Consider the following 57671-nt stretch of genomic DNA (forward strand, 5'->3'; position numbering starts at 1 on the left):
GTTTTCGGAGTACAGCAAAACTACCCAACATACCAGTAACAGCACCAAGAATTGCGGTTCCAAGTGTGATGGTTCTTAAGGTGTAATCGTTAATTACGAGTTCTATGTATTCTAGAAAGTCTATTGGTATTTTGTTGTTAGAGGTTAGACATTAGTTTTTGTTTTTTCATTTTGCAATGTCACACTGAGCTTGTCGAAGTGTTGATGCGGAATCTATATTTTCTATTGTTCATTATTCATTGTCAATTGTTACTCTTGTATGCTCACTTTATAATTAATGCCGTAGGTTTTAGTCAGGTTGTCATCATTAAAAATATCCTTGACAGGACCTGTGGCAATTTTTTTCACATTCAAGAAAGTTACCCAATCAAAGTATTCAGGAACAGTTTGCAAATCGTGATGTACGACAATAACGGTTTTTCCAGCTTTTCGCAATTCCTTTAAAATATTGATAATGGCAATTTCAGTAGTGGCATCAACACCTTGAAAAGGTTCATCCATAAAATATATTGAAGCGTCTTGCACCAAAGCTCGTGCTAAAAAAATACGCTGTTGTTGTCCTCCAGATAACTGGCTGATTTGCCTGTTTTTAAAAGGCAACATACCTACTTTTTCCAAAGCTTCAAGAGCTGCTTTTTTTTCTTTTTGACCAGGACGTTTAATCCAACCTAAACTGCCATAAGTTCCCATCATTACTACATCTAAGGCTGTTGTTGGGAAATCCCAATCTACACTTCCTTTTTGAGGCACATAAGCAACCAAATCACGTTGTTTGTCGTAAGGTTTTCCATAAATAGAAACACTACCAGCAATAGGTTTTAAAATACCCAATATGGCTTTGATGAGTGTCGATTTCCCTGCGCCATTTGGTCCAACAATAGCCATAAGAACACCTTCAGGAATTTCTAAATCAATATCCCAAAGTACAGGTTTGTAGTTATAAGCAACCGTTAAATCATCGACTTGTACAGCTATTTTTTTCATTATTTCAACGCATTAACAATGGTGTTTACATTATACTCAAACATGCCAATATAAGTCCCTTCATTAGTTCCAGTATTTCCAAGCGCATCAGAATATAAAGTTCCACCAATTTCCACATTGTGACCTTTAGATTTTACTGCAGCTTGCAGTGCTTCAATAGTACGTTTGGGTACTGAACTTTCTACAAAGATAGCCTTAATGCCTTTTTCAATAATAAAAGCTGATAATTTTTGAACGTCTTTCACTCCAGCTTCAGTTGCTGTTGAGAGTCCTTGTAGGCCAACAACTTCAAAATTGTAAGACCTTCCAAAGTAATTAAAGGCATCATGAGCTGTTACTAAAACGCGTTTTTCTCTTGGTAATTCCTCAATCTTTAGTGTGATATCAGATTTAAGGCTTAAAAGACGCTTGTAGTAGTTTTGCCAATTTTCCTCATACAGTTGGGCATTTTCAGGATCTTTTTCTTGTAAAACCCTTGACACTTCACTTCCAAAGCTGATAAAGTAATCAATATTAAACCATACGTGAGGATCGTAATTTGAAGCAAAATAGTCGGAACCTATTAAGGTAGATTTGTCAATGACATGAGTTAAGGCAATTGGCGTTTTTCCACTTCGTTCCATTTTTTCAAAGACTTCAACGAGCTTACCTTCCAAATGCAATCCGTTATAAAAAATAATATCGGCATTTACCAATTTGGTAACATCGCCTTCGCTTGCCTTGTAAAGGTGAGGATCGACACCACTTCCCATTAATCCTTGAAGGTTAATATTATCTCCTCCAATGTTTTTAACCAAATCCGTAATCATGGTTGTTGTGGTAACCACATTGAGTTTGTTATTGCTTTTTTCGTCTTTTTTACAGCCTAATAATGTTACTGCTATTACAACAAATAGTATTTTTTTCATGGTTTATTTTTTTGCTCTGTAACTAAATCCTATGCCTAATAAAATGTCTTGTCCTTCAGTAATGCTAGTGCCTACGTAAGCGTCTAATTGCAGATCGTTAGATACTAAATAGGTCATACCAGCATCCCAATAGTGATTAGCCGAATGGTCTTCAGGTAAATCGCCATACACTTCAGCATAGATTCCAAACCTGTCTGTGATACTGTAACCATAAGCTAAAGTGTAAACACAAGTGGCTTCAGAAGAATCATTTCCCCATTCTACACCAATATTGTACCCTAAACTTGATTTTTCACTTAAGGTGTGTGACAATGAAAATCTAAAATCTACTCCTGTATGTTCTGGTCTATAGTCAGTTGAAGCACTAAAAACAGGAAACACATGACCAATAAGTGCAATTTCAGGCATTAATCCATTTTCTTCGGTAATATCCACTTTCATACCCAATAACAAAGGCGAAAATCCGCTAGTAATATTATCCAGTTTGTTGCCATTTACTTTGGAGATGCCTTCTACAAAATCCCAACCCAAGCGTAATTCCATGTTATCGAGAATTCCATAACGAATCAGCATGGTGTTGTAGGTATAGTTTTCGTTTTTTATGCTGTTGTTTTCGTAAGATTCATAAATTCCGCCAGTTTCAAATTGTAAAACACCTTTGCCAACGGTTGAAGACGACTCGGTTGCGTCTGGTCTGTCGGTTACTAATGGTTCATCGGAAAAGCTAATTAATTTCCCTTCTAGAGCAGAAACAATGTTTAAACTATCATTTTGTGAATAGACAGCACATGATAACATACCAAAAAACAAGGCTGTTATAATTGTATTACGCTTCATTGACATAGATAATGTTTGTAAAATCTTCATTTAAAAGAATAGTGTTAGTGTTGATGGTAATTTGTGTCATTTTGTTTTTACTGAACTGCTTTGTCACGACTATAGCGTTGCCATATTTTAAGCCATTTAATGCACAAAAATCAAAGAACTCTTTGTCGTCACTCATCAAACGTGAAATGATATATGATTTGCCTTCCTCAGCATTTGAAAGCGAAATAGAATGATCTTCGGTAGTTATTTCACCACGTTCATTTGGAATTGGATCACCATGAGGATCAAATTTTGGATTACCTAAATAAGCACTGATTTTATTTGCTAAAAAATCGGAGGTTTCGTGTTCCAACAATTCTGCTTCACGATGAATTTCATGTAAACTCATGTCAAAAAGTTTGAACAAAAATGCTTCCCAAAGCCTGTGCTTTCTCACGACGTTAAGAGCCATTTTTGTGCCAGCTTCGGTAAGTTGAAGTGCTTGGTATTTTTCATATTTCAACAAATCTTTAGAGGCTAATTTCTTAGCCATATCTGTTGCAGCAGCATTAGATATTCCAAGTTTTTTAGCAATGTTACCAGGTTTGGTATCATGATGATCTTGTATGTTGTTGTTGTAAATGGCCTTTACAAAATTTTCAATAGCTACAGACATTTATAATTGCTTTAAATTAAATTTAAGTATACTTAAATATTTTTCAAAGATAGCTAAAATATTTAATTTAGGAAGAGATTTTAATAATTAGTAACTTTCGCTTTTAATATTTAAATACACGCAATGAACCGTTTTTTAGTCTTCTTAATTAGTGTTATGAGTTTTGGATGTTTAACCGCACAAAACGAAAAAATACCATTTCAACCTTTAGATGTTTTTGAATTAGAATGGGTTAGTGACCCGCAAATTTCACCTGATGGTACACAAATTGTTTACCGAAGAAACGGATTTGATATCATGAAAGATAACTCTAGAGGAAATCTCTGGATTATTAATACTGACGGAACATCACATCGAAAATTAACCTCTAGAGAAGTAGGTGAGTCACAAGCAGCATGGTCGCCAAGTGGAGATCGAATAGCGTTTGTAAGTTCTACCAATGAAGGTGCCGAAATTTACATGTATTGGATAAGTTCTGGTCAAATTGCCAAATTATCACAATTAGAAAAATCACCAGGAAACCTAACTTGGTCACCAGATGGTTCACAAATAGCATTTACCATGTTTGTTGACGAAAAGCCACCTGTTGTAGCACAAATGCCATCAAAACCTAAAGGCGCTAAATGGGCTGAACCTGCACGAATTACAGATAGACTAAAACACGAAGCCGATGGTAGAGGTTATATGCCAACAGGCTTTACACATATTTTTATGATTTCTGCTGAAGGTGGAACAGCACGTCAATTAACATCAGGAGATTACAGTCATGGAGGAAGCTTGTCGTTTTCACCTAACGGAAAAGAGATTTACTTCTCCGCAAATAGAGTAGACGATTGGGAATATAGATTTAGAAATAGCGAAGTCTATAAAGTGGATGTAGATACCCAAAAGATAACCGCTTTAACTACTCAAGATGGACCAGATTATTCGCCAAAAGTATCACCTGATGGAAAAACAGTTGCATTTTTAGGGTATTTAGACAAAGTTCAAGACCATCAAAATACGGTTTTGCATTTAATGAATACTGATGGAAGCAACCGAAGAATTATTTCTTCTGGCTTGGATGAAAGCGTTTCAGATATTACTTGGGATACTTCAGGAAAAGGCTTGTACTTTATGTATGATGAAAAAGGAAATACCAAAATAGGTTACATTACAACCTCAGGAAAAATTTCAAAACTTACTGATAATGTTGGAGGCACAACCATAGGAAGACCTTATGCGTCTGGGTCGTATTCGGTATCAAATAAAGGTGTTATTGCTTACACGCAAACACGACCAGAATATCCTGCAGAATTGGCTGTAATTCAAAATAAAAAAACGCCAAAACTCATTACTGGTTTAAATGCTGATGTTTTAGCACACAGACAACTTGGTGAAGTAGAAGAAGTGTGGTACAAATCGACGTTTGATGGAAGGGATATTCAAGGATGGATTGTAAAGCCACCTTTTTATGATGCTTCTAAAAGCTATCCGTTGTTGGTTGAAAATCATGGAGGACCGATTTTAAACTATGGCGATCGTTTTACTGCTGAAATTCAATTGTATGCAGCAGATGGTTATGTGGTGTTTTATCCAAACCCTAGAGGAAGTACAAGCTATGGTGAGGAATTCGGGAATCTATTGAAGAACAATTATCCAGGACAAGACTATAACGATGTGATGGATGGTGTGGATTATTTAGTTGAAAAAGGCATTGCAGATAACGACAAATTGTTTGTAACTGGAGGAAGTGCAGGAGGAATTATGACTGCGTGGATGATAGGAATGAACAATCGTTTTAAGGCAGCAGTTGTTGTAAAACCTGTAATGAATTGGATTAGTAAAACGTTGGTTGCTGACAACTATTTTTATTACAAAGACACACGTTATCCAGGACATCCTTGGGAAAACTTTGAAAACTATTGGAAGTTTTCACCAATTTCTTTAGTAGGAAATATTGAAACACCAACAATGGTTATGGTTGGAATGAACGATTTACGAACACCACCTAGTGAAGCTAAACAATTATATCATGCTTTAAAGCTACGTAAGATAGAAACCGTTTTAGTTGAAATTCCTGAATCGTATCACAATATTGCTGCAAAGCCTAGTAACTTGATTAGTAAAGTAGCACATACTTTGGCGTGGTTGAAGAAGTATAATAAGTAATAGCTATTTTTTTATAAAACCCTTAATAGTAAATAAGAGTATTATTTCAATTCCAATAGAAAATATGATGTATAAAATATTTATGTTGAATTGATATCTTAAAATTAAAGCATACAAGACGAAACAACCAAAAATCATTAATCCAGACTTTAAATCAGATATAAAAGTGTCTGGTTTTGATTTGTAGTCAAAAAAATAAGCAATAAGAATAATTATTATAGCCAATTTAGGTTTTTAGCTGCAGCCACAATCACTGTTGCCACAAGATTTAGTTGTCGCTTTTTTTGGCTTCCAAATAAATTTTTTAACCAAAAATAATATAGCGATTCCTAAAGTAACAAAAACCAATATGTTTTGAATAGTATCGTTCATCTTATTTTAAAAATTGAAATGCCAATAAAGCAACAATATACGCAAAAGCACTCATAGTTATAAGTTGTAGCATTGGCCATTTCCAAGAATTAGTTTCTCGTTTTACTATAGCTAATGTACTCATACATTGCATTGCAAAGGCATAAAACAACAATAAAGAAATCCCTGAAGCTAGCGTGAATACTTTTGTGCCATCGTTGTGTGTTTCGGCAGCCATTTTGTTTTTTATGGTGTCTTCATCTTCGTTATCATTGGCGCTACCAACACTGTAAATGGTGGCAAGTGTTCCCACAAAAACTTCACGAGCTGCAAAAGAAGTGACTAGTCCAATACCAATCTTCCAATCGTAACCTAAAGGTTTAATTACAGGTTCAATGGTTTTACCAACAATACCTATATAGCTATACTCTAGTTTATGAGCAGCGATTTTATCATTCAATTCGTCTTCAGAAAGTTGAGGGCTTTCAGTTTTTACTATGTTTTCAGCGTCGTTAAATCGTTCTCCAGGACCATAAGAAGCTAAAAACCACAATACAATAGAAATGGCTAAAATGATTTTACCAGCTTCGAACACAAAGGTTTTGGTTTTTTCCAAAACGGTCAACCCTACATTTTTCAACAAAGGAAATTTATAACTAGGCATTTCAACCACAAAGTAAGATTTGCTCTTTATTTTCAGCACTTTGTTTAATATATAAGCTGAAAATATAGCGGTTAAAAAACCAATAATATATAAAGACATTAGGGTTAATGCTTGGTAGCTTAAACCTAAGAAACGTCCGTCTGGAATAACCAAAGCAATAATGATAACATACACTGGCAATCGTGCAGAACACGTTGTAAAAGGTGTAACCAATATGGTAATTAGACGTTCTTTCCAGCTTTCAATATTTCTTGCAGCCATAACAGCTGGAATAGCACAAGCGTTTCCTGAAATTAAAGGCACTACGCTTTTTCCGCTTAGTCCAAAACGACGCATTACACGATCCATTAAAAATACAACGCGACTCATGTAACCGCTTTCTTCTAGTAGAGCAATAAAGAAAAAGAGAAATGCAATTGGTGGGATAAATACCATAATACCACCTATTCCTGCAATAATACCTTCGGCTAATAAATTTGTAAATACGCCTTCAGGTAAGGTGTTTTTTACCCAATCGGCTAAAGTAGCAAACCCTTCATCAATCAAATCAGTTGGGTAAGCTGCCCAATTATAAACCGCTTGGAACATTAATAGTAAAATGGCAAAGAAAATTACATAACCCCAAACTTTGTGCGTTAAAATCCTGTCTAGTTTAATACGAAGGTCCTTAGCGTTTTTAAGGTTTATGGTTTGTCCTTTTTTAAGCACATTGTTTATAAACTGATAGCGCTTAATAGTTTCCTTTTGCTGAAGTCGTTTTAAATCGGCTTTACTTTTGGTTTTAAAATCTTCTAAACTATCAAACTCTTGTCTTTCAACAGTGCCAAAATTTACATCTTGTGTAATGACTAACCAAAGTTTGTATAGTAGCTGATCTGGAAATGCATTTTGAAGGTTTTCAAAATAGGCTTTGTCAATTTCAGAAGCGTTTAAACATCCTTTTGTAGATAGCTTTTTATAATCTGAAATGAGCGTTTTAAGCTCAGAAATACCAGTGTTTTTTCTGGTACTCACTAGTGCTATTTTTGTGTTAAGCTCTTTTTCTAAATACTCAATATCTAAAGAAATACCTTTATAATCCATTCTGTCAGACATGTTAATTACCAAAATAGTTGGTATTTCTAAGTCTTTAATTTGGGTAAATAATAAAAGGTTACGCTTTAAATTTTCAACATCGCTAACAACAACAGCTACATCAGGAAAATCTTTATCGTTTTTGTTTAAAAGTAGCTCAATAACTACATTTTCATCTAGTGAAGAGGCGTTTAAGCTATAAGTTCCAGGAAGGTCAATAATATGGGCTTTTACACCACGAGGCAGTTTGCAAACACCTTCTTTTTTATCGACAGTAATTCCTGGATAATTACCAACTTTTTGGTTGAGTCCTGTTAAGGCATTAAAAACAGATGTTTTTCCTGTATTGGGATTACCAATAAGCGCTACGTTAATTTGCTTACTCATATAACAATATCAATTAAAATATGAACAGCAGTTTCTTTTCTAATAGCTAAATGCGATCCATTAATATTCAAATACATTGGGTCCGAAAAAGGCGCTACATGTAACAGCTCTACACTATTACCAGGTAAACAACCCATCTCCAATAATTTTAAAGGAATATGAACAGATGAAACATCTTTTATAATTCCTTTTTGACCACGTTTTAAATGTGCTATAGTGTGTTGCAAGCTTATTTAGATTGATTTTAAAGAAGCAAAAATAAGAGAAATTTTTAGGGTAAAAAAATGCTTAACAAAAATCTAAGGTTTTTCCTGCTTTAATGTTTCAATGTCTTCTAATAATTGTGTAATATCTTCAGGTTTTGTGCCATCATAAAAACCTCTTATTTGGCGTTTTTTGTCAATAAGCATAAAGTTTTCGGTATGAATCATATCATACTCATCACCACTCCCAACGGTTTTAACTGCTAAGTAACTTTTTCTAGCAAGCTCGTAAATTTGCTTTTTGTCACCTGTTACCAAGTTCCATTTTTTGTCATTAACGCCTTTTTGTTTTGCATAGCGTTTTAACTGCGCAACAGAATCAATTTTTGGAGTAACCGAATGCGACAATAGCATTACTTCATCATCATCAATTATTTCCTTTTGTATTTTATACATATGGTCTGTCATTATTGGGCAAATGGTTTGACAGGTTGTAAAAAAGAAATCCGCCACATAAATTTTATCCTTGTAATCGTTTTGGGTTATGGTTTGTCCGTTTTGATTTGTTAGGGAAAAGTCTGCAATTTTATGATACTTTTTTTGGTGCTGAATAGTGCTGTCAACCATTTCATAATTCACCATTGCAGGTTGATAAATAGGAAGTACTTTTTTAGGTTTTAAAATAGAATAGAATATTGAAATTATAATTGCCGAAACGATTAATAAAACAATTCCGAAAAATTTGTATTCTTTAAAAAAAGACAGCATTTTGCTTGATTTTGAGGTGAAAACGTAAGATTTGAATGCAAAAATACGACACAATACCCATAAAAGTGGTATTTTTAACATGATAAATTAAAGCTATGAGAACATTTTTACCTTACCTGTTTTTTGTCCTTTCAATTACTGCTTTTGGGCAAGATTTTAATGAAACTTTGAACACTATTAGAGAAGCTGAAGCCAAAGCAGCACTTAACCAAATGTTCTACAGAGCAAATCTCAATACAGGTAATTATGATTTAAAATATCATAGATTAGAATTAAATGTTGACCCTTCAGTATCATTTATTTCAGGAGATGTCACTACTTATTTTGAAGCTAAAGAAGCATTAACCGAAATTACTTTTGACCTTGCTGATAACATGACCGTTTCGCAAGTGTTACATAATGGTAATACATTATCGTATACACAAAACTCTGATGACGAACTCATAATTACACTTCCTGCTGTACAAAATGCAGGTGTGTTGGATTCTTTAACGATAAGTTACTCTGGTAATCCCATAAGTTCTGGGTTTGGTTCTTTTGAACAAACAACTCATAATGGAGACCCAATAATATGGACATTATCCGAACCTTATGGAGCTAAAGGTTGGTGGCCTTGTAAACAAGATTTAATTGATAAGATAGACTCAGTTGATGTGTATTTAACAACGCCTCAATTTAACCCTTCAAACGAAGCTTATGTTGCTGTATCAAACGGATTGGAAATAAGTCAAACCACAAACGGAAGCGATAAAACCACACGATATAAGCATCGTCATCCAATTCCTGCATATCTAATAGCAATTGCGGTTACTAATTATGAAGTGTATTCGCATACTGTATCCAACAATGGTAACCCATTTGATATTGTCAATTATGTGTTTCCTGAAAACTTAGCAAGCGCTCAAGCTAGTACTCCAGTTACTGTTGATATAATGAATATTTTTTCTGATTTATTTGAAGAATATCCTTTTGCTGACGAAAAATATGGTCATGCTCAATTTGGTTGGGGAGGCGGAATGGAACATACAACGGTTTCATTTATGGGAAATTTTAGCAGAAATCTTATTGCACACGAGCTAGCACACCAATGGTTTGGAAATAAAATAACTTGTGGTAGCTGGAAGGATATTTGGCTTAATGAAGGTTTTGCGACTTACTTATCAGGAATTATAATTGATGAGTTAGACGGTAATGATGCTTTTAGAACTTGGAAACAGCAACGTACAAATTCCATTACATCAGCACCTGATGGAGCTGTGTATTTATCAGATACCGACACGTTAACTGTTGGTAGGATTTTTAGTGGTAGATTAAGTTATAATAAAGGCGCAATGGTATTGCACATGCTACGAAAAAAACTTGGAGATACTGAGTTTTTTGGAGGCCTTCAAACTTATCTAGTAGATGAAGACCATGCTTTTGACTATGCAAAAACAGCAGATTTTATTAATATTATCGAAACCACCAGTGGGCAAGACCTAACAGAGTTTTTTAGCGACTGGTTATATAACGAAGGATACCCTAGTTACACCATAAACTGTACGCAACAGTCACCTACAGAAATAGATATTGAAATAAGCCAAACCCAAAGTCATGCATCTGTATCGTTTTTTGAAGCTCCAGTACCTATTCGATTAATTGGGACTGAAGGTGAGACGCTAGATTTAGTATTGGATAACACAACAAACAATCAAGTCTTCAATGAGAACGTTAATTTTATTGTAGATACTGTTATTTTTGATCCTGAAGCCGATTTAATTTCAAGAAACAACACAGTATCATTGAGCATTAACGAAGAAGCATTCAATAATAAACTACTTATTTATCCGAGTCCAGTTTCTGAAACGTTAAACATAAAAAAACCTGACTTTTTACAAGTAGAAGAATTAAGGGTTTATAACGCCTTGGGTCAACTATTGTACAATAGCGAATGGACCTCCACAATCGACACAACTCCTTTTTCAACAGGATTACTTTTTGTTCAACTTCAAACCAACGAAGGAATAATTAATAAATCTGTGTTAAAAAACTAATGAATAGTTTACATAATGTTTTCAAAATGCGGTTAAAAAGTTATTTTTGTGGCTTAATTTTTTAAGAGATACATGGAGTTTGTAATTAAAATATCTCAATTTTTATTGAGTCTTTCACTTCTAATCGTGCTTCACGAATTAGGACACTTTATACCTGCAAAAGCATTTAAAACTAGAGTAGAAAAATTCTACTTATTCTTTGATGTAAAATACTCGTTATTTAAAAAGAAAATAGGAGAGACTGTTTATGGTATTGGTTGGTTGCCACTAGGAGGTTATGTTAAAATCTCAGGAATGATTGATGAGAGTATGGACAAGGAGCAAATGGCACAACCACCACAACCTTGGGAGTTTAGGTCCAAACCTTCATGGCAACGTTTAATTATTATGCTTGGTGGTGTAACGGTTAACTTTATTTTGGCTTACGTTATTTATGTATTTATTTCATTTGCTTATGGTGATATTGATATTACATCAAGTAGCGTGAAGGATGGTTACATGGTGACTAACCCAATATTAAAAGACTTAGGTATAAAAACAGGAGATAAGGTTATAGCTATCAATGACGAAGAGATTGAAACTGTATCACAAATAAGAAGAAAAATTATTTCTGCGGAAAAACTTACAATTTTAAGTGGTAGCGAGACTAAAGAAGTTGTGCTTCCTGAAGATTTTTTAGGTCAGTTCAGTTCTAGTGAAAGTAAGAGTTTTTTCTCGTTACGCTACCCTTTTATCTTAGAAAAAATTCCTGATACATCTATAAACGCTTCTGCAGGTTTACAACCTAAAGATGTTATTGTTTCTTTAAACGGAAAATCCTTAAAGTATTATGACCAGTATGATGCTATAATGGATTCATTAACTGCAACACACAAGACAATTGATGTTGGTATTTTAAGAGATGGTCAACAATTAACAAAGACGCTTAAGGTTGAAGACGGTAAATTTGAAATCAAAGCAGGAGGCGATCTTAATGACTTAGAACGCTTAGGTTATTATGATATCGTTAAGACCGATTACACTTTTTGGGAAAGTTTTGGAGCAGGATTATTAAAGTTTAAAGACCAAGTTGCTAGTTATGGCGAACAGCTTAAAAAAATATTCAATCCAAAAACAGGAGCATATAAAGGTGTAGGAGGTTTTAAGGCTATTTACGACGTGTTTCCTGATACTTGGAGCTGGCAAGATTTTTGGGCGCTTACAGCGTTTCTATCAATTATGTTGGGTGTATTAAATTTATTGCCAATACCAGCTTTAGATGGAGGTCATGTAATGTTTTTACTCTATGAAATGATATCAGGAAGAAAACCAAGTGAAAAGTTTTTAGAGCGTGCTCAAATGGTTGGTTTCTTCATTCTTATTGCTTTAGTATTATTTGCAAACGGTAACGATATCTTTAAAGCATTATTTAAATAGAAATATTTTTCAAATAAATTTGTTGAAATTAAAAAATAACATATATTTGCGCTCGCAAAAGCGAAAAGAAATACTCCTCCTTAGCTCAGTTGGTTAGAGCATCTGACTGTTAATCAGAGGGTCCTTGGTTCGAGCCCAAGAGGAGGAGCAAAAAAAATCCCATCGATTTCGATGGGATTTTTTATTTTTCACTGCTTACATTTTTAAATTGTTTCGATGTAGCTATATAAACCAAATAAAGCTATTAATTATGAAACGATTTTTACTGCTCACGCTATTGTGCATTTCAAGCACTATAGCTATTGCTCAAACCACTTGGACTGGTCTTGGTGCAAACACCAATTGGAATAACATAGATAATTGGGACACTTTTACAGTTCCAACTGCAACCGACGATGTTATTGTCCCTACTGGATTTACTGTTAATATTAATGTTTCTGCCAATGTACTGTCACTTCAAGTACAAGGAAATTCAACCTTAAACATAGGTACTAACCTCACTTTTACAGAAGCATCTAGTTTTTCTGCTGGAACAACAATTAATTGGAATTCAGGCTATATTACAGGAACTTCAACTTCGCTTACAAACAATGGAACAGTAAATGTATTTGTGAGTAGTGTTTTTCTTGGAGGCTTGACGACATTTATCAATAACGGACAGATTAATTTCACCTCAACAGGAGACATTTATATAGCTGTAGATGCAGAGTTGAACAATACCACAACAGGAACGATTTCCTTTTTGGCAAATGGAGGTAATTTTTCAGAATCTGGAAATGGCAACAACCTATTGACCAATGATGGACTTATTGTAGTTGACCTTCCTGATGCCAATCATCAAGTCTTTATCTATACTGAGTTCCAGAATAATGATGGAACAATTCAAGTCAATAATGGCATCTTGAATCTTAGCCACAATATTTTAGAAGCCCAAGTATTGGCCGATGGTACTTATAATGTGGCATCAACAGGTACTCTGGATTTTGACAGTGCCATAACATTAACAGGTAGTTTATCAGGAACTTTAGACGGAACTTTAAATTGGCGAGGCAACGCCAATGTAGCTTTAGATGATACAGCATCCTTTGATTTTACTGGAAATGCAATTGTAGATTGGGTTTCTGGAGCCTTAGTTGGTGGAGGTACATTGACCAACAACTCCATAATTAATATCGTTATAAATAACGTATTTATATATGACGCTTCAGCTTTGATTAATAACTCAGACATAAGATTTACGAATACAGGCGACATTTATATAGGCGTTGATGGAGTGGTTAACAATACCTCAACAGGAACGATTTCATTTTTGGCAAATGGAGGTAATTTTTCAGAATCTGGAAATGGAAACAACCTATTGACCAACGATGGACTTATTGTAGTTGACCTTCCTGATGCCAATCATCAAGTCTTTATTTATACTGAGTTCCAGAATAATGATGGAACAATTCAAGTCAATAATGGCATCTTGAATCTTAACCACAATATTTTAGAAGCCCAAGTATTGACCGATGGTACTTATAATGTGGCATCAACAGGTACTCTGGATTTTGACAGTGCCATAACATTAACAGGTAGTTTATCAGGAACTTTAGACGGAACTTTAAATTGGCGAGGCTATACCAATGTGGCTTCAGGTGATACAGCATCCTTTGATTTTACTGGAAGTGCAATTGTAGATTGGGTTTCTGGAGCCTTAGTTGGTGGAGGCACATTGACCAACAACTCCATAATTAATATCGTTATAAATAACGTATTTATATATGACGCTTCAGCTTTGATTAATAACTCAGACATAAGATTTACGAATACAGGCGACATTTATATAGGTGTAGATGGTGTGGTTAACAATACCACAACAGGAACCATTTCATTTTTGGCAAATGGAGGTAATTTTACTGAATCTGGAAACGGTAACAACCTATTGACCAACGATGGACTTATTGTAGTTGACCTTCCAGGTGCCAACGATCAAGTATACATTTATACCGAGTTTCAGAATAATGATGGAACAATTCAAGTCAATAATGGCACCTTGAATCTTAGCCACAATATTTTAGAAGCCCAAGTATTGACCGATGGTACTTATAATGTGGCGTCAACAGGTACTCTGGATTTTGACAGTGCCATAACATTAACAGGTAGTTTATCAGGAACTTTAGACGGAACTTTAAATTGGCGAGGCAACGCCAATGTAGCTTTAGATGAAACTGCATCCTTTGATTTTACTGGAAATGCAACAATTGATTGGACATCTGGAGCATTAGTTGGAGGAGGTACTTTAATCAATAACTCTACAATTGATGTGTTGGTAAACGATGTGTTTATACAAGAGATATCCTTGTTAACAAATAATTCCTTAATACAATTTACAGGTACAGGTAATATTTATATAGGTGAAGATTCTGAATTAAGAAATAGTACCATAGGACTTGTTGACTTTCAAGCAAATGGTTCAGGAATTTCACCATCAGGTAACGGAATTAATCTACTTAATAACCAAGGATTGGTAAAAAACACATCAGGAGGAAATGTGACTATTAGTGCTGAAACTGAAAATTCAGGAACAATTGAAGCGACATCAGGCGTGATGAGTATCTCTACATCACTGAATAATCAAATTGGAGGAAGACTATCAGGAGTTGGAACTATAAACCTACCATCAATAGCTAATTTAACAAACGACGGTAATGTGTCTCCAGGTTTGTCTCCAGGAACCCTAACACTTTCGGGCAATTATTTGTCTTCAAGTAATTCAGTTTTAGAAATGGAACTTAACGGACTTACACCTGATACACAGCATGACGTACTTGCTATTTCAGGAACAAACGTGATTTTTGAAGGAACTATTGATGTAACTTTAGGTTTTGATCCAACAATTGGTGATACTTTTACAATAGCTACAACGACAGGAACGATAACAGGTCAAAATTTAGAATCACCTGTAAATGTAACGGCTAATGGATACAATTACTCTTTTAGTGTATCGTACCCGAATGATAATTCAGTCGTATTGACATTGGACGATCGTACTTTAGGTTTAGACGAATATGCTAATATAAACGCTGCAATAAAAGTATATCCAAATCCTGCAAAAGATGTCATTTCATTAGAAAATAGCGGTAATTTTCAGTTGTTGGATGCTGAAATAATTGACATTACAGGAAAAATTATTCAGCGAATTGATTTAAGTAGTATGAATGTAACACAAACAATCACTTTAAGCAATTATGCAAGTGGTGTGTATTATGTAAGGGTTAATGCTTTAAATACTACAATAACAAAAAAGATAATTAAGCAGTAGTACGTTTTTAGTTAGTTATTTTGAAAAGGCTGTCAAATAATTTTGACAGCTTTTTTTATTACGATGCTCACAAAAAGACATTTGTGCGATGTAAAAATAGATAGGCTTTTACAAACGCTATTAATTGGGGAATTATAACTAAAAGCTTGTCTGTTTAAGAAAGAGTTTCTTGTTTTTTAGAGGCTCTTTTTTTCTTTCTATTGTCTTCGTTTTATAAAAACAACAAGTAAAATAAAAGCAATTAAACCAAGTACCCAATATATTAAATGATTGGAACTAGAGTTTAAGTCTACAGGAGCAGTGTCACCAATTAATACCAAACCAGCCCAATATTGTGGATGTATGGTTCTTCCTTTGGCAGTAGAAATATAATCCAGTTTCGCCTTTTGTAAAGCTTCGTCCTTAGTTACACCTTCTTTAAGATAACTGTAAAAGGTTTTAATGATTTCAGCACTGGATTGTTCATCAATTTTCCATAAACTGGTTAACATACTTTCGCTTCCTGCATAATTGAAAGCATGCGCTAAAGAAATCATACCCTCTCCTGCTTGATATGTTGGTTTTCCTGTTTCACAAGCGGTGAGTATAGCTAAATTAGAAGACAGGTTTTGATTGTAAATTTCGTATGTGTATAACGAATTATCGCTATTTGAAAGCGAATCGTTAAGGGTTTTTGCAAAAATAAGTCTGGATAATTCAGGAGATATATTGTTCGACTCGGCATGTGTACCAATATGAATAATCTTATGTTCTTTAGCGTTAGAAGTAAATATTTGTTTTGACGCTTTTTCGTTTAAAAAGGATTCACCATCAAATAACTTCGAAGATACTCTGGCTAAATCTTTAGTAAAGGGTTGAGGTAGTAGAGTAAGGTAGGCTTTGTCAGTATGTAGTGAGTCATTAATGGCAAGCTTGTATTCAGATTTCATACTGTTGCTAAACTCTGGAGCAAAAGCGATAAAGTTGGCATTATAAACAGGCTTGGTACCATTGTTTTTAACTAAATGAAGACTGTAGTTGTATGAAATGATATATTTTGAAAGTAGGCTTTGAGTAGCCATATCAGAATAACTGTTAATTCTATTAGGAGTAAGCGATTCAAAACTTAAATTGAACAATTGACCATCTGGAATAATGACCACGTATTTTGTGTCTATTTTATCTTCAAAAGGAAGCCATAATTGTTGATAAAGTTTATAGAGTATATCAAAAGTTATTTCAGAATTTGAAAATTCCTCGGTTAGAGTATTAATATGTTTTTTGAGTTGATTAGGGTTAAGTTTTACAATATGCTTATCGGTTTTTGTAATAATAAGTGCGTACAGCGTTTTTTCAATATATAAATACCTAACTACTGTGGTATTATTTGCAATTGTATTTTGAATATTACCAATGGGTTCTTCAATTGTGGCATACCGCATTTTATAATATTTAGGATAATCGGTTTTAAGCGTATCTAAAAACTGATTCCAATTGGTATCAGCCAAAAGAAACGTCTCTATACCTTCTGAAGTACTCAATGAAGTAACCATTTCCTGCTTTAAGGCTGTTTCGCGTTGCAAGACAGCTTCAGGAATATCGGTAAAGGAAATATTGTTTTTTAAGTTAAGTCGTGATCTAATTCGGTTATATAAACCAGATTCGTGTAGTTCAATAATTTTATCAAGAGCAGATGAGTCGTTTGTTTTATGATAACGCTCAAGTGCCAATTGTTTTGAGAAGTTTGAAATTTCTTGATAATCAGACATTAATATGTTAATGTCTTCATTTTTATAAATGGTTGTTTTGCGTTCTTCAAGGATATTTATGGCTTTATCTAGTTGAAGCAATTGATGGTCCAAAAAAGCAGTGGATTTTTCATTGTCAAGTTCATATTCTGCCAAAGATTTTAAGAGGATAAGCTTGGGTTTGTTAAAGTCAATATATTTTGCATCAGCAATCGCAAACGTCTTGTTTAAATAGGTGTTGGCTTTTTCAATCCAAAGTAAGGTTTCATTATAATCGCCAATTTTATAGTTGACTTCCGCTAATGTGATAAGTTGTTTTAATAACGAAAAATTATCCTCACCACCATTTTTTAAGACATAATCATAAGCATTCAGTGCAGTGTTTAATGCTTTTTTGGGTTCATTGCTTTCGGCCATGAAAAGCGATTTATTTCTTAAAAACGATAAGAATTCAGCGTCATAAACATTGCCTAAAGCTTCTTTAAATAACAGTTCACTCTCTTCGTAATGGGTTTTTGCTAATGGAACATTTTTTTTTGCGGTATAGGCTTCTGCCAAAGCATGTAAACCAGCTGCTTTCCAATAAGGGTTTTTTATAGCGTTGACATTAAAATGCTTAACGCCTTTTTCTAAATAAGCAATGGCTTCGTCATAGTCTTTTAGTGACAGTTTAGATTGACCTAGTTGTATAAGTGTCGAGCCTAAATCGCTGTCATTTGATTCTCGTAAATGTTTCTTCTTGTCATAAGCAAACTTTAATATATCATAAGCTTTTTCTAAGTTTCCTTGTTCATTATAAAATACTGCCATGTTAGAAATTGCCCTGTATTGAAATCGTTTTGCTTTAGAAACAATATTTTCGTCAGTATAGTTTTTGGCTACGGTTTCAAAATTAACAATAACATTATTTTGAATGTTAATAGCTTCTGCGAGGTTTCCTTGTGAGTATTCCAATAAGGATACATTTGATTGAATAACGGTTCCTAAGTAAAGGTTTAACAATGGATCTCCTTCGGCAGATTCAATGGTCTTTATCGCTTTGGAATAGTAGTGTTTAGCGCTATCAAGTTTTGAAGACATCCACATGGTTGCACCTACAGCATTATAACCATCGGATAATTGGGGTTTTGAAGTTTGAGGATAAGACTCAAAATTTTTCAATGCATTTTGAAAGTATTTCTTGGCTTCATCTAAATTACCTAATGAGAGATACGTTGCACCAATATTGTACTCGACTTTACCAGTAGCTTCTGGAGTAGCATCAACCACTTGTTTTACAATATCAAGTGCCGACTTTGTGACTGAAAGCGATTTTTGGTTTTCACCAATCTCATCATAAAAATCGGCTAGTTTTAAAAGTGCTTGGTAGTGTGTGGTTTTATTGTTGGTTTTAGATTTAATATCCTCTATAAATGCTTCAGCTTTTTTGCTTGCAGTTTGTGCATTGGATTTAGAAAGCTCAATTTTCCCAACGTAATAAACATATTTGTAAAGCGAATCGTTGAGGTTGTTGTTTTTTAAATACAGCAATTGCTCGTCTAGTAATGAATTGGCTGCCACCATATCATTAACAAGCATTAGAGAGTCTATTGTTTTTGTTTGAAGTAAAGTTTTGTTTTGAGAGTTTGTAGTATGTTGAATACCAAAAATGAATACTAAAAGTATAAAAATGGACTTAATAAATTCATTGGTTTTTGGCATAGCTTAAATACAATTAGCAATATAAACAACCATCAATCCTCAAGCTTTGATAAAAGCTCTTTACTGCTTTCAACCGAAGACTGTTTTAAGTTTGCTTTGGCTTTTTCAATATCACCTTTTTTTAAGTAAGATAATCCTAAATAAAAATAAGCATCATTTAAAAGGATGAATTCAGGATTTTTAGTGGTTTTTTCGAGAAAACCAATAGCTGTTTTTTCATTTTTATTGGCTAAATGTGCAACACCTAAAAAGTAATTTAATGTATCATTATCAGGTGCTTTAACCGATAGTTTTTCCCATTTTTTTATAGCGATTTTATAATCACCTTGTTTGTAATTTACCATAGCATCATAAAATTCAAAGTTTTTGGTAGTGCTCATTGTAGTTGGTAAACCAGGATCTGGAGTAAAGTATTTTGCGTAAAGTGAACTGTTGGAGTTTTGATTTAAAAACCAAAAACTGCCAAGCGCAATAACTAATACTGCAGCTACAGCAATTTTTCTGAATTGGAAAGAGCGTACCTTACTTGATGGCTCTTCGATAACTTGAGTTTTTGGTAATTCTTCATGAAACTCATCTAATTGCTCTTTTAACGATTGTGCTTCAATACCTAAAAGCATGGTTTGAACATCATCAACCAAAGCTTTAAACTCAACATCGGTTTGAAGACGTTCTTCAAAAGACAGTAACTCCTCACCACTCATTGTGTTATTGGTATAACGCTCAATGGCTTCGAGTTGTTCTTGGGTTATGTTGCTATTATCTTTCAATTTTTTAAGATTTTGAGGACAAAACGATGCTTCGGAGTTTTTCCATGCATCTGTATTTTTTATTCCTAACGGAATGTTCTTCTATACTTAATTGAGAAGCTATTTCCCGTAATGATTTTTTTTCAAAATAAAATGTGGTTAACAATTGTTTACAAGGTTGCCCTAGGTTTTTAAAGGCTTCCATTGCAATATTTAGCTTTGTATCTTGCTCTTCTTCATAATCGTTATTATGTTCTTCTTGATTTAAATAAACCAATTTTTCATCGGTTAACTGATGGGTTTTTTTAAATCTACTTGAACGCAAAATATCCGTCCATTTGTTTCTTGCAATTTGGTATAAGTAACCCTGTAAAGCCGAATCGTTTTGAGGTTCAAAAGATTTGGTTTTTAAGTTTTTCCAAACCGTTATAAAACTTTCTTGATACAAGTCTTTGGCATGAGCAACAGTACCATTATTTTTTAAAACCATGGCTTCAATTTTTGGATAATTACTTATATAAAACTCTTTTAAAGCAGTTTGATCATTTGCTTTAATGGCCTCTATAAGTTGCAATTGATGTTGAATTTTATAGGCTTCCCTCATGTTAATAGCTAATCATGAGAAAGATACAATTATTTCAATTTGCAACAAATACTAAACTATTAAATCAAACTTTTCACGTTAAACAGTCTTTTACTGTACGTTTGGGTTATCTGGATCTGTGTCAAAAATATCAGGAACACCATCTTGATCTCTATCTGACAAAGTATCTCTATCGCTTACAAGTAATTGGTAACTTAAAGGAAAAAACACATCCATAACCACATTCTCAAATTCATTTGTTGGTGCAACAGAAACCGAAGCAGACACTGAAACAGGTAAACCTGGTAGTCTTGCAGTTAGCACATATACTAAGGCTGTAAAATCACCAAACTGTAATAATCGCATGTTTATTTCTTGAAGAAAACCAAACTCTGTTGTTTGATCAGTTCTGCTGCATAATACTTGATTTATTGGAGGCGATCCAAAATTGTTGAGCATACTATTTATTTCATAAGCTAAAATATTATCTAATGAAGTTCCTTCAGGATAAGATGAAAGTGGTACGTATCTCCAAACAGCTGCATTATCGTTTCTTACAACATCTACACCTAAAGGAGCAATGTTGAAATCTTGTGACTCAAAGGCTGTGTATCCTTGCGGAATAGTTATTCCCAAATATGGATGCTGGCTATGTATAAACTGAGCACCTGGATTACTCAAAATAGGTATTTGAGTAAATGGTGGAGGAATGCTATTAGCATAATCCCAATAAACACCTGTAATGCCTGTTGCATTGATACAAGATGAAGGTCTATTTGCATCTATGTTATTTCCTCCATCATCATTTGAACTACAGGAGAGTAGTATAAAAATGAATGTTAAGAGGCTAATGTGTTGTATTAATTTCATGATGTTGTGTTTTTAAGATTTACCTAAAGCATTTTTTCCAAACCAGCCACCACCAACTACCATTAGCAATACTCCAGACCAGCGTAAAACATTAAAGGATGATGAAGGGTTGTCCATTTCAAATTCAAATATGGATTTTCCAAAGGCATCTTTATCGATTTTTATTTTATGTGCTGTTTCAGGAAATTCTATGATATAGGTTTGTTGAATAGCACCACCAAATTCTGGAGGACTACTTACAAGCATATATTTATGTTCTGTTAATTCTGTTACTTGGGCATCTTTTTGATCAGTATCCATAATCCAACGACCACGTTTATCAATTTTACAAACACCATAAGCGTTAAGGCTTAAGTTAAAAGATCGGTTCATTTCATCTTTGTCGAGTTTAAAGTCATCAACTATAAAAGCAGGCATACTGCGTTCTATATCTCTTTTTAATGCCGAAGGGTTTGTGCCATAGGTTCCATTCCATTGCTGCCATTGTGCTGCATTCATAGTCATGGAAATATTGATTTTTCCATTTCCAATTTCATCTATTTTAAGTTCTATTTTTTGCTGTGCTTGTTGACCATATATCGTTACAGCCAAAAGCAAGACAGTTATTGTAATAAAGTGTTTAAGCGTTTTCATACTGTATGTGTTTAATGTTAGTTTATCTTATACTGTTGTACACTTGGTTAATGATACCAGAGTTTTGACTAAAAAGGTAATCAGGTGTGCCAACAGCAACAAAGCGAATACCATTTTGTGTTTTCAGGGTTTTACCTACCCAATTAAAAGTACCATTGGCAGAATAGGTTTGACCTGCAAGACCATTGCCATTAGCTTGGTATTGCATTTCCATGCCAAAGTTGTAAAAGTATTGGTTAATGGTAGCCAAGGCTTGTTGTGCGTTTGATACAGGAACATCAAAAACGCTAACGGTTGTAACTTGGTCAGGAGCCATAACCTGAGCTGTAAGAATTGGCATATCTTGAGATGGACGCATATAGGTTTGCCATCCATTAGGAATTGAAAATGATAAGGCATTATTTGTGCGTACTTGGTTATCAGGAACATTAATGTTGTTATTTGGTCTTGTGTTAGGTTGAGCAGATGGATTCACTGCCTGTCCACCTGACCAAGACGCCACAATATCGTCAACTTTTTTACGCATAAAATCGTTGTCCTTTAGGTTCATAGCAGTAGCTCCTTGTTGATTTACTGCATGAATGTCTACAAGCGTATATCTTGGGTCTCCCATTTGAGAGCGTTCAATAAATTCCTGAAGTTGCTTTTGCCCTTTATTAAAGGCATCCTCAGCACTTGCAATTCCTCCTAGACCTTCTCCATTAATACCAGTTGCTTCAATGGCATAGTATTGACCGTTCATTTTAAAACCAGGGTAAGCATGTCCTGGAACTAAAAATATAATTGGGTCAATTCCTGCAGCTGAAAGTACGCTAGCATACAAACAACTTAATTCAATGCAAAGACCTGTATTGCCAGTTATTACTTCTCTTGGTAAACGAATTTGCTGTACAAGGGACTGAACATCATCAGTAGATTGAGGAATACCTTTAGTACCACTGTAAACCATGTGCGATTTTAATGTGGCGTTATAAATACCTGCTAAAAAACGAACAGCATCTTTAGGGTCGTTGTTAATTGCAGCAGCTTCTCCTTTTAACAGTTTTTCCTGAAGGTTTTGAGTGTAATATTTAACTACAGGATCATTTGGAGTTACAAAACAAGCTAAAAGATCATCGTTGTTATATACATCATTCCATGTGCTGATTTCTTCTTTTTTAATGTTGGTATAAGCATATTCATTTCTGTTGGTGAGTTTAAAAGAGAATTCTTCTTCGATAATATCATCATCGCTTGACCCGTCCCAAGAGATTTCAATTTCAGCCTTTTCCATGGATTCTGTAGTTTTCTCTGTTATTTTTTCGTCAAACTTAGGATAGCATGGAACTACTATTGTTTGCCCTGGAAACATTTCACCAGATACAGTAAGTTCTGTCCAATCTATATAATCTGGTATACGATATTTAACGGTTACATCTTCTAAAGTAACATCACTATTATTGGTGATTTTTGCTTTAAATAAATAATATTTACCATTAAGAGCATCAGGATTTGCATAGACACGATGTGCTGCTGGCATTATAAATGCAGTTTTATCAATTTCTACATCTAAATTGGCTGAAGCAGAATTTGACATAAAGAAACTTCCACCGAAGCAAAGTGCTCCAACTAGAAGAATTGCTAAAGGAATAAATTTTGAATTCATTTTAAATAGTTTAAGATTAGTGCCTCTTTATAGGTACATCTCAAAAACATTTAAAATGTCATCAAGTATTAAGAATTATTTTTCAGAACTCTGATACTTCTTTTGTAGTTGGGTAATCATTTCAGAAGTCATTTTTTCCATATCAAAGGTATGGTTCCAATTCCAGTCTTTTCTAGCTTCAGAGTCATCAATAGATTTTGGCCAACTATCAGCAATTTGTTGTCTAAAGTCAGGGTTATATGATATTTCAAAATCAGGAATATGTTTTTTAATTGCTCTATAAATGTCTTTAGGAGTAAAGCTAATAGCTGCTAAATTATATGAAGAACGAATACTGATGTTTTCAGCAGGTGCTTGCATTAATTTTACCGTAGCCTCAATAGCATCGTCCATAAACATCATAGGAAGCTCTGTGTTTTCAGATAAAAAACACTCGTAATTTTTGTCAGTAATTGCTTTATGGTAAATTTCAACGGCATAATCAGTTGTTCCACCACCAGGTAATGTTTTCCAACTAATAATTCCAGGGTATCTTATGCTTCTAACATCAACACCATATTTACTATTATAATATTCGCACCAACGCTCACCAACTTGTTTTGTAATACCATAAACTGTTGTTGGTTCCATTACTGTGTATTGAGGCGTGTTGTCTTTAGGTGTTGTTGGTCCAAAAACTGCAATACTAGAAGGCCAAAATACACTTTTAATAAAACCTTCTTTAGCAAGATTTAATACATGAAACAGTGAGTTCATGTTTAAATCCCAAGCTTTCATAGGATATTTTTCTCCAGTAGCACTCAACATAGCAGCCATAAGATATATGGTGTCTATTTGATGTTTTTCAACACAAATTTTAACTGAAGCATAATCTTGGGCATCGACAATTTCAAAAACACCAGAGTTAACAACATCTAAATTGTTGTAATTAATATCGCTAGCAATAACATTATTGTTTCCATGGGTTTCTCTTAGTTTTGAAGTTAACTCAGAACCAATTTGTCCACATGCACCAATTACTAAAATCTTTGGCATTTTTTTGAAATTATTTGTTCGTTCAAAAATAATAAGAATAAAGAGTACCTAAAACTTAAAACAAAAAATTATTCTCTAATTTTATACTAATGTTTAAACCATCAAGTTTAGTTATATTTACACCTTGTTGTATTAAAAATCTATAAGAAATACTATGCGTGCTTTAAGCCATATACTATTACTCATTTGTTGTGTTATTATGCTTAATTGTAATTCTAGATCAAAAAAAGAATTACAAACAACAGATGATGTAAAAACAGAAGATACAAATAAAATAAGCTCAAATGACATTGAAGCATTAGCTTTTGATGATTATATTTTAAGTAATGCTTCTAAAACTAAAATCATGGATTGGCAAAAACTTCATGAACTTAATACGCAAGTTGAGTTTTTAAAAAAAGGTGATTTGTCTTTCTTTTCAGCTAACGATTCTATAGTTAAATCATTTGTATTTCAACTTAAAGAAGAAACACCTGAAAATGTAGATACAGATATTATAAAATCTAGAGTTACTGCTTTGGAAACAAAAATTCTAAAGCTTAACAATACAATTGAATTAACAAATATCCCAAAGGAAGAGGTTTTAATGAATATTAAAGAGGTTTTGGTTGCTATGTCCAATCTCAACTTTCAAATCAACAAGAAGTTTGAACTGGATGCAAATAATATTGAGAAGCCGCTTTAATAAAAAACTTATTTACTCCTTAGCAGCTCTTGCTTGTAAAGCCTCTTTACTAATTTTAGCTAAATTAAAGTTTGGATCAGTAGCTAAAGCTCTATTCAATACAGCTACAGCCTCATTAGTATTCGCTTCTTTGTCTTCGTTAAAAATTAATATTGCTCTTAAGTAAGTTAAAGCAGCACTTAATGATACTTGATAAGGTGTTTGCATTTCGTAGTAAGTGCGCTTCATATCGCTAGTTGCATTGGTTAACCCATATTCAATAGCTGTTTTTGCTCCAGCTAAATCGTTTAACTGAATTTTTAAATCGGCAATTTCATAAGCTAAATACGCATTTGCTTGTCTTTGAAAAAGGACTTCATAATGCTCTAAAGCGCGTTTAGGTTGATTAAGTGCTTTTAAGGATAATGCTTTTACTTCTACATTGATATTAGAGTCTGTTGGGTTTTTATCAATACCAATAGTGTTTAATGCCTCTAAGTGTCTTCCTTCAGAAGCATAAACGTATGCTAATGTGTCTTTTCTTGCCTGAGTAGGGTTAAGTACGTCTAAATGAGTCATTGCATTTATAATACCTTGAATATCACCTTGTGCTGTCATTTGCTTGTAATACTTTTCAAAATGTTTTTCAAGCTCAGACTTAGTTTGCGCGCTTGCACTAAGAGCAATCATTGTTATAGATAGAAGTAAAAACTTTTTCATGTCATAAAATTTAAAGCGTTAAAACTATAAAAATATATGGGAATAGGTCTTAAAAACTTGCTAATATTTAATCAATTTGTATGGTTTTTTTAATAACCACAGCATCATTTAATACAAATGGCTTTGGAATCATGTCTGCTGGACGTTTTGGAACTCTAAATAGAGGATTATCTAACATATCAAATGAGGCTTCGAGTAAATCAATTTTTGTGCTTTGATTTTCAGGAACAGTAAACTCGAGTTCTAAAAATTTATCATCTGCAACAAAATAACTAAATAGCCTATTGAACCTTCTGTTTTCAAAAACATAGGTTTCACTTTCAGCTTTAGGAATAGTGTAACCGTTAACGTTAAAGGATAAAAACAGATTAGTAGAATCAGAGAAAAGTTCCAACCTGTTCACATTTCGTTGAGGTGAAATAAATAGTTTTATTTCTCTTTTACCATCTACAATAGTATCCTTTTTAACATCAATGTAAGGGTGTTTTAAGGGTTTAATATTAGCTTTTTTAGTAAAAGTAAATTGAGTTTTATACTTACTGGCAATGGTAAACTTTGATAACGAATCAATATGGTCTGGATTGTCAGTAAGGTAGCTTTCAGTCCAAGGGTCTAAAATATTGTCGTAAGTAGCCCAAACAGCTTCGTTTTTGTCGCTATCTAAGATGTAAACCAAACTATTTGGTTTTGGACGTTCTTCATTAAAATCAGATTTTAAATGTGCTGAAATAAAGCAACAAATAGCTAAGAAAAACAATAAGTAAGACCATCTATTTTTATATCTAGAAAACCCAAATAGCGAGATACAAAGTGAAAATATAAGCGACACTAAAAGAGTAGTAGCAATAATAGTTTTTAGGCCTAATCCTACAGGGAACATTTTTACAAAAGGTGATAAAATCATTAATGCAGGAAACAGCAACAGTGCCATTAAAATTAAGCTAGGGTGTTTTTGTCTTACAAGAATAAATAAGCTCACTAAACCAAAATACACAGGAATAATCAAGAAACTAGCACCTTTAAGTTCAAAAGCCATAACTGCAGAAATAACTATCCAGAGCAGTAGAGGAGGAGCAACCAAGCTTGCAGTATTTTCGGGTTTGTACACTTTGTTGTACAACCACATACACACACCAGCCGAAAGGAAGGTAAATGCTAAAATATAGATGTAACCATTGTAAGTAAAACCATGTAGTATTTCATTATACTGAGGATATATTGCTTTTAAAACACTCCATCCAAAGTACCCAATTACTCCATTAATAACTAAAGCAGCAATTCCTGGTAAAATGCCAATAAGCATATGTTTTGAGTTAAGCATTCTTTTTTTAATACCATAAAATACCAATGCAATAAATAATACAATGGCAATAATAAGCATTGGAAAAATCCATGTATTAGGATAGTTTACAGTTTTAAATAGCGGTACATTAAAATAGACGTCATCTACATCACTTTTTAAATTATTTAAGTTAGTATCACTAAAATAGTAGAGTAGAGGCATTAAATAACTGCCTTGGTGCTCCAGTGTCTCTCTATCTAAGCGTTCATAATTGTCTAAAGCGGTATGGTAATCAAAATGGTCGTCAATAAATGCAAAATTAAAGCCTTCAATGTCTCCATCTTCTCTAAAAATAGTGAGATCAGTATCATTAGGTAGTTTTTTATAAACGCTATATGCGAGTGAGTTTGCTACAGGATATTTAGGGTTTGCTTCAATAAAACCTTTAACCATATTTTGGTTGCCTCCATTGGTTTCAATAAGCATGTAACTTGGTCCTCCACTTCCTCTGGCTTCAAAATTTAATACTAAACCAACGTCTTTTGCCCAAGCATGATTATTTACAAACAGTTCTGCTCCATTAAGTCCTAATTCTTCAGCATCAGAAATTAAAATAATAATATCATTTTTAGGCTGTTTACCTTCGTGTAGGTAAGCTCTTAACCCTTCTAAAATTGTTACCACACCAGATCCAGCATCACTAGATCCAATTGATGAATGCGGATTACTATCGTAATGTGTAAGTAGCATAAGCGCTTTGGAGTTGTCAGTTCCTTTTAGTCTTGCTAAAATGTTTTTAGGTTTGGTTAAGCTTCCCCATTTTTTATTGTAGCTGTAACCGTCTTGAACTTGAGTTTCTAAACCTAATTTTTCTAATTCTTCAATAATATAGTTTCTTACATTTTCGTGTTCGGGAGAACCCACATAATGAGGTGCTTTTGAAATTTCTTTTAAATGAACCAATGCACGTTGAGTAGAAAAGGTATTGTCATTGGCATCTAGCTGACTTATTTTGTTAGGCATTAGGGCAGAAAAGCTCCAATAAATAGCAATAATTAAGAGTAGAAAAGCTATGATTTTTTTAAACATAGGAAAGCGTGTTAGTTAGTCTTCTAAATTTACAAAATTATTTCCTATAAAAATATAGTTAGGTTAAGTCGTTTTAAATCAGTAAATTTAAGACTAACATTATTAATAATTAGTTATGGGAATTAAGAGTTTTCAAGGTGCCAGAAAGCAACAAATTAATGCTACTGAAAGTACACAATTAAAAGTGAGTGATTACATGTCAACCAGTTTAATAACTTTTAAACCAGAACAGTCAGTTGAAGAAGTTATTGAATCTTTAATACAAAATAAGATTTCTGGTGGTCCTGTGGTTAATGACAAAAACGAACTTGTAGGTATTATTTCAGAAGGAGATTGCCTCAAGCAAATAAGCGATAGTAGATATTACAATATGCCAATGGCTCAAGACAATGTTGAAAAGCGCATGATAAGAGATGTTGAGACTATAGATGGTAACATGAACGTGTTTGATGCTGCTAATAAATTTTTAAATTCTAAAAGGCGTCGTTTTCCTATTGTTGAAAACGGTAAGCTAGTAGGTCAAATTAGCCAAAAGGATATTTTAAAAGCAGCAATGCAGTTAAAAGGACATAACTGGAAGTAGTTTAATGTCTTTTAAAGTTAACGGTTTCAGGCAAATCTGTAATTATAATTTTTTGTTTAACATCACTTTCTAAAGTTGCTATTTTAGAGTAGTTATATTCAGGAATAGGTTCGCTAAGGTTTTTCCATTTTACTATTCCAGCAACTATTATGGTTTCTCCAATTTCAATTATACCTTCTTTGTAGCGAAGTGTTTTATTGAATCCAAAAAAACCTGTTGAGTCTATATTATACCTTTTTAAAAGAGATTCAAACTCAGGTGTAGGACTGTTAAAAGTACCTGAAGATGTTTTCTTGTCAATTACTAAATGACTTTTATAATTTTTTGGATTTTGAGTTGGCTTGATAATAAACATATTACCATTACTCTCAATAAAGAAATCCTGAAATCGCTCTTCTTCAATTAAGGTTCTCCAATACGAATTTTTGCCATTGCTTTTCTTCTGTTCAATTTTAATATAATAGAAACATACACTTTCTTTTACTAAGTGGAGCAATCAAAGGGTTTTGAACATGCAACGCTTTACCACTTACTTTAACAAATTCATTGCTTTTAAAACTACTTACAGGTTTATAAGGTGTCTTTGCTAAAATTCGTAATATAGTTTGTTTTGAACTGAAGTAGTATGATGTTATTCCAATTATACTAAGAATAAGAATAACAATACCTATAATAAGAAATGGTGAGGTTGATAAAAATGGAAGCATGAAAATTTAATTGTTGAATACACTATTAGTTGGACATTTACTTTAAATGTTACAGTTTAACTTTCTCGCTTTACTAACGCATAATAGTCGCCTTCAATAGGTAAGTAGCCTTGGTCGTAAACAAAGTAATATACAGTGCCAACTTTGGTGGTGTAGATACTGGTGAAGTAGTTAAAGTCAAACCCTTTTTCAATAAGTTTTGCTCTCGAGGTTTTAGTTTTTTGCTCAGGGTTTAATGCTTCAAGTATTCTGTAGTTTTTTCTAAGTCGATTGTTGGTGTTTCGTATTAAGTTTTTACTGTCTTTATTCACTCTGTTATTATATGAATTCCGACAAGCATCGCTACAGAATTTTTTATCAATTCTGCCAACTATTTTCTCACCACATTCAGGACATGTTTTTTTCATAATCGTTTAGTTTTAATTCATACCAAGAGGCTTTTTCGCCTTCACAATCAAAATCTTCAATATGTTGTAATCCTATTTTTTGAAGCACCTTATTAGAGCCAATATTATCTGTAAGAGCAACTCCTACAATGGTTTCGTATTGTTTTACTTTAAAGCCATAATCTAATGCAACAATAGCCGATTCGGTTGCGTAACCTTTTCCCCAATATCGAGGAATAAAGCGATAACCAATATCATAAAAATCTTGTTTTCCGTTTAAAGAATCTTTTTCACCTGTATTAAGTTTTAACCCTGACCAACCTATAAAATCTCCTGTAGATTTTTCAATAGCAGCCCAACGACCAATTCCTCTTTCTTCGTATTGTTTTATAATGGATTGTATTATTTTTTCTGAATCCTGTTTGGTCTTTACAGGTTTGTTACCCAAATATTTGTGTACTATTGGGTTAGAATCTAATTCAAACATACCTTCAATATCAGTAGGTAATATCTCTCTTAGAATTAAACGTTCAGTTTCTAATAATGCTTTCATTTATAAGTGATTATCAATAGCGATTTAGCTTGTATACAATATACAAATTATTCGTTTACAAACGACTACAAACATTTACAAACGAATTTAAACAGTTAATAACCGAATAAATTTTGGTATCTGTTTCATATTTGCAGTGTCGAATTAATACTGGATGCACTTCAGTAACATAAGAACTCGATAGTATTAACTGTTTAACATTTAAAAAATTAAAATTATGAACACGCTTAGAAACAAAGTACAGTTGATTGGTAGATTAGGACAGGATCCTGAAATTGTAAATTTTGATGATGGTAATAAAATTGCCAAATTTTCTTTAGCTACAGATGATAGCTACAAAGACAAAAATGGAAACAAAGTAGAACGCGCTTACTGGCACAATATTATTGTTCGTGGTGGTCTAGTAAAAGTAGTAGAGAATTATATTTCTAAAGGACAAGAAATTGCGGTTGAAGGGAAACTTACCAATCGCTCTTGGGAAGACAAAGAAGGTAAAAAACACTACACTACTGAAATAGTTTGTAATGAACTTTTGATGTTGAGTAAATAAACTGCAATAAAAAAAACCGCTCATTCGAGCGGTTTTTTTATTATTTAATATTGTGATTAAGCCTCACAGCTTGTACACTCTTTTTTCTGTTTGAATTTTTGTGCAGCATTCATGCTGTGTTGGTAATACAATGATTTTAAACCAAGTTTCCAAGCTGTAACATGAATGTTGTTTATTTCTTTTACAGGCATTTCAGGATGCACAATAATGTTTACAGATTGTCCTTGATCTATAAATTCTTGTCTTGCTGATGCTTGATAAACTACATCTAATTGGTCAATCTCAGAGTACGTTTTAAAGACGTTTTTTTCTTGCTCTGTTAAAAACTCTAAATGTTGTACAGAACCATCCATATCTCTAATACTTCTCCAAACTTCAGTTGTGTTTTGTCCTTTTTCTTCTAATAAATTTTCCAAGAAAGGATTCTTTATTGTTGTTTTTATTTTAGCAATATCTTTTACATAAATATTTGACCATATTGGCTCAATACCTTGAGATACTTGTCCTAAAATAAACGCCGAAGATGTTGTAGGCGCTACAGCGTTTAATGTTGTGTTTCTACGACCGTAGCCTTTTAACACTTCAGGCTCTCCAAATTTCACAGCCAACTCTTCTGAAGCTTTGTATGAACGCTCTTTTATAGTTTTAAAGATTTCACGGTTTAAGTTAAATGCTTCTTGACTATCAAAGGCATGCATTCTAGACTGTAATAAAGAGTGCCATCCTAAAACACCTAATCCTAAAGCACGGTTTTCTTTTGCGAAATTATAAGCACGCTCCATAAACAAGAATGTTTGACGGTCGTCTCTGTTATCAGAATCACGATATACTTCTAGTTTTTCAATGAATTCTGTTATTACAGCATCCAAGAAATAAATCATAGTTTCTACTGCGTCTGTGCTTTTCCACTTATCGTAGTGTAATACATTTATACTAGAAAGTACACATACAAACGACCAATCATCGTTTGATGGTAACATAATTTCAGTACATAAGTTACTTGCGTGTATGCTGTGGTTTTTATCTTTATAAACTTCTGGTTTACCATTGTTAGCATTGTCTGTAAAGAATACATAAGGGTAACCCATTTCGCCACGACTTTGCAGTACTTTTGCCCAAATAGTACGTTTTTCAACATCACCAGCAATCATTTCTTCCATCCACTTGTTGGTAACTGTTACACCATGTGTTAATTGCTGTATTGGGTTACCTTCAGTACCTATTTCTAAAAACTCTTTAATATCTGGATGCTCAATTGGTAAATATGGAGAAAAACGACCACGACGTACAGAACCTTGACTAACCACATCAACCATAGACTCAAACAACTGCATAATATGAACTGCACCAGATGCTTGTCCATTGTTTTTTACAGGAGCTCCTCTATGACGAATTTTACCAAAAAATCCAGAAGTACCACCACCTAATTTTGACATCATACCAACTTCTGACTGTGTGTAAAGAATATTACCCATGTCATCATCAATATGAGAACCAAAACAGCTTATTGGTAAACCACGTTCTTTACCAAAGTTAGACCAAACTGGAGATGCTAAAGAGAAAAACCCTTCAGACATATAGTGATAAAACTTATCTGCATATCCAGGAATTTGAAGAATATGTTCTGCGCGTTCAGCAATTTCTCTAATACGTTGCTTGGGCGTTACACCTTCGGTTAAGTATCCTGATTCTAAAAACTGTTGACTGTATTCGTTTAACCACTCAAATCCTTCTTCCTTTTTCGTATTGGTTAAAAATTCTTTTCGGGCGTTTACTAGTTGTTCAGTAGTACTGTTTTGTTCTTGTAGTTGCGGCTGGTGTATTGTTTTGTTCTCCATAGGTTATAAAAAATAGTCTGGTTAAAATAAGTCGTCGCTTGTTATACTTTGTGTTCTTTTACTGTAATTGATAGAGCGCTTTACAAAGAAATCGCCATGTTTTGTACCAATAATCTCATCATCAAACCATTCGGTTTGTGTAAGTAGTGTTTCGTCTATATCAAATACTTTTTCAATACCAATGCTTTCTAAAGATTTATTGAAACGGTTTTTAATAAACTCGTTTACAACTGCTTTTGGTAAGAAATCTAATTCGCCTTCTTCAAAAATCCAATCTACAATCTTGCTTTCAGCAACATAGGCTTCTTTACACATATCTTGAATCATGGTATTGTAGCTTTCATCAAACCACTCTGGGTGCTCATCTTTGATAATATTGATGATATCTATACCGAAATCTCCATGAATTTGCTCTTCTTTTGATGTTGCTTCAACCACGTTAGAGATACCTTTAAGCATATTTTTATGCTTGTTGAATGCCATAATGATTAAGAATTGAGAGAATAAAGACACATGCTCAATAAATAATGAGAACAATAATACAGACTCTGCATATTCTTGATTGTTTTCACTTTTAGCGTTTTTTAATGCAGTTTCTAAATACTGCACACGCTTCATAATTACTGGTTTTTTCTTTAGCTCTTCAAATTCTTTGTTTAGTCCTAAAATTTCAAGAAGGTGCGAGTATGCATCAGCATGTCTTACTTCACTTTCTGCAAATGTTGAACCTACAGATCCTATTTCAGGCTTTGGCATTCTATGGTAAATATCTCCCCAAAACGTTTTTACTGCAATCTCAATTTGAGAAATTGCAAGCATCGTATTTTTTATAGCAGATTTTTCTACTTCAGAAAGATTTGATTTGAAATCTTGTATATCACTTGTGAAATTAAACTCGGTATGTATCCAGTATGAATGACGAATTGCTGGAACATATTCGTATAATTGAGGATACTCGTAAGGTTTTAAGTTTACACGTTTTTCAAAAATGTTACTCTTACGACTTAAAGCTTGTTTGTTTCTGTATAAAATGTAAGCTTTTGCAACATCGTGAAAAGAACTTTCCATTAATTTATCTTCTACAACATCTTGCACTTCCTCAACCGTAGGTAAATAATCTTTATCCTGATTTTTCCTTTGTAACAATACGTCATAAACGTTATTTGCTATTAGTTGAGCGTCTCCAAATTCTCCATTTTCAACCGCTTTCATTGCCTTTAAAATAGCGTTTGTGATTTTGCTTAATTCAAAAGGTTTCTGGCTAAAATTTCTTTTAGTAATGTGTAAAATTTCCATAAGTAATAACGAATTATAGTGTATCTAATAAGATAATGTAAAAGTGATAAATTATTCTAAATGAAATGAAATGTGCTAAATATTCTTCTTAACAATTTATCAACATAAAGATATTTTTTGCTGTTTATAAAATGAAAATAATGAGGTCTTTTTTTAGTTTAAATCTTCATTTCATCAGTAAAAATAAGGCATGAAATGTTGTTTTAGATTCAGTAGAATTAGAAATAAAAAAGCCTCAATAGTTATTGAGACTTTTTTATGCAACTTTTTTAAGTAAATCAAAGCAAGGGCATTTGCCACAACGCTTGTTTTCACCTTTTTTATATTTTTCACAACACTTGCTTTTTACCTTGTTAGCATTAATGATACCTGCTTTATGTAAGGTTTTTAAAGCTTTTTTCTGTTGTTTCTTTTCTTTTTTCTTCTTACCCAACGGTTACTAACTTGTAGAATATGAGGCAAAAATAAATTATTTTAATTAATTCTAAATAAAATTAACTGTTAAAAATTATTCAGGACTTTCAGAAGCAGCTGTGCTTATTGTTATTTGTTGAATATCTCTGTCAAATAAGTACAAGCCACCTTTATCGTCTCCTATCATATTTATTTTATCAAGAATTGTACGAGCCATTGCTTCTTCTTCTATTTGTTCGCTTACATACCATTGTAAGAAGTTGTGAGTAGAATAGTCTTTTTCTTGTAACGCAATATGCACTAACTCATTAATGCTTTCTGATACAAATACTTCGTGTTCAAATAGTTTTTCAAACATTTCCTTAAACGATTTAAAGGTCACATTTGGTGCATTTAAGGCTGATACATGAGCGTGTCCACCACGTTCGTTTACATATCTAACTAGTTTGAGCATATGCGCACGTTCTTCATCAGATTGTGAGTACATAAAACCAGCAACTCCTTCAAGTCCTTTTACTTCAGCCCAACAAGCCATAGCTAAATAGATTTGAGAAGATTCGGCTTCAACTCTAATTTGATCATTTAACGCTTTTTCTATTTTTTTTGATAACATAATGTCTTTCTTTTTACGTAAAGTTAAGCATTTTTAAACGTTAAAGATGTTAGAATAGTTTTAAATTACCTTCGTTGCAGTAATATTATAAAGGCTTTACTTTTGACTTAATTTTTCTAAATGAATATGATGTTAGTGGTGTTTCTTTAAAAGTAATCCCAATACCTAAAAGCAAAATGATTCCTCCAATTACCATTTGAATAGTTACTTGCTCTCCTATAAACATCCATGCAAGAACAGTTGCCAAAATTCCTTGACCAAGCAAACTCACAGAAACTCTTGTAGCACGCATATGTTGAGTTGCGTAACTAATAAGAAGCCAAGCTAACAACTGACAAACTAATGCTTGAATAATCAACACAATCCATCCCATGTTACTAAACCCATAAAAAGGTTCATTAAGAAAATAGCTTAATACACCTAAATGAATACTTGAAGCTATTAAGTTAAGTGTCATAAAACTTAAAATATCCATCGTTTTCAAAACATATTTACTTATCAGCATATAGAAAGCATAAAGCACTCCAGACAGCACACCAAAAACAAATGCCAAATCAAAATCTAATGTTTTAAATACCTGAAATCCTACTAGTAATACCATACCAAAAATAGCAACAAGGGTTCCTATCCAAAAATTAGGTTTTGGTTTATTTTTTAAAAAAAGGAATGCTAAAATACCAACCCACACAGGAGATAAATTTGTCAATAGTGATGCTTGTGTAGCAGTTGATTCTTGAATGGCAATATTCCAAACAGTAACATCTGTCCCAAAGATAATGCCACAAACAATGGCTAGTAGCCCAACTTTAAAATTAGGAATTTTGAGTGCACGCTTGTACAACACAAAGGGCAGTAATACAAGCAGAGAAAAAAACATTCTGTAAAATGCAGAAATTACACCAGAGGTTAAATTTAACTTAACCAAAACAGGGAATATAGAAATACATATAACCCCAACAACCAAAGCCATTCTTGCCTTTTTCATAAACTAAAAAAAATGCAAAGCTAAATCTTATATTGACTTTTAAGGCTTTATTTTCACACAAAAATATGTTAAATATTAGAACTTAATGTTGAGACACAAATTTTAAGCCAACAATAGAAATAATTAAGGTTGAAATAAAAAAGACACGCCAAAAATTAGCAGGTTCATTAAACACAAAAATGCCTACTAAAACCGTACCTACAGCTCCAATGCCTGTCCAAACGGCATAAGCGGTTCCTATTGGCAACGTTTCGGTAGCTTTTATTAAGAGCCACATGCTAATGGCTAAACAAAATAAAAAGCCTAAAAACCAATAGGTAGACGTGTTTCCTGAGGTTTCTTTTACCTTTCCTAAACAAAAAGCAAAGGCAACTTCAAATAATCCTGCGATAATTAAAATAATCCAATTCATGATTTATGTAGTTTTAATTGAATACGCTTACGCGGAATATCAACCTCCAAAACTTTTACAATGACCTGTTCGTGCAAACTAATATGCGCACTAACATCACTTACAAAACCATCTGATAAGTTTGAAATATGAATTAAGCCGCTTTCTTTAATTCCAATATCAACAAAAGCTCCAAAATTGGTTACATTATTGACAATTCCCGGAAGCAATTGACCTTCTTGCACATCATTGATGGTTTTTATGTTTTGATTAAAGGTAAACACTTTGGCTTGTTCTCTAATATCTAATCCTGGTTTTTCAAGTTCTTTTACGATGTCTTTAAGTGTTGGCAAACCAACGGTATCTGTACAATAGGATTTTAAATCAATACCATTTAAAACAGCAGAATTCCCTATAAGTTCAGAAACTCGTTTTCCTTCATTTTTTGCAATAGCTTTTACAATACTATAGCTTTCAGGATGCACAGCAGAATCGTCTAACGGATTTTTTGCATCTTTAATTCTTAAGAATGCTGATCCTTGCTCAAAAGCTTTATCGCCTAAACGTGGTACTTTTTTTAAATCGGTTCTTGATGAAAATGCACCATGTTCATCGCGATAACTAACAATGTTTTCGGCTAATTTAGGGCCAATTCCAGATACATAACTCAACAAACTTTTACTTGCGGTATTTAGATTAACACCAACAGCATTCACGCAACTTTCTACAACCGTATCTAGTTCGGTTTTTAATTTGGTTTGATCGACATCATGCTGATATTGACCAACACCAATAGATTTTGCATCAATCTTAACCAACTCTGCCAACGGATCTTGTAAACGACGACCAATAGAAATGGCACCTCTAACAGTGACGTCGTAATTAGGAAACTCGTCTCTGGCAATTTTTGAAGCCGAATAAATACTAGCTCCTGCTTCACTTACCACAAACACTTGAATATCATTTTTAAAACGAATACGTCTGATAAGTGATTCTGTTTCGCGCGAAGCGGTTCCGTTTCCAATAGCAATAGCTTCAATTTTATAAGCTTCAGCAAGAGTGCTTATTTTTTTTATGGCGCCAGTACTATCGTTTTTAGGCGCATGTGGATAAATGGTTTCATTGTGTTTAAGTTGCCCTTGCGCATCTAAACACACTACTTTACAACCAGTTCTAAAACCAGGATCGATGGCCAAAATACGCTTTTCTCCTAATGGTGAACCCAACAACAATTGTTTTAGGTTTTTAGCAAAAACAGTTATCGCAGCTTCATCGGCTTTTTCTTTAGCATTTTGTAACGCTTCATTGCTCAATGATGGTAACAATAAGCGCTTGTATGCATCTTTTATAGCAATCTCGATTTGGTCGGAACACGCATTGTCAGATTTTATAATACGCTGTGCCATTTTATCTAAAGCACGTTCATCATCAATTTCAATTTTCACACGAATAAAACCTTCATTTTCGGCACGTAAAATGGCTAGCAAACGATGTGAAGGAATACGACTCAATGACTCGCTCCAATCAAAATAATCACGGAATTTTTGAGCGTCTTCTTCAGCGGCTTTCTTTTTTACAACTTTAGTTGCAATAGTTGCAAAACGTTCTAATTGATAACGAATATTGTTTCTTACATCAGTACGCTCATTAATCCATTCGGCAATAATATGTCGTGCACCTTCCAAAGCATCATCTACAGAATCAACAGCATCTTTTACATATTTATATGCTATGCTTTCAATATCGTGAGCGTTTTGACTCATTATGATTTTAGCTAAAGGTTCTAATCCGTTAGCTTTAGCAGTATCAGCTTTTGTTTTTCGGCTTTTTTTGTATGGCAAGTAAATGTCTTCAAGTGTTGTAATATCTTGAGCGTCGTTTACTTTTTGTTCTAATTCTGACGTTAAAACATCTTGCTCTTCAAGTGCTTTTAAAATAGCCGCTTTGCGTTTTTCAAGCGCCTCAAAGAGTTCTTTGTATTTTACAATATCACCTATTTGAACTTCGTCAAGATTTCCCGTAGCTTCTTTTCTGTAACGTGAAATAAACGGAACAGTACACGCATCGTTAAGCAAGCTAATGGTGTTTTTTACAGATACTTCTGGAAGGTTAGTGTTTTTGGTAATATATGAGAGTAGAGACATAAAATGACTTTCTTTTTTGTAGGCTGTAAAAATATAAAAGATAATGATAGAAGTAGGGCAAATGTCGTATTGTAACAAATAAGTTGAGCATATATTTTTACAGATTATATACAAAAATTATGGTACTTAAACACATTTTGCTGACTTTCAGCTTTTTTTTAATCTCTTTAAATCATCTGCAAGCGCAATCGCTACCAAAAGTTACTACTCAAGATTATGGGTTTTTACAACCTGTTAATATAGTAGAAACTGTTAGTTATAATCTTGATAAAGAACCAATAGAGAAATCAACGTATCGATTCAGTAAGGATGGATTTATAGACAATTATCACATTCAGAATTTAAAAGATAATACGTGGTCAACATCAAAATGCATTTATAAAAAAGGTAAGCTACATAAACGTATTTTTGAGTTTAGTAATTCAAAAGAAAACAGAAAACATACGTACAAATACAATGGAGAAGGGCAGCTTGTGGAAGAAACCATTAAGTTGAAAAATGGTAGTAGTCATAATACATTTAGCTACCAAAACGGGTTACTATACCAAACGACATCTATAGAAAACAACACAGTCACTACATATTATTACTCTAATAAAGGGAAACTTTATAAAGCTATTAGAACTCAAAAGAATGAAAATCAAAGAGAGATAACTACCAACTACTATTATCTTGAAGGTAAAGAAATTACTTCGTATGTGTCACCTGAACAACGTTTTGAAGTGACTTCTTATTTAGAGAATTTTATACTAAAGTTTGATTTAAGTGACAACGAAAATGCAACCGAAAGACTCATGAAAGGTATGCAACGATTTGACAAAGAAGCGCCTTTAGATAATTTACCTTTTAATTTAGAGCAATATTCAAATCAAACCACACAGTTTTATGGAAAACACAAGGATAAACTAACACTTACACAAGTATTGTTGTTTGATTATAAAACCGATGCGCAAGGAAATAAAATTGCGTATGCCGAAGCTGATATCGATTTAAACACAAATACTATTGCAGGTATTAGATTTTATAAAACAACCTTATCTAATGGAGAAGTTATAGGTAATACCAAATATGATGATGAAGTACAAGCAAAGTTTGAAGATATGTTGTCGGCTATAAATTCGTTTTAATAAGCTTATGGTACCTCAAAATCAATATGAAATTAAGCCACTAACGTTGCAAGACAGAAAAATGCTCAGGCGACAATTTTTGTTTTTAATTGCATTTGGTGTTTTTGTTGGAGCTATTTTTTTCTTCATTTTTAAATTTGTGTTGCCAACTGGTGAAATGGGATATATTCCTGTTTTTGTTTTTACTGCTTTTGCTCTAATTTTTGGAGCCTTTATATTCTACTTTTTCTGGGGAACTTATATCGATTTAAAAAAAGGAGTAAAACAATGCTATACTGGTATTGTTACTGATAAGCGGGTAAACAAACACACATCATCTTCTGCCAGACATAATAGAAGTGGTGGTTCTCATGCCTATGGTTCTTCACGTAAAAGTACCCAAACTCACTATTACATTAGTATAGAAAACATAGAGCACAGTGTGTCTTACAAGCAGTATTCCCAAGCTAAATTAGGTGATAAAGTTTCTATCGAGATTAGCCCTAAAAAGAAGGAAGTTTTAGACTTTAAGGTTTTAGAAAAAAATAATGACATAACAGACTTGTCTCATCATACAATAAGTAAAAAGCGTTACGAACGTGATGAGAAGTCTTTTCCTATGACAATTAAAGAGATTGAATTAGTCAAAAAAATGTTTTTTAAAACGATTAGAAAAGATCTAATGTATCTTATCCCAATAATTATTCTACTATTTGTACTTTGGAAAGGCATATTCATATTTCTAATTCCGTTAATTATTGCATTTATATACTACTCATTTAAACTGTTGATTAAGTACAATAGATATGCAAAGTTTAATCGTAATGGTTATTTAAAAACGGTTACTAAGGTTCAAGTGATTGATAAATTGAAAGCAACGTCTAATCGAAGTTCTACAAAATTTCAAATTGAAACTAATCACGGAAATATTAATGTTTCAGAGCATATTTATAATCAAGTGCAGGCTTCTCAAGTCATAAATTTACACAAAGCCTCATTTATAAATCTATTGTTTGAAGTGAGTTTTGATTATGACAATTAACCATCCAGAAAAATAAACCCAATGAATAGTTTTTCATCTCTTATAGATAAACCACTTAAACATTATTCACAATGGGATTTTTTAGTATTTATTTTGCTTACTGCTTTATCCATTTGGAGTGGGCAAACTACAGTGTTTTATATTATTTACTTTTTTTGGTGGAATGAACTTATTAGAATTATCGTTGACAGAATTTGCTTTAAGCATAACAAAAATGCGGTAAATATAAGTCAAGGAAAAACATCTGTATTCGGTTCCTTTATCCAAATGGGTGTGTATTTTGTGTTTATAGTAGTATTTTTTGCGTTTATGGCCAATTGGAACAATGATACGCTTATACTAATTAACATGAGAATTTTATTTTTCCAGAATTGGTTTTTTAACATTAACCTAGTGTTTGTGGCTGTAGAACGTATACTGTTACATAGCACTCAGCAACCTTTAAAAGTAAGTTTTGGAAACTTTACACCTAACATGCTTATCCTTCATGTGTCAATAATATTAGGTGTTGTTTTAATGTTTTTTGTGGTTAGAAATTTCCCTGAAACTTTCACACCCAATAATTTATGGGGTTCGGTAATTATTATTTTACCCTTTTTGCTCATAAGAGCATTTGCACTTCGTTTTAAATTGACATCCTAACTGAAAATAAAAAACCTCATAGCATAAGACTATGAGGTTTGTAATCTGTTATTAGGTGTAATTAACTTATCTGTAAACCGTTTGCGACATCTTGGTTGGCATCAGGGTTTACAAACACCAATTTACCTTCAGGACTTTCGGTCATTAAAATCATACCTTCGCTTTCAACACCACGTAATTTTCTTGGTGCTAAATTCACTAAAACGGTAACGCGTTTTCCAATGACTTCTTCAGCAGTAAAGCTTTCAGCAATACCAGAAACTATGGTTCTGGTGTCAATACCTGTATCAACCTTTAAAACTAAAAGTTTTTTAGCTTTCGGCATTTTTTCGGCTTCAATAATCGTTCCTACACGTAAATCTAACTTTGTAAAATCATCAAAAGTGATTTCTTCTTTTTGAGGTTCGGCTGCTTTATTGGCAGCTTCATTGGCCTTTTTACTCGCTTCTAGTTTATCTAATTGTGCTTGAATGTCTTTATCTTCAATTTTATTGAATAACAATTCAGCTTTTCCTATTTGATGTCCTGCAGGAAGCAAAACATCTTTTGTTGAAATGTCTTCCCAAGAAGATTCTGTATCAAGTGCGGAATGAGAAAGGATAGATTTTAATTTTGAAGAAGTAAACGGTAAAAACGGCTCGCTTATAGTTGCTAAAGCCGATGCTATTTGTAGTGCTACAAACATAATTGTTTTTGTACGTGCTTCATCTTCTTTAATGACTTTCCAAGGTTCTTCATCAGCTAAATACTTATTACCCAATCGTGCAAGATTCATCAATTCCTGACTTGCCTCACGAAAACGGTAACGCTCAATAGAACTTGCAATAACATCTGGATAAGCTTTTACAGCAGCAAGTGTTTCTTCATCAACTTGAGAATAGTCGCTTGGTTCTGGAATAATACCATTGTAATATTTGTTGGTTAAAACAACAACACGGTTTATAAAGTTTCCAAAAATGGCTACCAACTCGTTATTGTTTCTTGCCTGAAAATCTTTCCAAGTAAAATCATTGTCTTTGGTCTCTGGTGCATTTGCTGTTAATGCATAACGCAAAACATCTTGCTTATCTGGAAAATCCTCTAAATATTCTGGCAACCAAACTGCCCAGTTTTTAGACGTAGATAATTTATTGCCTTCTAAATTTAAAAACTCGTTAGCTGGCACATTATCTGGTAAAATATATGAGCCTTCTGCTTTTAGCATACTTGGGAAAATGATACAGTGAAACACAATATTATCTTTTCCTATAAAGTGAACCAATTTGGTGTTTTCGTCTTTCCAGTATGGTTCCCAATCTTTTCCTTCGCGTTCAGCCCATTCTTTGGTTGCCGAAATGTAACCAATTGGCGCATCAAACCATACGTAAAGCACTTTGCCTTCGCCACCTTCAACAGGAACAGGGATTCCCCAATCTAAATCGCGTGTTACAGCACGAGGTCGTAAACCATCGTCAATCCAAGATTTTACTTGTCCGTAAACATTAGGTTTCCAATCTTTTTTATGACCTTTTAAAATCCATTCTTTTAAAAAATCTTCGTGCTTATCTAATGGTAAAAACCAGTGTTTTGTTTCTTTTAGTGTTGGCGCATTGCCAGTAATAGCTGATTTTGGGTTAATTAAATCGGTAGCATTATGGCTGGTTCCACATTTTTCACATTGATCACCATAAGCTTCTTCATTACCGCATTTTGGGCAAGTTCCAATCACAAAACGGTCTGCCAAGAACTGTTTAGCTTCTTCATCATATAACTGCTCGGTAACTTCTTCAATAAATTCACCTTTTTTATACAACTCCAAGAAAAACTCTGAAGCCGTTTCATGGTGAATTTGCGCTGACGTTCTTGAGTAATTATCAAAGGTAATTCCAAAATCTTCAAAAGATTTTTTAATAATGGCATGATATTTATCAACGACATCTTGAGGTGATACACCTTCTTTTTTTGCTTTTATAGTAATAGGAACACCATGCTCATCGCTACCGCAAACAAAGGCCACATCGTTTCCTGTTAAACGTAAGTAACGCGCATAAATATCAGCAGGAACATACACACCAGCTAAATGCCCAATATGAATTGGACCGTTTGTGTAAGGTAATGCTGCAGTAATTGTATATCGTCGTGTATTATTCATTGTCAAATTTCATGTCTGGTCGAGCGCAGTCGAGACCTTTAGCAAAAAACCTCTCGACTGCGCTCGAGGGGACAAATAAATGTCATAAGTGTTTTCAAAATGGTTTTGAAGCTACAAAAATACGTAATTTAAGAGCGTTTCTGAAAAAAAATGTACATTTACAATATGTCTAAATTTGTCCTTAAAATATGTTTATGTTGTTTGGTTTTTTTCTTCGGAATACAAGCCTTTTTTGCGCAAAATAAACACTCACAAACCACTACTAATTTGATACAACCAGAATATCTTAAAGCAGGCGATACCGTTGCTATTGTAGCGCCTTCAGGAATATTAAAAAATCGCCAAGGCGAAGTACAACAAGCTGTTGATTTACTTAAAAGTTGGGGCTTGCATGCTGTTGTTGGTAAGCATGTGTTTAGTCAAGATAATCATTTTGCTGGAACTGATAACGAGCGTTGTGAAGATTTTCAAAATGCGATGGACAACCCAACTATAAGTGCTATTTGGTGTGCACGTGGTGGATATGGAGCTGTAAGGATTTTAGACAAACTCGATTTCACAAAATTTAAAACACAACCCAAATGGCTTATAGGTTATAGTGATATTACAGCCTTACATAGTTTGTTTCACAACCAAGGGTTTGAAACCATACATGCTATGATGTGTGTGAGCTTAACAAAAGATCTTGAAGGACTTGAACAAACCGTTGCTACATTTAAGTCGGCAATTTTTGGAGAGACTTTGACCTATACTTTAGCAGGAACAAATTATAACAGAATTGGTACAGCATCAGGTGAATTGGTAGGAGGAAACCTAACGATGTTACACACTATGTTGGGTTCTGAAACTAGTATTGATACTTCGGGAAAAATTTTATTTATTGAAGAAATTGGTGAGTATAAATATCATATAGACCGTATGTTACAAAGTTTAAAACGCGCTGGTTATTTTGATAATTGTGCAGGAGTTATTGTTGGTGATATGACCAAACTTAGAAAAAATACGACGCTTTGGGGAACATCCATTGAGCAACTAGTTTTAGATGCTTTGGCTGATTACGATTTCCCGATTGCATTTAATATGCCTGCTGGACACGAAGATGATAACAGAGCAATGTTTTTGGGTCGAACAGTACAGTTGACAGTTGGTACTGAGCAGTCAACATTGGTTTTTGAGTAGGTTTCTTTTATCATTAAAGAATGTAAAAAAAGTGTCAAAGAAGTGTCAAACGCTCAAGTAATAGACATATTTATGTTTTATTTACAAAACATATGAAAAGGACTATTTATTCTATATTTTTTATTTTGTTGTTGAGTTGTTCAATGTCTTGTGACGATGAAAATTCATTTTCTGAAATCACTAAAATTGCATTGCGGGATGTAGGGAATTCACTTTTACTGTCTCAAAACGATTCTACCTCTTTGGTTTTACCAATTACTAATATTGATACTAACAAATTTGAATTAACCTTTCAAGAAGAACTAAGTATTGTTCCAGATAGTTTAGTAGATGCAGTAAAGAATAGCTTTACCAAAGCCAATTTACCTGATAATTATAGAATTGAAGTATTGCAGTGTTCAGATAATGAAGTAGCGTATAGCTATGAAATGAAAAATGAAGAGCAGAATAGTATTATACCTTGTATGGGTAGAGCATTACCTGTTGGGTGTTACATAATCCAAGTGCAATTTACTGAGCTTAAACAAACTTCTTGGATAATGTATGTATTACTTTTGGGTGGAGTAATTTTAGCTTTATGGTTTTTAATGAAGCTTAGAAAACCAAAGCTCAAGGAAGACACGTTGGAATCTTACATTATTGGAAAATATGAGTTTTACCCTGACCAAAATAAATTGGTAAAGTCAGCTTCTGAAATTCAACTTTCCAAAAAAGAGTGCGAACTGCTTGAAATTTTCTATGAAAACTTGAATACTGTAGTTAAACGAGATGAGTTGGTTAAACGAGTTTGGGAAGACCAAGGCGTGTTTGTTGGTAGGAGTTTAGACACCTATATTTCTAAACTGAGAAAAAAATTACAGGAGGACGATTCTATAAAAATAACCAACATTCATGGTATTGGATATAAGTTGGAAGTCTTAGATACATAGCGTTTTAATTATTAAATAAGATGGCACAACACAACGAACTTGGTAAAAAGGGAGAACAACTAGCAGTAGATTTTTTGTTGCAAAACCACTATGAAATTGTGGAACGCAATTATCGTTTTGATAAGGCTGAGGTTGATATTATTGCCCAAAAAGAAGCTATTCTTGCCATTATTGAAGTGAAAACACGCTCTACTACCGATTTTGGAAATCCGCAAGATTTTGTAAAACCAAAACAAATTAAAAACCTAGTAAAAGCAGTAGATGAATACGTAACCGTAAATGGTTTAGAGGTTGAAGTGCGTTTTGATATTATTGCAATTGTAAAAAACGAAAAAGACTACACGATAGAGCATTTAGAAAATGCATTTTTTCATTTTTAAAATAAGAGATTCCGCATCAAGTGCGGAATGACAAGTGGAAAATCTTACCTATAAAAATTCATTTCGTCAACATATTCCCAAACGTGTTCAGGAAGCATTGGCCTTATGTTTTTACCTGCTTTTATTGATTTTCTAATAAATGTAGAAGAGAGCTCCATTATTGGAGCAGCAACATGATGAATTTTTGGGTGACCATCAAACTGGGTTTCAACAGTTCCTTCAGAAATACGAGGATACACATAAATATCATGACCTTGAAGAATCAATTCATAGTTTTTCCATTTATGGAAACTCTTTAAATTGTCTTCACCCATAATTAAAGCAAACTCATAATCAGGATGTTTTTCTTGTAAGTATGTAAGCGTATTTATAGTGTAATTTGGCTGTGGTAAGTTAAACTCAATATCGCTTGGTTTTAGTTTGGTATAGACTTTTGTGGCACGATATACCATTTCTAAGCGTTGGTGGTTATCTAGTAAAGAACTCTTTTTTTTAAACGGATTGTGAGGTGTAACTACTAACCAAATTTGGTCCAAATCACTATATTCAGCCATGTGGTTGGCAATGGTTAAATGCCCAACATGAATAGGGTTAAACGTACCAAAATAAAGACCTATTTTCATTTTTTATCAATACCTAAATAGTTTGAAACTAGTTTGTATGCTTCGTCTAAAGCTTTGTCTAAATCGTCGTTAACTACAATTTTGTCAAACAATGGTGCAGTTGCCAATTCAGCAGATGCCTTTGCAATACGCATGTTTATTTTGTCGTCACTTTCGGTCTTACGTTTTTTAAGTCTTATTTTAAGTTCGTCAATACTTGGAGGTTTTACAAAAATGGCAAGTGTTTCTTCTGGGAATTTTCGTTTAATGCGTAATCCTCCAGAAACATCAATATCAAAAATAACGTGTTTACCTTTGGCCCAAATACGTTCCACTTCGGTTTTTAAAGTGCCATAAAAATTGTCGCGATACACTTCTTCCCACTCCAAAAACTCATCGTTTTTTATTTTCTTTTTAAAGTCTTCAAAACTTAAAAAATAGTAGTCTTTACCATGTACTTCTTCGCCTCTTTTTGCACGCGAAGTAGCCGAAATAGAAAACTCTAAATCCAACTCTTGCTGTTTAAGCAAATGTCTTACAATAGTGGTTTTTCCTGAGCCAGAAGGCGCTGAAAACACAATAAGTTTACCTTGCTTCATTATAATACGTTTAAGAGTTGTTCTTTAATTTTTTCGAGCTCATCTTTCATTTGAACTACCAGTTTTTGCATTGGTGCATAATTAGATTTTGACCCAATGGTATTGATTTCGCGTCCCATTTCCTGACTGATAAACCCTAATTTTTTACCGTTAGAATCGCTAGATTTTAATGTTTTCAAAAAGTAGTCCAAATGATTGCTTAATCTTACTTTTTCTTCAGTAATGTCAAATTTTTCTATGTAAAATACCAGTTCTTGCTCAAAACGATTTTCGTCAACTTTTTCTTTTATATCAGCAATTCCTTTTTGCAAACGTTCTCTTACTCCTTCAATACGCTCAGGATCCATTTTTATAACTTGCTCCAATAGGTTTGAAATAGTGTTGACACGCTCTATAAAATCGGCTTCCAAAACTTGTCCTTCATCTAATCTGTACTGATAAATTTTTTCTAGACTGCTATCAATTTCTTTAGCAATTTGGCTCCATTCGTCTTCATCAATTTCATCACGTTCAGTAGTCACTGCATCAGGAAGTCTAATAGCCATTTTAAGCATTTCGGTTTCATCACCATCAACAACTTCTTTAAGTTGTTTAATGTACTGTTGCACAACTGTTTTGTTGATTTGAGTAGAGGTTTCTTCACCAGTAATTTCCATGTACAACGAAAAATCTATTTTACCTCTTACCAGTTTAGAAGCGATTTGTTTTCTTATCTCAAGTTCCTTTTCTCTGTAAAGCGAAGGCATGCGAGTATTTAAATCTAAATTTTTGCTGTTAAGGGATTTTACCTCTATTGAAATCTTTTTTGTTGGAAGCTGAATTACAGACTTCCCATATCCTGTCATTGATTGTATCATGAACCTACATTTATATAAAAGTTGAGCAAAGGTAAGGAAAAACATATAGTTATGGGTTATTATAAAAAGCGGAATAACTATTATGCTTGCATAACAAAAATCAATAAATTTGTAGAACTTAAAAACCTATGTTATGTATAAAAAACAATTTGAAATTAGATGGAGTGATGTTGATGCCAATAGGCATTTGGCAAATTCTGCTTATGTAAACTTTATGAGTCATACTCGAGTGGCTTTTTTTGAAGATCATGGCTTTTCACTTTCAAACTTAGCTAAGTATGATATTAGTCCTGTAATTTTTTATGAGCACATCTATTATTTTAAAGAAGCGTTTTTAGGCACGCCAATTACTGTAAGCTTAGAAATTATGGGCTTAAGTGACGATGGTATGTTTTTTCAAATAGAGCACAATTTCTACAACCATAAAGGTGAAAACTTAGCTAATTGTGAAATTTTAGGTGCTTGGATTAATTTAAAAACTAGATCGTTAACACCACTTCCTGAAAACTTTAAACAGGAAATGGACACTTTTCCTAAGTCCAAAAACTTTAAGGTTTTAACAAAAGAAGATACTAGAAAGTTCGGTAAAAAGCCAGTAAACCTAAGCTGATGCTTTAGGCTTTTTGGTAACCAAATACACTCCAGTAAAAATTAGAGCAGCAGCTAAGATTTTTACAGTATTTACAGTATCGCTTCCCATTAGTATTGCAAAAACACCAGCAATTACAGGTTGTATATACAAAAATGTACTTACTGTTGATGCTCTTAGTTTTGTTAGTGCTAACGGATTTAAAAGATATGTACCAAAAGTTGCGCCTACAATAACAAATAGTATTGAGAAATAGATGTATGGCGTAAATGTATTTAGGTCAACACTTAATACTTCATTATACCCAAAAGGTAACACCAAAATAAAACCAAATAAAAACAACCATTTTATAAATGTAAACGGATGGTATTTATTGGTGAGTTTTTTAATGATTATTAAGTAAATACTATAAGAAACAGCATTAATAAATACTAAAAAGTTACCTAGCAAAATATTGTCTCCAACAACTTTTGACCGTCCATAAACCGATAGCACAATAGCTCCAGCAAACCCAAGTATAACACCTAAAATTTTAAGAGAGGTTAATTTTTCGTTAAGTAAGAAAGAAGACAGCACCAAGACCACAATAGGCACAACAGTCATAATTACTGATGCATGTATAGGTGTTGTAAATTCTAAGCCTTTAAAAAAGGTAAGCATATTAAGAGCAATACCAAAAATAGAGGCAAAGAAGAAGGTTAAAAAGTCCTTTTTATCAATTTTTTCTTTAGGAGCGAAGATGCTAAAAATCCAAAAAAGCACAGCAGCTCCTAGCACTCTAAGTAAGATAAATCCAAACGGTTTTACATGTCCTTCATCAATAACATCATTAGCAAAGGTAAAGGTAAGACCATAAATAACTTGAACTATAAAAGCGGCTATCAAAGCCAAAATTCGGCTATTCATGTATTGCTTTTTTTGCAGCCTCAACAGTTTTAGCGCTGTTGCCAATAAAAATCTGATTATTTGCTAGTATCACAGGTCTGCTTAAAAAGGTGTAATGCTCAAGGATGTACTGTTTATAATCTTTTTCAGAAAGGTTCATGTCTTTTAAGCCCATTTCTTTATAAAGTTTTGCACGTTTGCTAAACAACGCTTCATAACTACCAGCTAGAGCTTTCATTTCGTCGAGTTGCTTAACAGTTATTTCTTCGGTTTTAATATCCTGTAAGATAAAATCTGAAGGTAGGTTAAGCGTTTTTAAAATTCGCACGCAAGTGCTACAAGTTTTTAGGTAGTAAACTTTATTCATGAGTTAACAGTTTTACACTGCAAAGTAAACGGATTTGAAGTAAAAATTAATTACTTTTAAATAAAATTTAAACTATGGAATGGGATTTTGATATTACGTTAAAAAACAGAGCTGTTCTTAAAACCTTTATTGAGAACTACTCTTTAGAAGAGCTTAATAAAGTACCTAAAGGGTTTAAAAACAATATGATTTGGAATATAGCTCACACCATTGCTACTCAACAATTGTTGGTGTATAAGCTATCGGGTTTACCAATGATTGTTAACGATGATTTTGTTGAGGCGTTTAGAAAAGGTACAAAACCTGAACGCGATTTAACCCAAGCCGAAGTTGACGAAATAAAAGGATTACTTTTCTCAACTATTGAAAAAACCAAGGAAGATTATAACAACAAAATCTTTCAAACCTTTAATGAATATACAGTAACCACAAAAAACAGGTTAACAAATGTCGAGGAAGCCATTGCTTTTAACAATTACCACGAAGGCTTGCATTTAGGTTATATTTTGGCATTAAAGAAATCTATTTAGTTACTCTGAGAGTTTTAAGAACTCACTAATTTCACTGTAAGGTATAGTAAACTCAGTAACACCTTGAGCATAAGCAGCTATTTCGTAGGTGTTGTATAAAAAGATGATACCCTCATCGCTAAAACCAATATTTTCAGGCATTTTAAAAAACTCGTCAAAAAAGTAATCATCAGTATTTTGGTTTTTAGAAATGTTCAATTCTTTTTCAAGATAGGTTTCAGCAAGTTCAGCAACTTTTGTAGGGTTATTAAAAATATCATCAAAACTGTATAATGCTCCAGTTTTAGGATTAAAATTCAATAAAGTAATAGCGCTATTGCCATGAGCTCCACCAGTAAACGTATAAGAGTCAATTGCAATGGTAATCACGTTTTCAGAGTTGTAAATAACTTCGCCACTTACATTTGCATCCCATTTAATTGAGCTGTCTTCAAATTCTTTTTTAAAATTTATATATCTGTTTTCAAAATCTTTAATTGAAGCTTCTAATGATAATTGTTCGGTATCATCTTCAAAAAAGGCTATGTTTTTTGAAATGGTTTGCTCTATTTCAGAATTTATTTTTGAAGCAATATCTGATTTGGATGTAACTTTTGGGTAGATAATTTCAATATTAACATGCTCATTGTTTTCAAGAGCTGTTTCAGAAAATTCAACTGGAGTTACGTCATTTTTACAGCTGTAAAAGAGGGTGAATATTACTATAATTAGGCTAAGTTTTTTCACAGGGAAAAGGATTTTGTTAAACATACTATAAAGGTATTACATAGATTTGAATACAACGAATTAAAGGTTAAATTTGTTGTAATTATAAAAATAGAAAGACATTCAGTACTATGAAATTTAATACTAAAACAATACATGGAGGTCAAGAGCACGATCCTGCTTATGGTTCGGTTATGCCTCCAATTTATCAAACATCTACTTACGCACAATCTACTCCTGGAGGACATAAAGGATATGAATATTCAAGAACTCATAACCCAACACGTAATGCGCTTGAAAATGCTTTTGCAAGTATAGAAAATGGAAATCATGGGTTAGCATTTGGATCTGGTTTGGCAGCTATTGATGCAGTAATTAAGCTTTTAAATCCTGGAGATGAAGTTATTTCAACTAACGATTTGTATGGCGGAAGTTATAGATTGTTTACAAGTGTTTTTGAACGCTTTGGAATAAAATTTCATTTTGTAGGAATGGAAAATGCGTCTAGCATTGAAAGCTACGTAAATGAAAATACAAAGCTTATTTGGGTTGAAACACCTACTAACCCAATGATGAATATTATTAATATTAAAACAGTATCAGCAATTGCTAAAAAGCACAACTTGCTATTAGCAGTTGATAATACTTTTGCTACACCATATTTACAACAACCTTTAGATTTAGGAGCCGATATTGTAATGCATTCGGCAACTAAATATCTTGGTGGACATAGCGATGTTGTTATGGGAGCATTAGTTGTAAAAGATAAAGCGCTTGCCGAAAAATTGTATTTTATACAAAATGCAAGTGGAGCAGTTTGTGGTCCTCAAGATAGCTTTTTGGTGTTAAGAGGCATAAAAACACTACATGTACGTATGCAACGTCATTGCGAAAATGGTAAAGCAGTTGCTGAGTTTTTAGCAAATCATCCTAAAATTGAAAATGTATATTGGCCTGGGTTTACGAGTCATCCAAACCACGAAGTTGCAAAGTCGCAAATGAAGGATTTTGGAGGAATGGTATCGTTTACCACAAAAGGAAACAATTATGAAGAAGCTATAAAAATTGTTGAGAAATTAAAGGTGTTTACACTTGCAGAGTCTTTAGGAGGTGTAGAATCTTTAGCTGGACATCCAGCAAGTATGACACATGCTAGTATACCAAAAGAAGAGCGCGAAAAAACAGGAGTAGTTGATTCGTTAATTAGGCTTAGCGTTGGTATTGAAGACGAAGCCGATTTAATTGCCGATTTAGAGCAGGCTATAGGATAGTTTGAACTTTCAAGAATAATAAAAAAAGACCAACAAAATTGTTGGTCTTTTTTTATTATATCTTAAAATGATTAATCTAAGTAGTAAATGTATCCAAAGTTTAACCACACTAACCAATCGTTGTATTTGTTGTAGTCTAGTTTATGGTCTAAACCGTCAATCCAATCACTAAAATAGTATTGCCAACGAAGGTCTAGCATTAAATCGGATAAAGGAGTGAGTTTATATCTAACACCAACACTAGTTACTACAGACCATGCATTGACTTTATCTAAATTAATAGGATATTCAGTATCAGTTGCAGGATCAAACCAATAGGAATAAATGTTATTTTGGTTAAAGATGTTTCCGTCACCATAATCAGTGCTTCCTTGCGGACTAGATGAGGTATAATGCGCTCCTAAACTTACAAAAGGAGCAAACCTATAACTAAATGCTTGAAACGATCGAATACTCAACGGGAAATATTCTAACTGCATACCAACATCAAAATTTTCAGCAACACCATGTTGCGCTCTTAACCTGTCAGCATTATCACTTACATTATCAGGGCCTACCCATTCACCATGATGGTCAAGGTTGGTTTTATTCCAAGATATTTCACTACGAAGTTTAAAGTGATCATTAAAGTAGGTGTCAGTAGAGTAGCAGTTACAGTCTGCTCTGTAAGCAAAATTGATGTAATGAACTATACCAATACCAATACCTGAGTTACCAAAATTGGTTTCTTCTTCGTTTCTACTACCAAAATCTGATCTAAATTGAACTGGTCCAACTATAGCACCAATTTCGTGGGAAAAACCTAGTTGAGAAAACACATTATTTACATTTGCAAGAAGAACAAATATAATGGTTAACTGTTTCAAATTAAGCGCCATATGGTTTCTTTTAGTGAGGGCATAGATATCAACAAATATATAAAAACTGCTTTAACTACCAAATAATTAGTGTTTAAGCTATAATTATAATTTAAACGTTCTGATTTATAAGATTGTTACTCACATATTATTTTTTTGAGAATAATAAAAAAATAAGTTGTATTTTTTAGAGATAACGTATCTTTGTGCCTTGAAATTATCAATGCATTATTAAATAAATATATAATGAAAGAAAAAATTGAAGCTTTTTTAGACCTTGTAAAAGAAAGAAATGGTCAAGAACCTGAGTTTTTACAAGCAGTAGAAGAAGTAGCTGAAACAGTTATTCCTTATATTGCTAAACACGATATTTATCATGGAAAAAACATTCTATTAAGAATGGTTGAGCCAGAAAGAGTGGTGACTTTTAGAGTGTGTTGGGTAGATGATTCTGGTGAAATACAAGTAAATAGAGGTTATAGAATTCAAATGAACTCTGCAATTGGTCCTTACAAAGGAGGATTACGTTTTCATCCATCAGTAAATATGAGTATTCTTAAGTTTTTGGCTTTTGAACAAGTATTTAAAAACAGTTTAACAACTCTGCCAATGGGTGGAGGTAAAGGAGGAAGTGATTTTGATCCTAAAGGAAAAAGTGACAACGAAATTATGCGTTTTTGTCATTCTTTTATGAGTGAATTATTCCGTCATATTGGACCTCAAACAGATGTTCCTGCAGGAGATATTGGAGTAGGTGCTAGAGAAATAGGATTCCTTTTTGGAATGTATAAAAAATTAAGAAACGAGTTTACTGGAGTTTTAACAGGAAAAGGAATGTCTTGGGGTGGTTCATTAATTAGACCAGAAGCAACAGGTTACGGTAACGTTTACTTTGCTCAAAGTATGCTTAAAACTAAAGGAGATGATTTTAATGGAAAAACAGTAGTGGTTTCTGGATCTGGTAATGTGGCACAATATGCAGCTGAAAAGGCAACTCAATTAGGAGGAAAAGTAGTGACATTATCAGATTCTTCAGGTTACATTTATGATGAAGAAGGTATCGATGCTTCTAAATTAGCGTTTGTAATGGAGCTTAAAAACGTAAAAAGAGGAAGAATTAGTGAGTATGTTGAGAAATATCCTAACGCTAAATTCTTTAAAGGTGAAACGCCATGGAACGTTAAATGTGATGTTGCTTTACCTTGTGCAACACAAAATGAACTTAATGGTGATGATGCTAAAGCATTATTAAATAACGGTTGCATTTGTGTAAGTGAAGGTGCTAATATGCCATCAACTAAAGAGGCGATTGCAGAATTCCATAAAGCTAAAATATTGTTTGCTCCAGGAAAAGCATCTAATGCAGGTGGTGTTGCAACTTCTGGTTTAGAGATGACTCAAAACTCGTTACGTTACAACTGGACGAGAGATGAAGTAGACAATAAGTTAAAAGAAATTATGGCTAACATACATGAAGCATGTATTGAGTATGGTAAAGATGAAGATGGTTATGTTGACTATGTTAGAGGAGCGAACATTGCAGGTTTTGTAAAAGTTGCTGATGCTATGCTAGCTCAAGGAGTAGTGTAATTTCAAATAAAAAAAAGTAATAAGGCCTATGAAAATCATAGGTCTTTTTTATTTGGACAAGTTTTCAAACACATTACGCTCGACCATTTCAAAAATGACAATATCAGGTTTTTCTTTGTTTATTAATTCTTTATCGAGTTTATAGCCTCTTAAGTAAATAGTAGTTCCAAAGCTTTCATTGAAAAATCCCATCCAAGCATTTGCAAAAGAATCTCTATGCATTAGTAGTTTTTTAGTTTTGTTAGGGTTAGAGAAAATCTGTTTGTGATATTGACTAAAAATAATTTTGGTTTCAATTGGTTTTTTTTTCTGTAAAAAGATAGCATATTCTTTAGCTGATAGGTTAATTTGTCTAATTATATCATTTTCTTTAATAGGCTGAATTATTTCCTTGTAGTCTTCATAATTAACTACAGATAAGTTATGAGTTTTATTTAAAGTTTTCATAGTATAATTATAGCCTATATAAGCACCATAATCATTCCAATGTGTGTTGGTTTTATAGTATAGTAGTTTTTCACCTTTTGCTTTAACTAGTGTGTCTCTCAGATAAATAATTTCAAAATTTATCTCTTTTTTTAAATACTCATTCAGTATTTCTAAACGCGTTTTCTTTTGAGGATGACTATAAGGTAAGTGTTCAGGATATACTCTGTGTTTATTTGGCGGTACAATTATCTTAAAGTCTATTCCTTTTGAAGTTAGAAAGTTTTTTGTTGACAAAATATTATTCTTTATGACTTCTAACTCTGTAGAGTCAATACTAGTTTTATGACCAAAGTTATCATCAAACAAGTTGTTGTAATAATTGCCTAAAAAATACCAGCCGTTTTTCCCTATAACACAAGTGTTTGGTGATGGACTATCACCTATATTATTTTTAAACTTAAAGTATTTATTTACTAAATAATTTTTTAGACCAAAATCTTCTTGGTAAGCATTGTTTATTTTTCGAATAACATTTTCTTTTTTATTAGCTTGCTTGTTGATTTTAATGTCAGATAACATTATGATAGAAGGCATGACAAGTAATATCATGAAAGATATAATTGTAAATAAATTAGATATGTTTTTCTTGTTGGCCATTAAAACCTAAAGTATATAAATGGGTTATAAGTGTCTGAAGCAACATAAGTACAACAAATAATAAATAAAACAATTAATCCAAAAGGTTTGAAAACCATAAGGGCATTGTTAAGAACGGGAGTGCGCTTTTGAGGTATTTTTGCTTGAATAAATTTGTTTATTGGTATAGCAAAAATAAAAGCAAGAATTAAAACAAACTTTATCTCGTTAGTAAAATAATAATTAATAAATTCCCAGTTTATATTAGTGTTTAAAGTAAGCATATTTGCCATATAATTAAATGCGTAGCTTAAGTTGTCGCTTCTAAAAAGTGCCCATGAAAATAATATAACAACGATAAAGTAAATATGGGATATAATGGGGGTTTTAATTAATTTTTTTTCTAAAACTAAACGTTCTAATAAAATAAAAAAGCCGTGAAAGAGCCCCCAAATAATAAAATTCCAATTAGCTCCATGCCATAATCCAGTTATAAAAAAGACAAAGGTTAAATTAAAATAGGTACGAAAATTACCTTTTCTATTTCCACCTAAGGGTATATATAAATAATCCTTAAACCAATTGGATAAGGTCATATGCCAACGTTGCCAAAACTCTTTAATTGTTTTAGATATGTAGGGGAAGTTGAAATTTTCAGGAAAATTAAACCCAAGCATTTTACCTATTCCAATAGCCATATCTGAGTATCCTGAAAAATCATAATATATCTGAAAATTATAAGCAATTACTCCAAGCCACGTTGTTAGCAGATTCATTTCTTCATTAGGTAAACTAAACATAGCGTCAGCTAAATAGGCGCAATTGTTGGCTATTATCATTTTTTTAGCCAATCCAATTACAAAACGTTCAACTCCTATTGAGAATGAACTAATAGTAACCTCTCTATTATTTAACTCATGTTGAACTTCACTATATCTTACAATAGGACCTGCAATCAATTGAGGAAATAAAGTAACATAAGTTGCAAAATCAATAAAACTTTTATTGGCTTTAATAGTCCCTCTATAGACATCAATAGTATAAGACATAGTTTGAAAAGTATAAAAGCTAATTCCAAGAGGTAAAATAACATTAGCAAACCTTGTACTATTTTCAATACTAATCTTAAAAAAACTTAATAACTCACAGAGGTTTGAGAATACAAAGTTTGAATATTTAAAATACACAAGTATACCTAAGTTAAAGAAAATTGAAATAAACAAACCTGCTTTTCTTTTTCCTAAGTTGATAATTAATCCACAACAATAATCAACTATTGCAGAAAGTAAAATAAGTATAACAAGTTCTTTTTCTCCCCAAGTGTAAAAAAAAGTACTAACTAGAAGCAAAAAGAAATTTTTTAGTTTTTTAGGAGTTAATAGATATAGTAGAATTACTAATGGAAGAAAAGCAAATAAAAAAACAGGACTACTAAACAGCATTGACTGTATTGTTATTAAT

The 57671-nt window shown here is 33.0% G+C and carries 53 protein-coding genes, 1 tRNA gene and 1 pseudogene; 18 read left to right on the forward strand and 37 right to left on the reverse strand.

Annotated features, from left to right (window positions below; all coding sequences use genetic code 11):
* The 5 genes and pseudogenes from ACQ0RB_RS11505 to ACQ0RB_RS11525 form a co-directional block, all read right to left on the reverse strand.
* A pseudogene (locus ACQ0RB_RS11505) lies at positions 1–124 on the reverse strand (metal ABC transporter permease); the annotation flags it as partial.
* A 125-nt stretch (positions 125–249) separates the two neighbouring features.
* A complete protein-coding gene (locus ACQ0RB_RS11510) occupies positions 250–984 on the reverse strand; it encodes a metal ABC transporter ATP-binding protein (RefSeq protein ID WP_430498585.1) in 735 nt (244 codons plus the stop codon).
* Positions 984–1892 carry a metal ABC transporter solute-binding protein, Zn/Mn family gene (locus tag ACQ0RB_RS11515; protein ID WP_430498587.1) on the reverse strand — a complete coding sequence of 303 codons (909 nt, stop codon included), beginning with the start codon at positions 1890–1892 and terminating at the stop codon, positions 984–986. The genes ACQ0RB_RS11510 and ACQ0RB_RS11515 overlap by 1 nt, the downstream gene beginning before the upstream one ends.
* 3 nt (positions 1893–1895) lie before the next feature.
* Entirely contained in the window at positions 1896–2759 is an 864-nt protein-coding gene (locus ACQ0RB_RS11520) for a transporter (protein WP_430498589.1), read from the reverse strand.
* Positions 2719–3375, reverse strand: coding sequence for a metal-dependent transcriptional regulator (locus tag ACQ0RB_RS11525; protein ID WP_131506294.1), 657 nt, complete (start codon positions 3373–3375; stop codon positions 2719–2721). The genes ACQ0RB_RS11520 and ACQ0RB_RS11525 overlap by 41 nt, the downstream gene beginning before the upstream one ends.
* Before the next feature lie 123 nt (positions 3376–3498).
* On the opposite strand from ACQ0RB_RS11525, the gene ACQ0RB_RS11530 reads away from it, so the two are divergent.
* Entirely contained in the window at positions 3499–5526 is a 2028-nt protein-coding gene (locus tag ACQ0RB_RS11530) for a S9 family peptidase (protein WP_430498590.1), read from the forward strand.
* A 373-nt stretch (positions 5527–5899) separates the two neighbouring features.
* Here ACQ0RB_RS11530 and feoB read toward each other — a convergent pair whose 3' ends face one another.
* The 3 genes from feoB to ACQ0RB_RS11545 form a co-directional block, all read right to left on the reverse strand.
* Positions 5900–8002, reverse strand: a complete 2103-nt coding sequence (gene feoB / locus ACQ0RB_RS11535; RefSeq protein WP_430498592.1) for a ferrous iron transport protein B — start codon at positions 8000–8002, stop codon at positions 5900–5902.
* The gene (locus ACQ0RB_RS11540; protein WP_129759668.1) at positions 7999–8229 is read right to left on the reverse strand and encodes a FeoA family protein; all 231 of its coding nucleotides are present in this window, start codon (positions 8227–8229) and stop codon (positions 7999–8001) included. Before ACQ0RB_RS11540 ends, feoB begins: the two co-directional genes overlap by 4 nt.
* Positions 8230–8301: 72 nt before the next feature.
* Entirely contained in the window at positions 8302–8973 is a 672-nt protein-coding gene (locus ACQ0RB_RS11545) for an SCO family protein (RefSeq protein ID WP_131506290.1), read from the reverse strand.
* A gap of 95 nt (positions 8974–9068) precedes the next feature.
* On the opposite strand from ACQ0RB_RS11545, the gene ACQ0RB_RS11550 reads away from it, so the two are divergent.
* From ACQ0RB_RS11550 to ACQ0RB_RS11565, 4 genes are all read left to right on the forward strand, one after another.
* Entirely contained in the window at positions 9069–11006 is a 1938-nt protein-coding gene (locus tag ACQ0RB_RS11550) for a M1 family aminopeptidase (protein ID WP_430498595.1), read from the forward strand.
* Positions 11007–11078: 72 nt separating this feature from the next.
* Positions 11079–12422: an RIP metalloprotease RseP gene (rseP, locus tag ACQ0RB_RS11555; RefSeq protein ID WP_430498597.1), complete on the forward strand. Its 1344-nt coding sequence runs from the start codon at positions 11079–11081 to the stop codon at positions 12420–12422.
* Between the two features lie 74 nt (positions 12423–12496).
* Positions 12497–12570: transfer RNA gene (locus tag ACQ0RB_RS11560), tRNA-Asn, on the forward strand.
* Positions 12571–12672: 102 nt separating this feature from the next.
* Positions 12673–15726, forward strand: a complete 3054-nt coding sequence (locus ACQ0RB_RS11565; RefSeq protein WP_430498599.1) for a beta strand repeat-containing protein — start codon at positions 12673–12675, stop codon at positions 15724–15726.
* 197 nt (positions 15727–15923) lie between these two features.
* Here the strand turns inward: ACQ0RB_RS11565 and ACQ0RB_RS11570 are convergent, their stop codons facing one another.
* The 7 genes from ACQ0RB_RS11570 to ACQ0RB_RS11600 form a co-directional block, all read right to left on the reverse strand.
* Entirely contained in the window at positions 15924–19154 is a 3231-nt protein-coding gene (locus ACQ0RB_RS11570) for a CHAT domain-containing protein (protein ID WP_430498601.1), read from the reverse strand.
* A gap of 32 nt (positions 19155–19186) precedes the next feature.
* Complete coding sequence (locus tag ACQ0RB_RS11575; RefSeq protein ID WP_430498603.1) at positions 19187–19924, reverse strand: tetratricopeptide repeat protein; 738 nt, start codon at positions 19922–19924, stop codon at positions 19187–19189.
* A gap of 4 nt (positions 19925–19928) precedes the next feature.
* Positions 19929–20507, reverse strand: coding sequence for an RNA polymerase sigma factor (locus tag ACQ0RB_RS11580; protein WP_430498604.1), 579 nt, complete (start codon positions 20505–20507; stop codon positions 19929–19931).
* A gap of 90 nt (positions 20508–20597) precedes the next feature.
* Positions 20598–21356 carry a hypothetical protein gene (locus tag ACQ0RB_RS11585; protein ID WP_430498606.1) on the reverse strand — a complete coding sequence of 253 codons (759 nt, stop codon included), beginning with the start codon at positions 21354–21356 and terminating at the stop codon, positions 20598–20600.
* A gap of 12 nt (positions 21357–21368) precedes the next feature.
* The gene (locus ACQ0RB_RS11590; protein WP_430498608.1) at positions 21369–21989 is read right to left on the reverse strand and encodes a hypothetical protein; all 621 of its coding nucleotides are present in this window, start codon (positions 21987–21989) and stop codon (positions 21369–21371) included.
* 22 nt (positions 21990–22011) lie between these two features.
* Positions 22012–23634, reverse strand: a complete 1623-nt coding sequence (locus tag ACQ0RB_RS11595; protein WP_430498609.1) for a hypothetical protein — start codon at positions 23632–23634, stop codon at positions 22012–22014.
* Positions 23635–23709: 75 nt separating this feature from the next.
* Positions 23710–24669, reverse strand: coding sequence for an NAD-dependent epimerase/dehydratase family protein (locus ACQ0RB_RS11600; protein WP_430498611.1), 960 nt, complete (start codon positions 24667–24669; stop codon positions 23710–23712).
* A gap of 199 nt (positions 24670–24868) precedes the next feature.
* Here ACQ0RB_RS11600 and ACQ0RB_RS11605 point away from each other — a divergent pair, with 199 nt between their 5' ends.
* Positions 24869–25354, forward strand: coding sequence for a hypothetical protein (locus tag ACQ0RB_RS11605; protein ID WP_134198417.1), 486 nt, complete (start codon positions 24869–24871; stop codon positions 25352–25354).
* A 12-nt stretch (positions 25355–25366) separates the two neighbouring features.
* Here ACQ0RB_RS11605 and ACQ0RB_RS11610 read toward each other — a convergent pair whose 3' ends face one another.
* Together ACQ0RB_RS11610 and ACQ0RB_RS11615 are read right to left on the reverse strand one after the other, a co-directional pair.
* Entirely contained in the window at positions 25367–26053 is a 687-nt protein-coding gene (locus ACQ0RB_RS11610) for a hypothetical protein (RefSeq protein ID WP_134198418.1), read from the reverse strand.
* 67 nt (positions 26054–26120) lie between these two features.
* Entirely contained in the window at positions 26121–28424 is a 2304-nt protein-coding gene (locus ACQ0RB_RS11615) for a M28 family peptidase (protein ID WP_430498613.1), read from the reverse strand.
* 115 nt (positions 28425–28539) lie between these two features.
* Here ACQ0RB_RS11615 and ACQ0RB_RS11620 point away from each other — a divergent pair, with 115 nt between their 5' ends.
* Positions 28540–29007 carry a CBS domain-containing protein gene (locus ACQ0RB_RS11620; protein WP_129759653.1) on the forward strand — a complete coding sequence of 156 codons (468 nt, stop codon included), beginning with the start codon at positions 28540–28542 and terminating at the stop codon, positions 29005–29007.
* Position 29008: 1 nt separating this feature from the next.
* On the opposite strand, the gene ACQ0RB_RS11625 is transcribed toward ACQ0RB_RS11620, so the two are convergent.
* From ACQ0RB_RS11625 to ACQ0RB_RS11635, 3 genes are all read right to left on the reverse strand, one after another.
* Entirely contained in the window at positions 29009–29503 is a 495-nt protein-coding gene (locus ACQ0RB_RS11625; RefSeq protein WP_430498616.1) for a hypothetical protein, read from the reverse strand.
* Between the two features lie 267 nt (positions 29504–29770).
* Positions 29771–30121 carry a hypothetical protein gene (locus ACQ0RB_RS11630; RefSeq protein ID WP_129759651.1) on the reverse strand — a complete coding sequence of 117 codons (351 nt, stop codon included), beginning with the start codon at positions 30119–30121 and terminating at the stop codon, positions 29771–29773.
* Positions 30102–30653, reverse strand: coding sequence for a GNAT family N-acetyltransferase (locus tag ACQ0RB_RS11635; RefSeq protein WP_430498618.1), 552 nt, complete (start codon positions 30651–30653; stop codon positions 30102–30104). The genes ACQ0RB_RS11630 and ACQ0RB_RS11635 overlap by 20 nt, the downstream gene beginning before the upstream one ends.
* 217 nt (positions 30654–30870) lie before the next feature.
* Here ACQ0RB_RS11635 and ACQ0RB_RS11640 point away from each other — a divergent pair, with 217 nt between their 5' ends.
* Positions 30871–31203 (forward strand): single-stranded DNA-binding protein, encoded by a 333-nt coding sequence (locus ACQ0RB_RS11640; protein WP_129759649.1) that lies wholly within the window; start codon positions 30871–30873, stop codon positions 31201–31203.
* A 56-nt stretch (positions 31204–31259) separates the two neighbouring features.
* On the opposite strand, the gene ACQ0RB_RS11645 is transcribed toward ACQ0RB_RS11640, so the two are convergent.
* From ACQ0RB_RS11645 to ACQ0RB_RS11675, 7 genes are all read right to left on the reverse strand, one after another.
* Positions 31260–33041: a ribonucleoside-diphosphate reductase subunit alpha gene (locus tag ACQ0RB_RS11645; protein ID WP_430498620.1), complete on the reverse strand. Its 1782-nt coding sequence runs from the start codon at positions 33039–33041 to the stop codon at positions 31260–31262.
* Positions 33042–33062: 21 nt separating this feature from the next.
* Entirely contained in the window at positions 33063–34337 is a 1275-nt protein-coding gene (locus ACQ0RB_RS11650; protein ID WP_430498622.1) for a ribonucleotide-diphosphate reductase subunit beta, read from the reverse strand.
* A 256-nt stretch (positions 34338–34593) separates the two neighbouring features.
* Positions 34594–34770 carry a hypothetical protein gene (locus tag ACQ0RB_RS11655; protein WP_335973311.1) on the reverse strand — a complete coding sequence of 59 codons (177 nt, stop codon included), beginning with the start codon at positions 34768–34770 and terminating at the stop codon, positions 34594–34596.
* Positions 34771–34845: 75 nt separating this feature from the next.
* Positions 34846–35364, reverse strand: a complete 519-nt coding sequence (locus ACQ0RB_RS11660) for a ferritin (protein ID WP_129759643.1) — start codon at positions 35362–35364, stop codon at positions 34846–34848.
* Between the two features lie 85 nt (positions 35365–35449).
* Positions 35450–36349 (reverse strand): DMT family transporter, encoded by a 900-nt coding sequence (locus tag ACQ0RB_RS11665; RefSeq protein WP_129759642.1) that lies wholly within the window; start codon positions 36347–36349, stop codon positions 35450–35452.
* Between the two features lie 82 nt (positions 36350–36431).
* Positions 36432–36761 (reverse strand): DMT family transporter, encoded by a 330-nt coding sequence (locus ACQ0RB_RS11670; protein WP_129759641.1) that lies wholly within the window; start codon positions 36759–36761, stop codon positions 36432–36434.
* Positions 36758–38884, reverse strand: a complete 2127-nt coding sequence (locus ACQ0RB_RS11675; protein WP_430498625.1) for a Tex family protein — start codon at positions 38882–38884, stop codon at positions 36758–36760. Before ACQ0RB_RS11675 ends, ACQ0RB_RS11670 begins: the two co-directional genes overlap by 4 nt.
* Positions 38885–39003: 119 nt before the next feature.
* On the opposite strand from ACQ0RB_RS11675, the gene ACQ0RB_RS11680 reads away from it, so the two are divergent.
* From ACQ0RB_RS11680 to ACQ0RB_RS11690, 3 genes are read left to right on the forward strand one after another with little or no spacing between them, the layout of a single operon-like run.
* Complete coding sequence (locus tag ACQ0RB_RS11680; protein WP_430498627.1) at positions 39004–40011, forward strand: hypothetical protein; 1008 nt, start codon at positions 39004–39006, stop codon at positions 40009–40011.
* A 7-nt stretch (positions 40012–40018) separates the two neighbouring features.
* Positions 40019–41032, forward strand: a complete 1014-nt coding sequence (locus tag ACQ0RB_RS11685) for a hypothetical protein (protein WP_430498628.1) — start codon at positions 40019–40021, stop codon at positions 41030–41032.
* A 21-nt stretch (positions 41033–41053) separates the two neighbouring features.
* Complete coding sequence (locus ACQ0RB_RS11690) at positions 41054–41674, forward strand: hypothetical protein (protein WP_430498629.1); 621 nt, start codon at positions 41054–41056, stop codon at positions 41672–41674.
* Positions 41675–41735: 61 nt separating this feature from the next.
* On the opposite strand, the gene metG is transcribed toward ACQ0RB_RS11690, so the two are convergent.
* Complete coding sequence (gene metG, locus ACQ0RB_RS11695) at positions 41736–43805, reverse strand: methionine--tRNA ligase (protein WP_430498631.1); 2070 nt, start codon at positions 43803–43805, stop codon at positions 41736–41738.
* A 165-nt stretch (positions 43806–43970) separates the two neighbouring features.
* On the opposite strand from metG, the gene ACQ0RB_RS11700 reads away from it, so the two are divergent.
* From ACQ0RB_RS11700 to ACQ0RB_RS11710, 3 genes are all read left to right on the forward strand, one after another.
* Positions 43971–44984: a S66 peptidase family protein gene (locus ACQ0RB_RS11700; protein ID WP_430498633.1), complete on the forward strand. Its 1014-nt coding sequence runs from the start codon at positions 43971–43973 to the stop codon at positions 44982–44984.
* Positions 44985–45076: 92 nt separating this feature from the next.
* Positions 45077–45913 carry a winged helix-turn-helix domain-containing protein gene (locus tag ACQ0RB_RS11705; RefSeq protein ID WP_430498635.1) on the forward strand — a complete coding sequence of 279 codons (837 nt, stop codon included), beginning with the start codon at positions 45077–45079 and terminating at the stop codon, positions 45911–45913.
* Between the two features lie 20 nt (positions 45914–45933).
* Complete coding sequence (locus ACQ0RB_RS11710; RefSeq protein ID WP_131506270.1) at positions 45934–46293, forward strand: YraN family protein; 360 nt, start codon at positions 45934–45936, stop codon at positions 46291–46293.
* Positions 46294–46337: 44 nt separating this feature from the next.
* On the opposite strand, the gene nadD is transcribed toward ACQ0RB_RS11710, so the two are convergent.
* Genes nadD through ACQ0RB_RS11725 form a run of 3 tightly spaced genes read right to left on the reverse strand, consistent with a single transcriptional unit; the run spans position 46338 to position 48351 of the window.
* A complete protein-coding gene (gene nadD / locus ACQ0RB_RS11715) occupies positions 46338–46916 on the reverse strand; it encodes a nicotinate (nicotinamide) nucleotide adenylyltransferase (protein WP_430498637.1) in 579 nt (192 codons plus the stop codon).
* On the reverse strand, positions 46913–47494 hold the full coding sequence (gene gmk, locus ACQ0RB_RS11720) for a guanylate kinase (protein ID WP_134198431.1): 582 nt from the start codon (positions 47492–47494) through the stop codon (positions 46913–46915). Before gmk ends, nadD begins: the two co-directional genes overlap by 4 nt.
* A complete protein-coding gene (locus tag ACQ0RB_RS11725; RefSeq protein WP_129759630.1) occupies positions 47494–48351 on the reverse strand; it encodes a YicC/YloC family endoribonuclease in 858 nt (285 codons plus the stop codon). Before ACQ0RB_RS11725 ends, gmk begins: the two co-directional genes overlap by 1 nt.
* A 133-nt stretch (positions 48352–48484) precedes the next feature.
* Here ACQ0RB_RS11725 and ACQ0RB_RS11730 point away from each other — a divergent pair, with 133 nt between their 5' ends.
* A complete protein-coding gene (locus ACQ0RB_RS11730) occupies positions 48485–48961 on the forward strand; it encodes an acyl-CoA thioesterase (RefSeq protein ID WP_131506267.1) in 477 nt (158 codons plus the stop codon).
* Here ACQ0RB_RS11730 and ACQ0RB_RS11735 read toward each other — a convergent pair.
* Together ACQ0RB_RS11735 and ACQ0RB_RS11740 are read right to left on the reverse strand one after the other, a co-directional pair.
* On the reverse strand, positions 48953–49846 hold the full coding sequence (locus tag ACQ0RB_RS11735) for a DMT family transporter (RefSeq protein WP_430498640.1): 894 nt from the start codon (positions 49844–49846) through the stop codon (positions 48953–48955). The genes ACQ0RB_RS11730 and ACQ0RB_RS11735 overlap by 9 nt on opposite strands.
* Entirely contained in the window at positions 49839–50192 is a 354-nt protein-coding gene (locus ACQ0RB_RS11740) for an arsenate reductase family protein (protein ID WP_262732342.1), read from the reverse strand. The genes ACQ0RB_RS11735 and ACQ0RB_RS11740 overlap by 8 nt, the downstream gene beginning before the upstream one ends.
* A 74-nt stretch (positions 50193–50266) precedes the next feature.
* On the opposite strand from ACQ0RB_RS11740, the gene ACQ0RB_RS11745 reads away from it, so the two are divergent.
* Complete coding sequence (locus ACQ0RB_RS11745) at positions 50267–50722, forward strand: DinB family protein (protein WP_131506264.1); 456 nt, start codon at positions 50267–50269, stop codon at positions 50720–50722.
* On the opposite strand, the gene ACQ0RB_RS11750 is transcribed toward ACQ0RB_RS11745, so the two are convergent.
* The gene (locus ACQ0RB_RS11750) at positions 50723–51448 is read right to left on the reverse strand and encodes a DUF3298 and DUF4163 domain-containing protein (RefSeq protein WP_430498643.1); all 726 of its coding nucleotides are present in this window, start codon (positions 51446–51448) and stop codon (positions 50723–50725) included. It lies immediately after the preceding gene.
* Positions 51449–51519: 71 nt separating this feature from the next.
* Here ACQ0RB_RS11750 and ACQ0RB_RS11755 point away from each other — a divergent pair, with 71 nt between their 5' ends.
* Positions 51520–52698, forward strand: a complete 1179-nt coding sequence (locus tag ACQ0RB_RS11755; RefSeq protein ID WP_430498702.1) for a cystathionine gamma-synthase — start codon at positions 51520–51522, stop codon at positions 52696–52698.
* 71 nt (positions 52699–52769) lie between these two features.
* On the opposite strand, the gene ACQ0RB_RS11760 is transcribed toward ACQ0RB_RS11755, so the two are convergent.
* Positions 52770–53576 carry a THC0290_0291 family protein gene (locus ACQ0RB_RS11760; RefSeq protein ID WP_430498644.1) on the reverse strand — a complete coding sequence of 269 codons (807 nt, stop codon included), beginning with the start codon at positions 53574–53576 and terminating at the stop codon, positions 52770–52772.
* Positions 53577–53801: 225 nt separating this feature from the next.
* On the opposite strand from ACQ0RB_RS11760, the gene gdhA reads away from it, so the two are divergent.
* The gene (gdhA, locus tag ACQ0RB_RS11765; protein WP_129759622.1) at positions 53802–55145 is read left to right on the forward strand and encodes an NADP-specific glutamate dehydrogenase; all 1344 of its coding nucleotides are present in this window, start codon (positions 53802–53804) and stop codon (positions 55143–55145) included.
* Between the two features lie 48 nt (positions 55146–55193).
* Here gdhA and ACQ0RB_RS11770 read toward each other — a convergent pair whose 3' ends face one another.
* On the reverse strand, positions 55194–56183 hold the full coding sequence (locus tag ACQ0RB_RS11770; protein WP_430498647.1) for an alginate O-acetyltransferase AlgX-related protein: 990 nt from the start codon (positions 56181–56183) through the stop codon (positions 55194–55196).
* 47 nt (positions 56184–56230) lie between these two features.
* The gene (locus ACQ0RB_RS11775; protein ID WP_430498649.1) at positions 56231–57559 is read right to left on the reverse strand and encodes an MBOAT family O-acyltransferase; all 1329 of its coding nucleotides are present in this window, start codon (positions 57557–57559) and stop codon (positions 56231–56233) included.
* Positions 57560–57671 lie beyond the last annotated feature (112 nt).

The organism is Gaetbulibacter sp. PBL-D1, assembly GCF_050509525.1.
Classification (GTDB): domain Bacteria; phylum Bacteroidota; class Bacteroidia; order Flavobacteriales; family Flavobacteriaceae; genus Gaetbulibacter_B; species Gaetbulibacter_B jejuensis.

Excerpts from the sequence above, each read along its gene's own strand:
- ACQ0RB_RS11545 (WP_131506290.1), bottom strand. The coding sequence starts at position 8,973 with ATGCTGTCTTTTTTTAAAGAATACAAATTTTTCGGAATTGTTTTATTA.
- ACQ0RB_RS11760 (WP_430498644.1), bottom strand. The coding sequence starts at position 53,576 with ATGGCGCTTAATTTGAAACAGTTAACCATTATATTTGTTCTTCTTGCA.
- feoB (WP_430498592.1), bottom strand. The coding sequence starts at position 8,002 with ATGAGTAAGCAAATTAACGTAGCGCTTATTGGTAATCCCAATACAGGA.
- ACQ0RB_RS11665 (WP_129759642.1), bottom strand. The coding sequence starts at position 36,349 with ATGAAAAAGGCAAGAATGGCTTTGGTTGTTGGGGTTATATGTATTTCT.
- ACQ0RB_RS11520 (WP_430498589.1), bottom strand. The coding sequence starts at position 2,759 with ATGAAGATTTTACAAACATTATCTATGTCAATGAAGCGTAATACAATT.
- gmk (WP_134198431.1), bottom strand. The coding sequence starts at position 47,494 with ATGAAGCAAGGTAAACTTATTGTGTTTTCAGCGCCTTCTGGCTCAGGA.
- ACQ0RB_RS11770 (WP_430498647.1), bottom strand. The coding sequence starts at position 56,183 with ATGATATTACTTGTCATGCCTTCTATCATAATGTTATCTGACATTAAA.
- ACQ0RB_RS11630 (WP_129759651.1), bottom strand. The coding sequence starts at position 30,121 with ATGAAAAAAACATGTCCTGAATGTGGTGAGAAAATAGTTGGCAGAATT.
- ACQ0RB_RS11685 (WP_430498628.1), top strand. The coding sequence starts at position 40,019 with ATGGTACCTCAAAATCAATATGAAATTAAGCCACTAACGTTGCAAGAC.
- ACQ0RB_RS11640 (WP_129759649.1), top strand. The coding sequence starts at position 30,871 with ATGAACACGCTTAGAAACAAAGTACAGTTGATTGGTAGATTAGGACAG.
- ACQ0RB_RS11645 (WP_430498620.1), bottom strand. The coding sequence starts at position 33,041 with ATGGAGAACAAAACAATACACCAGCCGCAACTACAAGAACAAAACAGT.
- ACQ0RB_RS11605 (WP_134198417.1), top strand. The coding sequence starts at position 24,869 with ATGCTTAATTGTAATTCTAGATCAAAAAAAGAATTACAAACAACAGAT.
- ACQ0RB_RS11660 (WP_129759643.1), bottom strand. The coding sequence starts at position 35,364 with ATGTTATCAAAAAAAATAGAAAAAGCGTTAAATGATCAAATTAGAGTT.
- ACQ0RB_RS11730 (WP_131506267.1), top strand. The coding sequence starts at position 48,485 with ATGTATAAAAAACAATTTGAAATTAGATGGAGTGATGTTGATGCCAAT.
- ACQ0RB_RS11615 (WP_430498613.1), bottom strand. The coding sequence starts at position 28,424 with ATGTTTAAAAAAATCATAGCTTTTCTACTCTTAATTATTGCTATTTAT.
- ACQ0RB_RS11510 (WP_430498585.1), bottom strand. The coding sequence starts at position 984 with ATGAAAAAAATAGCTGTACAAGTCGATGATTTAACGGTTGCTTATAAC.
- ACQ0RB_RS11525 (WP_131506294.1), bottom strand. The coding sequence starts at position 3,375 with ATGTCTGTAGCTATTGAAAATTTTGTAAAGGCCATTTACAACAACAAC.
- ACQ0RB_RS11650 (WP_430498622.1), bottom strand. The coding sequence starts at position 34,337 with ATGGAAATTTTACACATTACTAAAAGAAATTTTAGCCAGAAACCTTTT.
- ACQ0RB_RS11585 (WP_430498606.1), bottom strand. The coding sequence starts at position 21,356 with ATGAAATTAATACAACACATTAGCCTCTTAACATTCATTTTTATACTA.
- ACQ0RB_RS11735 (WP_430498640.1), bottom strand. The coding sequence starts at position 49,846 with ATGAATAGCCGAATTTTGGCTTTGATAGCCGCTTTTATAGTTCAAGTT.
- ACQ0RB_RS11725 (WP_129759630.1), bottom strand. The coding sequence starts at position 48,351 with ATGATACAATCAATGACAGGATATGGGAAGTCTGTAATTCAGCTTCCA.
- ACQ0RB_RS11610 (WP_134198418.1), bottom strand. The coding sequence starts at position 26,053 with ATGAAAAAGTTTTTACTTCTATCTATAACAATGATTGCTCTTAGTGCA.
- ACQ0RB_RS11635 (WP_430498618.1), bottom strand. The coding sequence starts at position 30,653 with ATGAAAGCATTATTAGAAACTGAACGTTTAATTCTAAGAGAGATATTA.
- ACQ0RB_RS11680 (WP_430498627.1), top strand. The coding sequence starts at position 39,004 with ATGGTACTTAAACACATTTTGCTGACTTTCAGCTTTTTTTTAATCTCT.
- ACQ0RB_RS11565 (WP_430498599.1), top strand. The coding sequence starts at position 12,673 with ATGAAACGATTTTTACTGCTCACGCTATTGTGCATTTCAAGCACTATA.
- ACQ0RB_RS11530 (WP_430498590.1), top strand. The coding sequence starts at position 3,499 with ATGAACCGTTTTTTAGTCTTCTTAATTAGTGTTATGAGTTTTGGATGT.
- ACQ0RB_RS11670 (WP_129759641.1), bottom strand. The coding sequence starts at position 36,761 with ATGAATTGGATTATTTTAATTATCGCAGGATTATTTGAAGTTGCCTTT.
- ACQ0RB_RS11675 (WP_430498625.1), bottom strand. The coding sequence starts at position 38,884 with ATGTCTCTACTCTCATATATTACCAAAAACACTAACCTTCCAGAAGTA.
- ACQ0RB_RS11740 (WP_262732342.1), bottom strand. The coding sequence starts at position 50,192 with ATGAATAAAGTTTACTACCTAAAAACTTGTAGCACTTGCGTGCGAATT.
- ACQ0RB_RS11595 (WP_430498609.1), bottom strand. The coding sequence starts at position 23,634 with ATGAATTCAAAATTTATTCCTTTAGCAATTCTTCTAGTTGGAGCACTT.
- rseP (WP_430498597.1), top strand. The coding sequence starts at position 11,079 with ATGGAGTTTGTAATTAAAATATCTCAATTTTTATTGAGTCTTTCACTT.
- ACQ0RB_RS11515 (WP_430498587.1), bottom strand. The coding sequence starts at position 1,892 with ATGAAAAAAATACTATTTGTTGTAATAGCAGTAACATTATTAGGCTGT.
- ACQ0RB_RS11745 (WP_131506264.1), top strand. The coding sequence starts at position 50,267 with ATGGAATGGGATTTTGATATTACGTTAAAAAACAGAGCTGTTCTTAAA.
- ACQ0RB_RS11705 (WP_430498635.1), top strand. The coding sequence starts at position 45,077 with ATGAAAAGGACTATTTATTCTATATTTTTTATTTTGTTGTTGAGTTGT.
- ACQ0RB_RS11590 (WP_430498608.1), bottom strand. The coding sequence starts at position 21,989 with ATGAAAACGCTTAAACACTTTATTACAATAACTGTCTTGCTTTTGGCT.
- nadD (WP_430498637.1), bottom strand. The coding sequence starts at position 46,916 with ATGAAAATAGGTCTTTATTTTGGTACGTTTAACCCTATTCATGTTGGG.
- ACQ0RB_RS11550 (WP_430498595.1), top strand. The coding sequence starts at position 9,069 with ATGAGAACATTTTTACCTTACCTGTTTTTTGTCCTTTCAATTACTGCT.
- ACQ0RB_RS11710 (WP_131506270.1), top strand. The coding sequence starts at position 45,934 with ATGGCACAACACAACGAACTTGGTAAAAAGGGAGAACAACTAGCAGTA.
- ACQ0RB_RS11580 (WP_430498604.1), bottom strand. The coding sequence starts at position 20,507 with ATGAGGGAAGCCTATAAAATTCAACATCAATTGCAACTTATAGAGGCC.
- ACQ0RB_RS11620 (WP_129759653.1), top strand. The coding sequence starts at position 28,540 with ATGGGAATTAAGAGTTTTCAAGGTGCCAGAAAGCAACAAATTAATGCT.
- ACQ0RB_RS11700 (WP_430498633.1), top strand. The coding sequence starts at position 43,971 with ATGTCTAAATTTGTCCTTAAAATATGTTTATGTTGTTTGGTTTTTTTC.
- metG (WP_430498631.1), bottom strand. The coding sequence starts at position 43,805 with ATGAATAATACACGACGATATACAATTACTGCAGCATTACCTTACACA.
- gdhA (WP_129759622.1), top strand. The coding sequence starts at position 53,802 with ATGAAAGAAAAAATTGAAGCTTTTTTAGACCTTGTAAAAGAAAGAAAT.
- ACQ0RB_RS11570 (WP_430498601.1), bottom strand. The coding sequence starts at position 19,154 with ATGCCAAAAACCAATGAATTTATTAAGTCCATTTTTATACTTTTAGTA.
- ACQ0RB_RS11600 (WP_430498611.1), bottom strand. The coding sequence starts at position 24,669 with ATGCCAAAGATTTTAGTAATTGGTGCATGTGGACAAATTGGTTCTGAG.
- ACQ0RB_RS11690 (WP_430498629.1), top strand. The coding sequence starts at position 41,054 with ATGAATAGTTTTTCATCTCTTATAGATAAACCACTTAAACATTATTCA.